The organism is Citrobacter sp. RHBSTW-01044 (genome assembly GCF_013781945.1).
In the GTDB taxonomy this organism is placed as follows: domain Bacteria; phylum Pseudomonadota; class Gammaproteobacteria; order Enterobacterales; family Enterobacteriaceae; genus Citrobacter; species Citrobacter braakii.
The window spans coordinates 2,983,521-3,038,989 of the sequence record NZ_CP056180.1; the positions used below are offsets into that span (position 1 = coordinate 2,983,521).

Annotated in this window: 62 protein-coding genes and 1 tRNA gene (2 of these 63 cut by a window edge); 26 read left to right on the forward strand and 37 right to left on the reverse strand. The window is 51.8% G+C overall.

The window, feature by feature from the left end:
* The 8 genes in view from HV352_RS14535 to flgB are tightly spaced (at most 57 nt apart) and all read right to left on the reverse strand, a layout consistent with a single transcriptional unit that may run on beyond the window.
* Positions 1-151, reverse strand: the beginning of a protein-coding gene (locus tag HV352_RS14535) for a flagellar basal body P-ring protein FlgI (protein WP_019076467.1). It extends 926 nt beyond the left edge of the window; 151 of the gene's 1,077 nt are visible here — the first part of the coding sequence; its start codon is at positions 149-151; its stop codon lies off the left edge, out of view.
* A 33-nt stretch (positions 152-184) separates the two neighbouring features.
* Positions 185-883: a flagellar basal body L-ring protein FlgH gene (gene flgH / locus HV352_RS14540; protein ID WP_016152630.1), complete on the reverse strand. Its 699-nt coding sequence runs from the start codon at positions 881-883 to the stop codon at positions 185-187.
* A 57-nt stretch (positions 884-940) separates the two neighbouring features.
* The gene (gene flgG, locus HV352_RS14545) at positions 941-1,723 is read right to left on the reverse strand and encodes a flagellar basal-body rod protein FlgG (protein WP_003036202.1); all 783 of its coding nucleotides are present in this window, start codon (positions 1,721-1,723) and stop codon (positions 941-943) included.
* A gap of 13 nt (positions 1,724-1,736) precedes the next feature.
* Positions 1,737-2,492 carry a flagellar basal body rod protein FlgF gene (locus HV352_RS14550; protein WP_016156188.1) on the reverse strand — a complete coding sequence of 252 codons (756 nt, stop codon included), beginning with the start codon at positions 2,490-2,492 and terminating at the stop codon, positions 1,737-1,739.
* 20 nt (positions 2,493-2,512) lie between these two features.
* The gene (flgE, locus tag HV352_RS14555) at positions 2,513-3,766 is read right to left on the reverse strand and encodes a flagellar hook protein FlgE (RefSeq protein ID WP_016152628.1); all 1,254 of its coding nucleotides are present in this window, start codon (positions 3,764-3,766) and stop codon (positions 2,513-2,515) included.
* Positions 3,767-3,792: 26 nt separating this feature from the next.
* Positions 3,793-4,491, reverse strand: coding sequence for a flagellar hook assembly protein FlgD (gene flgD, locus HV352_RS14560; RefSeq protein WP_016152627.1), 699 nt, complete (start codon positions 4,489-4,491; stop codon positions 3,793-3,795).
* Positions 4,492-4,503: 12 nt separating this feature from the next.
* The gene (flgC, locus tag HV352_RS14565) at positions 4,504-4,908 is read right to left on the reverse strand and encodes a flagellar basal body rod protein FlgC (RefSeq protein WP_006685091.1); all 405 of its coding nucleotides are present in this window, start codon (positions 4,906-4,908) and stop codon (positions 4,504-4,506) included.
* Positions 4,909-4,911: 3 nt separating this feature from the next.
* Positions 4,912-5,328 carry a flagellar basal body rod protein FlgB gene (gene flgB, locus HV352_RS14570; RefSeq protein WP_016152626.1) on the reverse strand — a complete coding sequence of 139 codons (417 nt, stop codon included), beginning with the start codon at positions 5,326-5,328 and terminating at the stop codon, positions 4,912-4,914.
* A gap of 157 nt (positions 5,329-5,485) precedes the next feature.
* Here flgB and flgA point away from each other — a divergent pair, with 157 nt between their 5' ends.
* The 3 genes from flgA to flgN all read left to right on the forward strand — a co-directional run bounded on the left by flgA (position 5,486) and on the right by flgN (position 6,958).
* Positions 5,486-6,145 (forward strand): flagellar basal body P-ring formation chaperone FlgA, encoded by a 660-nt coding sequence (gene flgA, locus HV352_RS14575; protein WP_016156187.1) that lies wholly within the window; start codon positions 5,486-5,488, stop codon positions 6,143-6,145.
* A 93-nt stretch (positions 6,146-6,238) separates the two neighbouring features.
* Positions 6,239-6,532, forward strand: coding sequence for a flagellar biosynthesis anti-sigma factor FlgM (gene flgM / locus HV352_RS14580; protein ID WP_016152624.1), 294 nt, complete (start codon positions 6,239-6,241; stop codon positions 6,530-6,532).
* A 3-nt stretch (positions 6,533-6,535) separates the two neighbouring features.
* On the forward strand, positions 6,536-6,958 hold the full coding sequence (gene flgN, locus HV352_RS14585; protein ID WP_016152623.1) for a flagella biosynthesis chaperone FlgN: 423 nt from the start codon (positions 6,536-6,538) through the stop codon (positions 6,956-6,958).
* 85 nt (positions 6,959-7,043) lie between these two features.
* Here flgN and murJ read toward each other — a convergent pair whose 3' ends face one another.
* The 4 genes from murJ to rimJ form a co-directional block, all read right to left on the reverse strand.
* A complete protein-coding gene (murJ, locus tag HV352_RS14590) occupies positions 7,044-8,579 on the reverse strand; it encodes a murein biosynthesis integral membrane protein MurJ (RefSeq protein WP_016152622.1) in 1,536 nt (511 codons plus the stop codon).
* A 223-nt stretch (positions 8,580-8,802) separates the two neighbouring features.
* On the reverse strand, positions 8,803-9,726 hold the full coding sequence (locus HV352_RS14595) for a Gfo/Idh/MocA family oxidoreductase (protein WP_047415318.1): 924 nt from the start codon (positions 9,724-9,726) through the stop codon (positions 8,803-8,805).
* Position 9,727: 1 nt separating this feature from the next.
* Positions 9,728-10,375: a YceH family protein gene (locus HV352_RS14600; protein WP_049040969.1), complete on the reverse strand. Its 648-nt coding sequence runs from the start codon at positions 10,373-10,375 to the stop codon at positions 9,728-9,730.
* A 34-nt stretch (positions 10,376-10,409) separates the two neighbouring features.
* Complete coding sequence (gene rimJ, locus HV352_RS14605; RefSeq protein ID WP_006685101.1) at positions 10,410-10,994, reverse strand: ribosomal protein S5-alanine N-acetyltransferase; 585 nt, start codon at positions 10,992-10,994, stop codon at positions 10,410-10,412.
* A gap of 259 nt (positions 10,995-11,253) precedes the next feature.
* Here rimJ and mdtH point away from each other — a divergent pair, with 259 nt between their 5' ends.
* The 9 genes from mdtH to HV352_RS14650 all read left to right on the forward strand — a co-directional run bounded on the left by mdtH (position 11,254) and on the right by HV352_RS14650 (position 17,999).
* On the forward strand, positions 11,254-12,462 hold the full coding sequence (gene mdtH, locus HV352_RS14610; protein WP_016156184.1) for a multidrug efflux MFS transporter MdtH: 1,209 nt from the start codon (positions 11,254-11,256) through the stop codon (positions 12,460-12,462).
* A gap of 114 nt (positions 12,463-12,576) precedes the next feature.
* The gene (locus tag HV352_RS14615; protein ID WP_016152618.1) at positions 12,577-13,137 is read left to right on the forward strand and encodes a lipoprotein; all 561 of its coding nucleotides are present in this window, start codon (positions 12,577-12,579) and stop codon (positions 13,135-13,137) included.
* Between the two features lie 105 nt (positions 13,138-13,242).
* Complete coding sequence (gene pyrC, locus HV352_RS14620; protein ID WP_047359338.1) at positions 13,243-14,289, forward strand: dihydroorotase; 1,047 nt, start codon at positions 13,243-13,245, stop codon at positions 14,287-14,289.
* Between the two features lie 65 nt (positions 14,290-14,354).
* Positions 14,355-14,600 carry a DNA damage-inducible protein I gene (gene dinI, locus HV352_RS14625; RefSeq protein WP_003036157.1) on the forward strand — a complete coding sequence of 82 codons (246 nt, stop codon included), beginning with the start codon at positions 14,355-14,357 and terminating at the stop codon, positions 14,598-14,600.
* A gap of 339 nt (positions 14,601-14,939) precedes the next feature.
* Positions 14,940-15,194, forward strand: coding sequence for a biofilm formation regulator BssS (gene bssS / locus HV352_RS14630; RefSeq protein WP_003036154.1), 255 nt, complete (start codon positions 14,940-14,942; stop codon positions 15,192-15,194).
* 114 nt (positions 15,195-15,308) lie between these two features.
* Positions 15,309-16,427, forward strand: a complete 1,119-nt coding sequence (solA, locus tag HV352_RS14635; RefSeq protein WP_047359339.1) for an N-methyl-L-tryptophan oxidase — start codon at positions 15,309-15,311, stop codon at positions 16,425-16,427.
* Positions 16,428-16,479: 52 nt separating this feature from the next.
* Positions 16,480-16,593: a YceO family protein gene (locus HV352_RS14640; protein ID WP_003036148.1), complete on the forward strand. Its 114-nt coding sequence runs from the start codon at positions 16,480-16,482 to the stop codon at positions 16,591-16,593.
* A gap of 262 nt (positions 16,594-16,855) precedes the next feature.
* On the forward strand, positions 16,856-17,422 hold the full coding sequence (locus tag HV352_RS14645) for a cytochrome b (RefSeq protein ID WP_016152615.1): 567 nt from the start codon (positions 16,856-16,858) through the stop codon (positions 17,420-17,422).
* Position 17,423: 1 nt separating this feature from the next.
* Positions 17,424-17,999 (forward strand): YceI family protein, encoded by a 576-nt coding sequence (locus tag HV352_RS14650; RefSeq protein ID WP_101699918.1) that lies wholly within the window; start codon positions 17,424-17,426, stop codon positions 17,997-17,999.
* A gap of 46 nt (positions 18,000-18,045) precedes the next feature.
* Here HV352_RS14650 and HV352_RS14655 read toward each other — a convergent pair whose 3' ends face one another.
* Positions 18,046-19,098 carry a rhodanese-related sulfurtransferase gene (locus tag HV352_RS14655; RefSeq protein WP_181634834.1) on the reverse strand — a complete coding sequence of 351 codons (1,053 nt, stop codon included), beginning with the start codon at positions 19,096-19,098 and terminating at the stop codon, positions 18,046-18,048.
* 220 nt (positions 19,099-19,318) lie between these two features.
* On the opposite strand from HV352_RS14655, the gene HV352_RS14660 reads away from it, so the two are divergent.
* The 3 genes from HV352_RS14660 to HV352_RS14670 all read left to right on the forward strand — a co-directional run bounded on the left by HV352_RS14660 (position 19,319) and on the right by HV352_RS14670 (position 22,074).
* Entirely contained in the window at positions 19,319-20,239 is a 921-nt protein-coding gene (locus tag HV352_RS14660; protein WP_019076458.1) for a Kdo(2)-lipid IV(A) acyltransferase, read from the forward strand.
* Between the two features lie 155 nt (positions 20,240-20,394).
* Entirely contained in the window at positions 20,395-21,615 is a 1,221-nt protein-coding gene (gene mdtG / locus HV352_RS14665) for a multidrug efflux MFS transporter MdtG (protein ID WP_016156180.1), read from the forward strand.
* Positions 21,616-21,696: 81 nt separating this feature from the next.
* On the forward strand, positions 21,697-22,074 hold the full coding sequence (locus HV352_RS14670) for a MysB family protein (protein ID WP_016152610.1): 378 nt from the start codon (positions 21,697-21,699) through the stop codon (positions 22,072-22,074).
* On the opposite strand, the gene HV352_RS14675 is transcribed toward HV352_RS14670, so the two are convergent.
* The 3 genes from HV352_RS14675 to mdoG form a co-directional block, all read right to left on the reverse strand.
* Positions 22,075-22,302, reverse strand: coding sequence for a YceK/YidQ family lipoprotein (locus HV352_RS14675; RefSeq protein WP_016152609.1), 228 nt, complete (start codon positions 22,300-22,302; stop codon positions 22,075-22,077).
* 75 nt (positions 22,303-22,377) lie between these two features.
* Entirely contained in the window at positions 22,378-24,906 is a 2,529-nt protein-coding gene (mdoH, locus tag HV352_RS14680) for a glucans biosynthesis glucosyltransferase MdoH (RefSeq protein ID WP_019076449.1), read from the reverse strand.
* A complete protein-coding gene (gene mdoG, locus HV352_RS14685) occupies positions 24,899-26,434 on the reverse strand; it encodes a glucans biosynthesis protein MdoG (protein WP_181635479.1) in 1,536 nt (511 codons plus the stop codon). The genes mdoH and mdoG overlap by 8 nt, the downstream gene beginning before the upstream one ends.
* A 271-nt stretch (positions 26,435-26,705) precedes the next feature.
* On the opposite strand from mdoG, the gene mdoC reads away from it, so the two are divergent.
* Positions 26,706-27,866 carry a glucans biosynthesis protein MdoC gene (gene mdoC, locus HV352_RS14690; protein WP_104651944.1) on the forward strand — a complete coding sequence of 387 codons (1,161 nt, stop codon included), beginning with the start codon at positions 26,706-26,708 and terminating at the stop codon, positions 27,864-27,866.
* A gap of 24 nt (positions 27,867-27,890) precedes the next feature.
* On the opposite strand, the gene HV352_RS14695 is transcribed toward mdoC, so the two are convergent.
* The 6 genes from HV352_RS14695 to csgB form a co-directional block, all read right to left on the reverse strand.
* On the reverse strand, positions 27,891-29,330 hold the full coding sequence (locus tag HV352_RS14695; protein WP_152903216.1) for a phospholipase D family protein: 1,440 nt from the start codon (positions 29,328-29,330) through the stop codon (positions 27,891-27,893).
* Positions 29,314-29,856 carry an O-acetyl-ADP-ribose deacetylase gene (ymdB, locus tag HV352_RS14700; RefSeq protein WP_181634835.1) on the reverse strand — a complete coding sequence of 181 codons (543 nt, stop codon included), beginning with the start codon at positions 29,854-29,856 and terminating at the stop codon, positions 29,314-29,316. Before ymdB ends, HV352_RS14695 begins: the two co-directional genes overlap by 17 nt.
* Before the next feature lie 100 nt (positions 29,857-29,956).
* The gene (locus tag HV352_RS14705; protein WP_047359345.1) at positions 29,957-30,277 is read right to left on the reverse strand and encodes a type 1 fimbrial protein; all 321 of its coding nucleotides are present in this window, start codon (positions 30,275-30,277) and stop codon (positions 29,957-29,959) included.
* Between the two features lie 151 nt (positions 30,278-30,428).
* Positions 30,429-30,761: a curli assembly chaperone CsgC gene (gene csgC, locus HV352_RS14710; RefSeq protein ID WP_016152602.1), complete on the reverse strand. Its 333-nt coding sequence runs from the start codon at positions 30,759-30,761 to the stop codon at positions 30,429-30,431.
* Between the two features lie 61 nt (positions 30,762-30,822).
* Complete coding sequence (csgA, locus tag HV352_RS14715) at positions 30,823-31,272, reverse strand: curli major subunit CsgA (protein WP_016156176.1); 450 nt, start codon at positions 31,270-31,272, stop codon at positions 30,823-30,825.
* A 40-nt stretch (positions 31,273-31,312) separates the two neighbouring features.
* A complete protein-coding gene (gene csgB, locus HV352_RS14720) occupies positions 31,313-31,768 on the reverse strand; it encodes a curli minor subunit CsgB (protein ID WP_019076446.1) in 456 nt (151 codons plus the stop codon).
* A gap of 758 nt (positions 31,769-32,526) precedes the next feature.
* Between csgB and csgD the strand changes: the two genes are divergently transcribed.
* The 4 genes from csgD to csgG are packed head-to-tail and all read left to right on the forward strand — an operon-like array spanning position 32,527 to position 34,872.
* Positions 32,527-33,177: a biofilm master transcriptional regulator CsgD gene (gene csgD / locus HV352_RS14725; protein ID WP_003036091.1), complete on the forward strand. Its 651-nt coding sequence runs from the start codon at positions 32,527-32,529 to the stop codon at positions 33,175-33,177.
* Between the two features lie 4 nt (positions 33,178-33,181).
* Positions 33,182-33,574: a curli production assembly/transport protein CsgE gene (csgE, locus tag HV352_RS14730; protein ID WP_016152600.1), complete on the forward strand. Its 393-nt coding sequence runs from the start codon at positions 33,182-33,184 to the stop codon at positions 33,572-33,574.
* Between the two features lie 25 nt (positions 33,575-33,599).
* Positions 33,600-34,013 (forward strand): curli production assembly/transport protein CsgF, encoded by a 414-nt coding sequence (csgF, locus tag HV352_RS14735; protein ID WP_016152599.1) that lies wholly within the window; start codon positions 33,600-33,602, stop codon positions 34,011-34,013.
* A 25-nt stretch (positions 34,014-34,038) separates the two neighbouring features.
* Positions 34,039-34,872: a curli production assembly/transport protein CsgG gene (gene csgG / locus HV352_RS14740; RefSeq protein WP_016152598.1), complete on the forward strand. Its 834-nt coding sequence runs from the start codon at positions 34,039-34,041 to the stop codon at positions 34,870-34,872.
* Positions 34,873-34,918: 46 nt separating this feature from the next.
* Here the strand turns inward: csgG and HV352_RS14745 are convergent, their stop codons facing one another.
* From HV352_RS14745 to ghrA, 4 genes are all read right to left on the reverse strand, one after another.
* On the reverse strand, positions 34,919-35,401 hold the full coding sequence (locus HV352_RS14745; RefSeq protein WP_016156175.1) for a DUF1097 domain-containing protein: 483 nt from the start codon (positions 35,399-35,401) through the stop codon (positions 34,919-34,921).
* A gap of 101 nt (positions 35,402-35,502) precedes the next feature.
* Positions 35,503-36,057 (reverse strand): molecular chaperone, encoded by a 555-nt coding sequence (locus HV352_RS14750; protein ID WP_016152596.1) that lies wholly within the window; start codon positions 36,055-36,057, stop codon positions 35,503-35,505.
* A 23-nt stretch (positions 36,058-36,080) separates the two neighbouring features.
* Complete coding sequence (locus HV352_RS14755; protein WP_016156173.1) at positions 36,081-36,818, reverse strand: phosphatase; 738 nt, start codon at positions 36,816-36,818, stop codon at positions 36,081-36,083.
* Positions 36,819-36,904: 86 nt separating this feature from the next.
* Complete coding sequence (ghrA, locus tag HV352_RS14760) at positions 36,905-37,843, reverse strand: glyoxylate/hydroxypyruvate reductase GhrA (RefSeq protein WP_047415303.1); 939 nt, start codon at positions 37,841-37,843, stop codon at positions 36,905-36,907.
* Between the two features lie 235 nt (positions 37,844-38,078).
* On the opposite strand from ghrA, the gene HV352_RS14765 reads away from it, so the two are divergent.
* Positions 38,079-38,166: transfer RNA gene (locus HV352_RS14765), tRNA-Ser, on the forward strand.
* A gap of 187 nt (positions 38,167-38,353) precedes the next feature.
* Positions 38,354-38,722 (forward strand): hypothetical protein, encoded by a 369-nt coding sequence (locus HV352_RS14770; protein ID WP_103283703.1) that lies wholly within the window; start codon positions 38,354-38,356, stop codon positions 38,720-38,722.
* A 57-nt stretch (positions 38,723-38,779) separates the two neighbouring features.
* Here HV352_RS14770 and phoH read toward each other — a convergent pair whose 3' ends face one another.
* The 5 genes from phoH to putP all read right to left on the reverse strand — a co-directional run bounded on the left by phoH (position 38,780) and on the right by putP (position 45,121).
* The gene (phoH, locus tag HV352_RS14775) at positions 38,780-39,568 is read right to left on the reverse strand and encodes a phosphate starvation-inducible protein PhoH (protein WP_016152592.1); all 789 of its coding nucleotides are present in this window, start codon (positions 39,566-39,568) and stop codon (positions 38,780-38,782) included.
* 521 nt (positions 39,569-40,089) lie between these two features.
* A complete protein-coding gene (efeB, locus tag HV352_RS14780; RefSeq protein ID WP_047414232.1) occupies positions 40,090-41,373 on the reverse strand; it encodes an iron uptake transporter deferrochelatase/peroxidase subunit in 1,284 nt (427 codons plus the stop codon).
* Positions 41,374-41,378: 5 nt separating this feature from the next.
* Positions 41,379-42,506: an iron uptake system protein EfeO gene (gene efeO, locus HV352_RS14785; protein WP_047414229.1), complete on the reverse strand. Its 1,128-nt coding sequence runs from the start codon at positions 42,504-42,506 to the stop codon at positions 41,379-41,381.
* A 58-nt stretch (positions 42,507-42,564) separates the two neighbouring features.
* Positions 42,565-43,398: an iron uptake transporter permease EfeU gene (efeU, locus tag HV352_RS14790; protein ID WP_019076441.1), complete on the reverse strand. Its 834-nt coding sequence runs from the start codon at positions 43,396-43,398 to the stop codon at positions 42,565-42,567.
* Between the two features lie 214 nt (positions 43,399-43,612).
* The gene (gene putP / locus HV352_RS14795; protein ID WP_016152586.1) at positions 43,613-45,121 is read right to left on the reverse strand and encodes a sodium/proline symporter PutP; all 1,509 of its coding nucleotides are present in this window, start codon (positions 45,119-45,121) and stop codon (positions 43,613-43,615) included.
* Between the two features lie 422 nt (positions 45,122-45,543).
* On the opposite strand from putP, the gene putA reads away from it, so the two are divergent.
* Both putA and HV352_RS14805 read left to right on the forward strand, forming a co-directional pair.
* A complete protein-coding gene (putA, locus tag HV352_RS14800) occupies positions 45,544-49,506 on the forward strand; it encodes a trifunctional transcriptional regulator/proline dehydrogenase/L-glutamate gamma-semialdehyde dehydrogenase (protein WP_101699908.1) in 3,963 nt (1,320 codons plus the stop codon).
* Positions 49,507-49,564: 58 nt separating this feature from the next.
* Positions 49,565-49,960 carry a lysozyme inhibitor LprI family protein gene (locus tag HV352_RS14805; RefSeq protein WP_053389922.1) on the forward strand — a complete coding sequence of 132 codons (396 nt, stop codon included), beginning with the start codon at positions 49,565-49,567 and terminating at the stop codon, positions 49,958-49,960.
* On the opposite strand, the gene rutR is transcribed toward HV352_RS14805, so the two are convergent.
* From rutR to HV352_RS14820, 3 genes are all read right to left on the reverse strand, one after another.
* Complete coding sequence (rutR, locus tag HV352_RS14810; RefSeq protein WP_016152583.1) at positions 49,957-50,595, reverse strand: HTH-type transcriptional regulator RutR; 639 nt, start codon at positions 50,593-50,595, stop codon at positions 49,957-49,959. The two genes, HV352_RS14805 and rutR, sit on opposite strands and share 4 nt — an antisense overlap.
* 58 nt (positions 50,596-50,653) lie before the next feature.
* The gene (locus HV352_RS14815; RefSeq protein WP_047501097.1) at positions 50,654-51,568 is read right to left on the reverse strand and encodes a DMT family transporter; all 915 of its coding nucleotides are present in this window, start codon (positions 51,566-51,568) and stop codon (positions 50,654-50,656) included.
* 165 nt (positions 51,569-51,733) lie between these two features.
* Positions 51,734-51,907, reverse strand: coding sequence for a general stress protein (locus HV352_RS14820; RefSeq protein ID WP_003036022.1), 174 nt, complete (start codon positions 51,905-51,907; stop codon positions 51,734-51,736).
* Positions 51,908-52,293: 386 nt separating this feature from the next.
* Between HV352_RS14820 and wrbA the strand changes: the two genes are divergently transcribed.
* Both wrbA and HV352_RS14830 read left to right on the forward strand, forming a co-directional pair.
* On the forward strand, positions 52,294-52,890 hold the full coding sequence (gene wrbA, locus HV352_RS14825; RefSeq protein ID WP_003832057.1) for an NAD(P)H:quinone oxidoreductase: 597 nt from the start codon (positions 52,294-52,296) through the stop codon (positions 52,888-52,890).
* Positions 52,891-52,910: 20 nt separating this feature from the next.
* On the forward strand, positions 52,911-53,138 hold the full coding sequence (locus tag HV352_RS14830; RefSeq protein WP_016152581.1) for a YccJ family protein: 228 nt from the start codon (positions 52,911-52,913) through the stop codon (positions 53,136-53,138).
* Between the two features lie 38 nt (positions 53,139-53,176).
* Here HV352_RS14830 and agp read toward each other — a convergent pair whose 3' ends face one another.
* From agp to HV352_RS14845, 3 genes are all read right to left on the reverse strand, one after another.
* On the reverse strand, positions 53,177-54,418 hold the full coding sequence (agp, locus tag HV352_RS14835) for a bifunctional glucose-1-phosphatase/inositol phosphatase (RefSeq protein ID WP_049271383.1): 1,242 nt from the start codon (positions 54,416-54,418) through the stop codon (positions 53,177-53,179).
* Between the two features lie 87 nt (positions 54,419-54,505).
* Complete coding sequence (locus HV352_RS14840; RefSeq protein ID WP_047414227.1) at positions 54,506-55,213, reverse strand: winged helix-turn-helix domain-containing protein; 708 nt, start codon at positions 55,211-55,213, stop codon at positions 54,506-54,508.
* A 69-nt stretch (positions 55,214-55,282) separates the two neighbouring features.
* Positions 55,283-55,469: the final stretch of a sulfite exporter TauE/SafE family protein gene (locus HV352_RS14845; RefSeq protein ID WP_016156161.1), read on the reverse strand. 569 nt of this gene lie beyond the right edge of the window; the window shows 187 of its 756 coding nt (coding positions 570-756); its start codon lies off the right edge, out of view; the stop codon is at positions 55,283-55,285.

Sequence of the window (55,469 nt, forward strand, 5' to 3'; positions counted from 1 at the left end):
TAAACGGCGTCTGGGTGGTCTGGTCACCCGTGCCATCCAAACCGACCACCAGCCCATAACCGATCAACGAGTTTTCCCGCACGCCCTGAACGCTGGTCAGGTCGCGAATACGGTCGGCATGCGCAAAGGTGGTTATCAGCACCAGTACCATTCCAACTAAAGATTTAAACACTGGCTACCTCGCTTACATCGGCGACAAGTTAAGGAAGAAACGCTGCAACCAGCCCATATTCTGCGCTTCATTGATGTAGCCGTTGCCGACATACTCAATACGTGCGTCCGCAACCTGAGTTGACGGTACGGAGTTGCTGCCACTGATGGTGCGCGGGTTAACGACCCCGGAGAAGCGAATGAATTCAGTGCCTTGATTAATGGCGATCTGTTTTTCACCCACAACATGTAAGTTACCATTCACCAGTACCTGGTCGACCGTTACGGTCAGCGTACCGCTGAAGGTATTGCTGGCGTTCGCGCCGCCTTTACCGTTAAAGGTGTTACCGCCTGAAGCTTCTACGTCAGCACGCTCGTTGCCAAACAGTCCTTGCAAATAACGCGGTACGGTATCAAAACCAAAGTTGGTTTTGCCGTCGCGGCTGGCATTAGCCGAAGAACTTTTGCTCGCGCTGACGTTTTCCTGCAATACGATGGTCAACGTATCGCCAATATTGCGCGGACGGCGGTCTTCGAATAGCGGCTGATAACCGTAGTTAATCGGTTGGGCCGACTGGAAGATTGATCCATTCGCCACCGGCGTCGGGCCAGGAACAGGCTGGGCAGACGTTGCGCCCTGCACGAGGGGCGTGGCCGGGATCCAGGCGCATCCTGTCAGTGAAACCACCAACAGGGCTAAAATTGGGTATGGGTGAAGCGCGTATTTTCGCATTGCGGTCATCTTCAAAATCAGTGTGCCGGTGAGGCTTTCATCCCACCGGGCCACACTTTAGAGTTGCGTCAGTTTTTGCAGCATCTGATCGGTGGTCGATACCGCTTTACTGTTGATTTCGTAAGCGCGCTGAACCTGGATCATGTTTACCAGCTCTTCCGCCACGTTGACGTTAGAGGTTTCAACATAACCCTGGTACAGCAGACCCGCGCCGTTCAGCCCCGGAGTGCTCTCATTCGGCGCACCGGATGACTGCGTTTCGGTGTACAGATTCTCACCAATGCTTTCCAGACCGGTATCGTTCATAAAAGTAGTCAGGTTAAGCTGCCCAACCTGAACCGGTGCTGCCTGGCCCTGCTGGGTTACGCTGACGATACCGTCGCGTCCAATGGTGATACTGAGCGAGTTAGCCGGGATGGTGATAGCCGGCTGAACCTGAAAACCACCCGCAGTCACCAGTTGACCGTTCTGATCCACCTGGAAAGAACCGTCACGGGTGTAGGCGGACGTGCCATCAGGCAGCATGACCTGGAAAAAGCCCTGCCCTTTAATCGCCACATCTTTACTGTTGTTGGTCTGCGACAGGTTCCCCTGGCTGTGTAAACGCTCGGTCGCGACCGGGCGCACACCGGTACCAATCTGCAAACCAGACGGCAGTGTGGTTTGTTCAGAAGACTGTGCGCCAGGCTGGCGAATCGTCTGGTACAACAGATCTTCAAACACGGCACGTTGACGCTTAAATCCGTTGGTGCTGACGTTTGCCAGGTTGTTGGCAATCACATCCATGTTGGTTTGCTGCGCATCCAGGCCGGTTTTGGCGATCCATAATGAACTGATCATAAAATGTCCTGTATTAACTCATCGACAGCAGTTGGTTGGCGCGACCCGCGTTATCATCCACGCTACTGATAATCTTCATTTGCATTTCGAAACGACGGGCGTTGGCAATCATGTCACTCATCGCGGCTACCGGCTTAACGTTACTGCCTTCCAGCACACCCGACATAACGCGAATGCTGGGGTCGGCCTGTAACGTAGCGCCACGGGTAGCCTGCGCGGCCTGAGTCAGACGGAACATACCGTCATCGCCACGTTGCACTTCACTCCCCGTGGCCTTCACCAGTTTCAGTCGCCCAACTGGCGCAACGGTGTTAGCCGGATCGCCAGGGTTGAGCGCCGAGATCGTGCCGTCTGCCGCAATGGTGACTTCTGAACCTTCCGGTACGGCTATTGGTCCGGCTTCGCCAATCACCGGGTGTCCCTGAATGGTCAGCTCCCCCGTAGGGCTTACCTGAATGGCGCCATTTCGGGTATATCCTTCGCTACCGTCCGCGGTCTGCACAGCCAACCAGCCATCCTGTTGCAGCGCCACGTCCAGCGGACGTGAGGTATAGTCCATCTGACCCGGCGTCATATCGGCCCCCGGCGTGGAGGCCACCACCAGCGTACGCGTCGGTAAAGACAATCCTTCAACGGGAACCGCGCGCAGCGCATTGAGTTGCGCACGAAAACCCGGCGTTGAGGCGTTTGCCAGGTTGCTGGCCGTCACCGCTTGTTGATTCAGCGTCTGACTGGCCGCGCCCATGGCGGTATAAATTGCGTGATCCATTAAGCCATCCCGTCAGGCGCTTAGCGCAGGTTGACCAGCGTGTTGAGGATCTGGTCCTGGGTTTTGATGGTCTGCGCGTTCGACTGATAGTTACGCTGGGCGACGATCATATTCACCAGTTCTTTACTCAAATCCACGTTTGATGCTTCCAGCGCGCCGTTGGTCAGCTTGCCGAAGTTACCCTCGCCTGCGGTACCCAGCAGCGCCACGCCGGAAGACTGAGTAGCTGCCCAGACGTTGTCACCCTGAGAAGCCAGACCTTCGTTGTTGGCAAAGTTTGCCAGCACGATCTGCCCCAGAACCTGTTGCTGTTCGTTGGAGTAGTTACCGACCACAGTACCGTCATTGTTAATCTGGTAGCTCACCAGGTCGCCCGGCTTATAGCCATTCTGATTCGTGGCAACGATGTTGTTGGCGCCAGTGTTCTGCTGCATGGAATTGAGGAAGCTCAGAGAGAAATTTGCCGCATCAGCACCGTTAATCTGCCCGGTTGTGATGTTGATTTCCTTTGGCCAGACGGTAGGAGGCGTTGGTACCGCCTCGGCGGCTGTGGCGCTAATCCCTAAGAACACACCATTTTCATTAAAGCGCATAAACCCTGCTGATTTTGCAGCGGCTCCGGTTGAAGCATCCTGTGTGTGAACTTCCCAGGTGTTGCTCTGCGCATTTTTGACATAAAAAATATTCATGTCATGGGCGTTACCCTGGCTATCGAAAACGGTAACGGTGCCTTTTTTGTTGTAGGAATCCGCATCGCTTGGATTAAACGGGGTCTTCGTTGGCACCTTGTCAGTGGAGTTCAGGTTGATCTGCATTGACGCAGTCGTGGTGGTTTTAGCCGCCATCAGCGTATTCGGGATAGTGATCGGCGCCGGGTTAGCACCTTGCTGTATCGTTGGCGGTGTACCGGTAGCCGGATAGCCCGTCAACTGTAGCCCCTGCATGTTGACGATATTGCGGTTTTCATCGAGCTTGAACTGACCGTTACGGCTGTAGAAAACGGAACCGTTGCTGTCTACCATGCGGAAAAAACCGTTCTGGCTGATAGCGACATCCAGCCCGCGACCGGTGTTGGTCGTGGTACCGTCGGTAAAGTCCTGGGTAATGCCCGCAACTTTAACGCCCAGACCCACTTTAGAACCGGCGAACATATCGGCAAACGAGGCCGTACCGGATTTAAAACCGTAGGTGGCGGAGTTGGCGATGTTGTTACCAATGACATCGAGGTTGGTCGCTGCAGCGTTCAGACCGCTGACCGCTTGTGAAAAGGCCATGACTTACTCCTGATAAGTGTGAAGGCTTAAATGATCTGCCGTACTTCGTCGAGGGTGGTGGTTCCATAGGTGCCCAGATCCAGCGTATTACCGCCGTTACTGCGAATAACGCCCTGCACCAGCGCAAACTGAAGCGGCTGAGCCACCAGTTGTGTTCCGCCATTACTGGCAGCAATTGACACGTTGTAAGAACCGCTTGGCGCATCCGTGCCATCGGTCATGGTGCCGTCCCAGGTAAAGGTATGAACGCCCGCTTTCAACCCACCAATATCAATGGTGCGTACCACCTTGCCGTCTTTATCGGTAATGGTTGCGGTAACCTTATCTGCCGGTTGCTGCAGTTCAACGCCAAACGGCGTAGTGGTGGTTTTTGCGCCCTCTTCCGTACCTTTACCGGTCAGGATGGTGGTACCTGGGATCATGACACCGTGGCCAATCAGCGTACTGGCCTGCAGCGACTGACTGTTGTCGATCTGCCCGGAGATCGATCCCAGCGTGGTGTTCAGTTTCTCAATTCCGCTCACGGTACTGATTTGCGCCAACTGGGTGGTCAGTTCGTTGTTTTGCAGCGGGTTGGTTGGATCCTGGTTTTTCAGCTGTGCAACCAGCAGCGTAAGGAAGCTGCTTTGCAGGTCCGCGGCGTTGCTGCCCGTCAGTGAACTCTTCCCTGTTGCGTCATTCACACCCGTCGTGCTCGGGTCATTCATTTTTACAGCAATAGACATGTGCGCCTCCTTTTACTGGCCTAGCGTCAGCGTTTTGAGCATCAAGCTTTTCACCGTATTGAGCACTTCGACGTTTGCCTGGTAGCTACGCGAGGCTGACATGGTGTTGACCATTTCGCCGACGACGTCCACATTCGGCATTTTTACGTAACCATTCGCATCGGCCAGCGGATTACCGGGTTCATAAACCAGCTTATCCGGTGCCTGGCTTTCAATGACGTCAGCGACTTTTACGCCACCGGTTGCCGCGCCTGGCGCGGCATCAACCTGAAAAACAACCTGCTTCGCGCGATAGGGCTGACCGTCAGGTCCGGTGACGCTATCCGCATTCGCCATGTTGCTGGCCGCCACGTTCAGGCGCTTAGACTGAGCCGTCAGCGCAGAGCCTGCGATATCAAAAATATTTAACAGCGCCACGAATTAGTTCCCTCCTTGCAGCACGTTCATCATGCCTTTGATTTGTCCACCCAACGCGGTCAGCCCCATTTGATACTTGAGGCTGTTGTCTGCAAATTGCGTACGCTCCCGGTCCATATCTACCGTGTTGCCATCGAGAGACGGCTGATCAGGAATGCGGTAGAGCAGTTCCGTAGAAGGAGCGGAAACGGTCTGGGCCGGAATGTGTTGTGCAGAGGTCAGCGTCAACGAGACACCGCCGGTTTCTTCCCGTCCTCGCACCATGACTTTTTTTAATTCACTGGCGAAATCCAGGTCGCGCGCCTGATACCCCGGCGTGTCGGCATTGGCTATGTTGGCCGCCAATACTTCCTGGCGTTGGGCGCGCAAATTCAGCGCTTCCTGTTGAAAACGTAAGGCGGCGTCGAGCTTATCGAGCATATCTCCTCCGCAAATGACAAAATTCAGCCGACAGCTTAAATCCCATTACGCGCGCGTTATCGCCGGAATAAACGCAAAATGCGTCGCTATTTGTTGCGTTGATGACTGCGTCACACAGGTAGAATCCTGTCACTACCTGAAAAAGCGCGAGGTTTTGATGCAAACGTTTAAACGTGGAGTCGTCGTGGCAGCACTGCTGTTCAGTCCTATGACGCTGGCGCAAGACCTGAATTCACAGCTGACGGCATGGTTTTCCCAGCGACTGGCCGGATTTAGCGATGAGGTCGTCGTTACTATCCGAACGTCGCCAAACTTATTGCCGAGCTGCGAACAACCAGCATTAAGCGTGTCCGGGAGTGCAAAATTGTGGGGTAATGTGAACGTGCTGGCGCGCTGCGCCAACGAGAAACGTTATCTGCAGGTAAACGTACAGGCCACGGGAAACTACGTTGTTGCCGCCGCGCCCGTAGCTCGGGGCAGCGCCCTGACTTCGGCCAGCGTAACGCTAAAACGAGGTCGACTGGACCAACTCCCTCCGCGCGCCGTGCTGGATATGAATCAGGTGCAGGATGCCGTAAGCCTGCGCGATCTGGTGCCTGGTCAGCCGATACAGCTTTCCATGTTGCGCCAGGCATGGCGAATCAAGGCCGGTCAGCGCGTCCTGGTTATCGCCAACGGAGATGGCTTTCGGGTGAATGCCGAAGGTAAAGCGCTGAACAATGCCGCCGTCGCCCAGAATGCCCGAGTACGGATGATTTCAGGCCAGGTGGTGAGCGGTGTCGTCGATTCTGATGGGAATATTCTTATTAACCTATAATAGGTTAAAGATTTTTTAGCGTGTGCCGATAGATAAACAACCAATGATTACAGCGGGCCGCTATAGCGTAACCCCTCGATGAGGATAAACAAAATGAGCATTGATCGTACCTCACCATTGAAGCCAGTAAGTACCGTTCAGCCACGTGAAACCAGCGATGCGCCGGTACAAAAAACGCGGAAGGAAAAAACCACCGCCACCACCAGCACCAGCGTCATGCTGAGCGACGCCCAGGCCAAACTGATGCAGCCCGGCACCAATGACATCAATATGGAACGCGTGGAAGCACTCAAAACCGCAATCCGTAATGGCGAGCTGAAAATGGACACCGGAAAAATTGCCGACTCGCTGATCCGCGAGGCGCAGAGCTACTTACAGAGTAAATAAAGTATGACTCGTTTGTCAGAAATACTTGACCAGATGACGACCGTCCTCAATGACCTGAAAACGGTAATGGATGCTGAACAGCAGCAGCTTTCCGCAGGATATATTAACGGCAGCCAGCTACAGCGTATTACAGAAGAAAAAAGCTCTTTGCTGGCAACCCTTGATTATCTGGAGCAGCAGCGCCGTCTGGAGCATGACGCCACGCGCAGCGCCAATGATGAAATTGCCGAGCGTTGGCAGACCATTACCCGGAAAACACAGGACCTACGCGAACTCAACCAGCACAACGGTTGGCTGCTGGAAGGGCAGATCGAGCGCAATCAACAAGCGATTCAAGTGCTGAAACCGCACCAGGAACCGGCGCTGTATGGCGCAAACGGTCAAACCTCTGCTGCGCACCGCGGCGGGAAAAAATTCTCTATCTGATGCTAGCCTGATAACGTTTTGCTTATCAGGCCTACGCGTTTTGTAGGCCGGATACGGCGTCATGCCGCCATCCGGCATTAATCGGTTACGCCGTCCGGCGCACAAACTCTTTCACTTTAAAGCCCAGCACCGCGAGCGCAGCGAAGTAAGCAGCAATACCTGCCACCACAACGGCCATCAGACGCAGCAGACGCCATAACATCGTTCCCTGCGACCAGTCCGGCATGATGTAGAGCATCCCAACCAGCGCCGCCGACATCACCAGCACAGAAATCACCAGTCGCGCCAGGAACCAGGCCCAACCCGGTTGTGGGGTAAAAATTTTCTGTTTACGCAGTTGCCAGTACAGCAGTGAAGCGTTCAGACACGCCGCCAGACCAATCGACAGCGACAGCCCGGCATGTTTCAGCGGCCCAATAAACGCCAGGTTCATTACCTGGGTCATAATCAGCGTGACAATGGCAATCTTGACTGGCGTTTTAATATCCTGGCGCGAATAAAAACCAGGGGCCAACACTTTCACCACGATCAAGCCAATCAAACCTACCGAATATGCCACCAGCGCGCGCTGCGTCATCGCTGCGTCAAAGGCGGTAAATTTACCGTACTGGAACAGAGAAACCGTCAGCGGTTTGGCCAGAATCCCCAAAGCCACGGCGCTCGGTAATGCCAACAGAAAACACAAACGCAGGCCCCAGTCCATCAGACGGCAATACTCATCATGATTACCGCTGGAAAAACTTTTGGACAGCGAGGGCAGCAGGATAGTCCCCAACGCGACGCCAAGTACGCCAGACGGAAACTCCATCAGACGGTCAGCATAATACATCCATGACACTGAGCCAGAGGCCAGAAATGAAGCGAAAATCGTATTGATGATCAGTGAAATCTGGCTGACAGATACCCCAAGGATCGCCGGGCCCATTTGCTTGACGACGCGCATCGCCCCCGCATCACGGAAGTTCACGCGCGGCAGCACCAGCATGCCAATTTTCTTCAGGTGCGGAAGCTGATAAATCAGCTGTAGCACACCGCCAACGGTAACGGCCCACGCCAGCGCCAGCACCGGAGGGTGAAAATAAGGCGCAGCAAACAGCGCGAAACCGATCATGCTGATATTCAGAAAGGTCGGCGCAAACGCCGGAATGGAAAAGCGATTCCAGGTATTCAGGATCGCACCCACCAGCGAAGCCAGCGAGATCAGCAGAATATACGGAAAGGTGATCCGTAGCAGTTGAGTGGTCAGCGCAAATTTGTCCGCGGTGTCGGCAAACCCAGGCGCGGTGACTAAAATCACCCACGGGGCAGCCAGCATCCCAGCGACCGTCACGACGGCCAGCGCCAGAGTCAACAGCCCGGAAACGTAAGAGACAAAGACGCGGGTCGCATCCTCACCCTGCTTACTTTTATATTCGGCAAGAATAGGCACAAACGCCTGCGAAAAAGCGCCCTCAGCAAAGATTCGGCGCAGCAGGTTAGGAAGTTTGAACGCCACAAAAAAGGCATCAGTCGCCATCCCTGCGCCAAAAATTCTGGCGACAATCGCATCACGCGCAAAACCCAGCACACGTGAAAACATCGTCATCGAGCTGACGGCTGCCAGCGACTTTAATAAATTCATCTATGTTGTATTCCAGACTCTGAGGCAAAACCCCGACAAACCTGCCCGTAGGTCGGATAAGGCATGATCGCCGCCATCCGGCACTTTTGCTGTGCCTGATGGCGACGCCGTAGCGTCTTATCAGGCCGATAAACCAGCCTATGGTTGAAAAGAGGTGTTATTTTTGAGTTGGCATATAGTACCTGGATTACAATGAATTACTACCGCCAGATGTTACAGGGGGTTATTCAGCCATTGCCTCCCGCCACAGCTTTTCGACAACGCGCTGGGCCAGGAGCGCCTGCTCACCTGCCGTCTGGGGAACCGTCTGATTTTGCACGCACTCAATGAAATGACGTGCGCATCCGGCAAAACCACGCTGCTCCAGGGTAGTTTGCCAGCCTGCTACCGGCTTGTGCACCACACCTTGCCCGCGCTCTTCCCGCCATTCCCGCATATCCGTAACGTCAATCAGGCCACCATCCGTCACCGCCTGCACGCTCTCGCGCTGGCTACCGGCGCGGCGATGCATACTGGTCGTTACCTGCATTTGCCCGGCAGAAAAATGGTGCTCCGCATAGAGCATCGCGCCGGAGTCATTGGTTAACAGCGTACCGTTATTTAACTGCGCTTTCTCTCCCGCCAGCCACAATGCGGTATCGACAACGTGCAGATAGTCGTCCAGCAAAGTGAAGCGCAGATCGTGCGGCCCGACGCTGTCCGTCCGGTGCTTATCCATGCGTACGGACGCCGCATTGCCCAACTGGGATTTGAGATCCTGATACAGCGGCGCAAATCGACGGTTAAACCCCACCATCAGCGTCAGCTTTTTCCGCTCGGCCAGCTCCACCAATTGTTCAGCCTCGCGCAGGTTTTCCGCCAGCGGTTTATCCACGCACACGTGAACCCCGGCATTCAGCAGTTCGCTGACCACCGCATAGTGCGTTGCGGTACTGGAATGGACGAAAACCGCATCGCAGGTTTGCGCCAGATTAACCAGTGAATCAACGTAGGGTATCCGCCAGGTATCACAGATACGCTGCGCTTTTTCCCGCGAAGGTGAAAATGCCCCTTCCAGCGTCCAGTCTGCACTAGCGCCCAGCACGGGCAGCCAGGCCTTTTGCGCAATCCCGCCGAGCCCGACAACGCCGATACGTAATTTATTCACATCAGTCTCCCAGGTGCGCCAGCAAGGAATCAAGCCGTTGCTTAAGCTCCGCGACGTCTGTTTCCAGCGCTTCAACGCGCGCCTGTAGATCGCCCGAAGCTGCCGGAAGTTCATCTACCGTTGTCATCGCTTCATCAACGTCACCGCAAAACAGGTGCATATAACGGCTTTCACGTTTGCCCGGCTCACGCGCCAGGCGAACGACATAAGGACCATCTTCCCGGGTTGCCAGTTTCTCCAGTGTCGACTCTACTTCGGCCATGTCGCTGAATTCGTACATCCGGGAAGCGCGGCTACGTAGCTCACCTGGTGTTTGAGCGCCGCGCAGCAACAGCGTGGTAATGAGCGCGACTTCCCCCGCGCTGAGCTTAAGATTACCAAACTCAGAGTTGCAGAAACGCTGCTCATATTTCGTGACGCGATTACCAAAGCCACTCACCGTACGCAGGAAATGCCGTTTCACCAGGTTATCAAGCTGATCCTGCACGTCGGATTCCGACAGGTTCATCACGGGTTCACGATTCGTTTTTTGATTGCAGGCGGTTACGACTCCGTTAACGGAGAGCGGATACTGTTCAGGCGTAGTCACTTGTTTTTCTAATAAACAGCCAATCACCCGTGCTTCAGTGGCGGTTAATTCGTATTTCATCGTCTTCTCCATTAATCATGGCTGCATCTGAAACTTAGCGGCCGGGGGTCCATTCTGATGTGGTCAACGCCGTCAGCACGTGATCGCGCCACTGCCCGTCAATCAGCAGGTAGTCTTTGGCATACCCTTCTTTTTCAAAACCCAGTCGCGCCAGCAGGTCACCGCTGCGTTTATTATGTGGCATGTAGTTAGCCATAATGCGGTGAATATGCTGCGTGCGCTGCATATAGCGGATGGCCGAGGTTAAGGCTTCATACATCAGCCCCTGCCCCTGCCACTTCTGCGCAATGGAGTAACCGAGATAACAGGCGTGGAAAGATCCCCGCACGACGTTCGAGAAGTTCGCGACGCCAATAATCTCTTTTTCTTCCGGATCGAGCAGCGCAAAGTAATAAGCGGTGCCCTGTTTATGAAACTCAGAGATCATGCTCAGACGCGCCTGCCAGCCTGACGGATAACAGTGGCTTTCATCGCGAATAGGCTCCCAGGGTTTTAAGAAATGACGATTTTCTGCGTAATAATCTGCCAGACGCCAGGCATCACGCTCATGCACTAAACGCACGACCAGGCGGTCCGTGGTTAAGCGCACTTTTGGCACGTTACTGCGATAGCCAAACATTCTATACCTACTCCTTCCCGTAACGTCTTCAATACGCTATTCGCATTACTATACCTGCGCAAATACGCCCTGTGAAAAGAGCAAAATGCCATTTTTTGAATTATTCACACATTTTGATGAAAACTCTCTATCAAGACGGACTTTTGATAAAAAAATATTGTCCCGCGAAGGGTGGGAAAAGCGATGACGACACCGCAGAATAGGAGGTGCTTATCTTTTAAACTCTATCCAGAGTGACGAGTTTTTCCCTGGAGGGGAAATGTCGCAAGTCTCGCAGGCAAGGAACCTGGGTAAATACTTCCTTCTTATCGATAACATGCTGGTCGTGCTGGGTTTCTTCGTCGTTTTCCCGCTGATCTCAATTCGTTTCGTCGATCAAATGGGCTGGGCTGCCGTGATGGTCGGTATCGCGCTTGGATTACGTCAATTTATCCAGCAAGGTTTAGGTATCTTCGGCGGTGCTATTGCTGACCGTTTCGGGGCAAAACCGATGATCGTCACCGGCATGCTGATGCGCGCTGCCGGATTCGCCACCATGGGCATTGCCCATGAACCGTGGCTGCTATGGTTTTCCTGCTTTCTTTCCGGGCTGGGCGGCACGTTGTTCGACCCTCCCCGCTCGGCGCTGGTGGTCAAACTGATCCGTCCGGAAAAGCGCGGGCGTTTTTTCTCTATTCTGATGATGCAGGATAGCGCCGGGGCCGTGGTTGGCGCGTTGCTCGGCAGTTGGTTATTGCAATACGATTTCCGTCTGGTGTGTGCCACTGGCGCAATTTTGTTCGTTCTGTGCGCGGCGTTTAACGCCTGGCTACTTCCGGCATGGAAGCTGTCGACGGTGAAAATTCCGGTGCGCGAAGGAATGAGCCATGTGATGCATGACAAGCGGTTTGTCACTTATGTGCTGACGCTGGCGGGCTATTACATGCTGGCGGTGCAAGTGATGCTGATGCTGCCAATAATGGTAAACGACATCGCTGGCTCACCGGCCGCTGTGAAATGGATGTATGCCATCGAGGCGTGCCTCTCTTTAACGTTGCTCTACCCGATTGCCCGCTGGAGTGAAAAACGCTTTCGCCTTGAGCATCGCCTGATGGCCGGTCTGCTGGTGATGTCTTTAAGCATGATGCCCATCGGCCTGGTCGGGAATTTGCAGCAGTTGTTCACCCTGATTTGCACGTTCTATATTGGCTCAATCATCGCCGAACCGGCGCGTGAAACCCTGAGCGCCTCGCTGGCGAATGCACGTGCCCGGGGAAGCTATATGGGTTTCAGTCGACTGGGACTCGCCATCGGCGGCGCCATTGGTTATATCGGCGGCGGCTGGCTGTTTGACATGGGTAAAGCCCTGGCACAACCGGAGCTGCCCTGGATGATGCTCGGTATTATCGGCTTCATCACTTTCCTGGCGCTGGGCTGGCAATTCAGTCTCAAACGCCCAACGCGTGGTATGCTGGAGCCTGACGCCTGATAGCCAATCTGGTTTACGCGCATTTTTCAGTTTTTTCTGCTGTTACCCGCAGCGCTGGTGCTCGATGATGCTTTGTGTCACGATTACACCACAAGCATCATGTTGAGGAACCCCATGAAAAAGTTTTTTTTTGCCGCTGCACTAATTGTCAGCGGCCTGTTGGTTGGTTGTAATCAACTCACGCAATACACGGTTAGCGAGCAAGAGATTAATCAGGCCCTGGCGAAGAATAATAACTTTTCAAAAGATATCGGTCTGCCTGGTGTCGCTGAAGCACATATCGTACTGAACAATCTCGCCAGCCAGATAGGCCGTGAAGAACCCAATAAAGTGACGCTGACCGGAGACGCCAACCTGGACATGAACTCCCTGTTTGGCAGTCAGAAAGCGACCATGAAGCTGAAGCTAAAAGCCTTACCGGTTTTCAATAAAGAAAAAGGCGCGATTTATCTGCAAGAAATGGAAGTCGTGGACGCTACCGTCACGCCGGAAAAAATGCAGTCGGTACTGCAAACGCTGATGCCTTATTTAAATCAGTCGCTGCGCAACTATTTCAACCAGCAGCCAGCGTACATTCTGCGGGATGACAGCAGCCAGGGGGAAGCGCTGGCGAAAAAACTGGCGAAAGGCATTGAGGTGAAACCGGGAGAAATCATTATCCCGTTCACCGACTAATATGACAGAGGGCGCCGATGCGCCCTTTTTTTTCGTGCAAACGAAAACGTTTCCGCTTATCCTTTGTTTCCGGCAAAAAAGACTATCCTCAGCCGGAGCATATTGATGACTGCACCATCCCAGGTTTTAAAGATCCGCCGCCCAGACGACTGGCATCTTCACTTTCGCGATGGCGACATGTTAAAAACTGTCGTGCCCTATACCAGCGAAGTTTATGGCCGCGCCATTGTCATGCCGAACCTGGCTCCGCCCGTCACCACGGTGGACGCGGCTATCGCTTACCGCCAGCGAATTCTTGACGCGGTACCTGCCGGACACGACTTCACGCCATTAATGACCTGCTACTTAACGGATACGCTGGATCCCAATGAGCTGGAACGTGGATTCAACGAAGGCGTGTTCACCGCCGCAAAACTCTATCCGGCCAATGCCACCACCAACTCGACGCATGGCGTAACCTCTATTGATGCCATCATGCCAGTGCTGGAACGGATGGAAAAATTGGGTATGCCTCTGCTGGTGCACGGCGAAGTGACGCATGCGGATATCGATATTTTCGATCGCGAGGCGCGCTTTATTGAGACGGTAATGGAACCACTGCGTCAGCGTTTAACTGCGCTGAAAGTGGTGTTCGAACATATCACGACTAAAGATGCTGCCGAATACGTGCGCGACGGCAACGACCTTCTGGCGGCGACCATTACGCCACAACACCTGATGTTTAACCGCAACCACATGCTGGTCGGCGGGATTCGCCCTCATCTGTACTGCCTGCCGATCCTCAAACGTAATGTCCATCAACAGGCGCTGCGTGAGCTGGTCGCCAGCGGGTTTAACCGCGCCTTCCTCGGTACCGACTCAGCGCCGCATGCGCGTCATCGCAAAGAGTCAAGCTGTGGCTGTGCGGGCTGCTTTAATGCGCCGACCGCACTGGGCAGTTATGCCACCGTGTTTGAAGAGATGAATGCACTGGACCATTTTGAAGCCTTCTGCTCACTCAATGGCCCACAGTTCTACGGTTTGCCGGTGAATGAAACCTTTATTGAGCTGGAACGCGTGGAGCACAAAGTCCCGGAGAGCATTGCGCTGCAAGATGATACGCTGGTGCCTTTCCTGGGTGGCGAAACGGTACACTGGTCCGTGAAAAGCTAAAAAAAGTGTAGCCAACTGGTGAGAATAACTGTATAAATAAACAGTATATTCCACAGGGGGCTACTATGCGTATTGAAGTCACTATTGCCAAAACTTCACCTTTACCTGCTGGTGCAATTGACGCGCTGGCAGGTGAACTCTCCCGCCGTATTCAGCACCATTTTCCGGATAACGAAGGTAACGTTACCGTCCGTTATGCCGGCGCAAACAATCTGTCGGTTATTGGTGCCACCAAAGAGGATAAAGAACGCATCAGCGAGATCCTCCAGGAGACCTGGGAAAGCGCGGATGACTGGTTCATCAATGAATAAATAATGATATGCAGTGATGTTTGTTTGCCGGGTCGCCCCGGCTTTTTTATACACACCATCTTTTAATCAATAGTTCATTCCTTCTGGCAAACTGATATTTTAATAATAAATTCCTGTCTATCTTTTAACCACAACACCAAAATAATTGTGCAACATGCTTAAAAAAAATGAATAACATGTCGGTTTGTTAGTCAGATAACGCTGAAAACGAAAATTTTATGTGCTTACCTCTTTAAATTTTCAATGAATACCCTTATTTATTGATATACTGAAGTTGCTTCAGAAAAAACGCATTGAACCTCGAAAACCGTTGTCTAGTAACACGAATTAGGGGGCATGATGGAAAAGAATAATGAAGTCATTCAGACTCATCCGTTAGTAGGATGGGACATCAGCACTGTTGATAGCTACGATGCGCTGATGCTGCGTTTGCACTACCAGACCCCGAATCGTCCAGACCCGGATGGGACTGAAGTTGGTCAAACGCTCTGGTTAACCACTGATGTTGCCAGGCAATTTATTTCGATATTAGAAGCAGGAATCGCTAAAATTGAATCCGGCGATTACCAGGTAAATGAGTATCAGCGACATTAAATCTGATACATCCAACCATCAAAAGGCACCTTTCCGGTGCCTTTCTTATTTCCAGGTTGAATATTCCGGGTCACTTATTTACCCTGCTACTATCGCGATTGCAGAGAGAAGCGGATGAAATACGACTTAATCATAATTGGCAGCGGTTCCGTGGGCGCCGCAGCCGGATACTATGCCACTCGCGCCGGTCTGAAGGTTCTGATGATCGATGCGCATATGCCACCGCATCAGCAGGGCAGCCACCACGGCGACACTCGATTAATTCGTCATGCCTATGGCGAAGGTGAAAAATATGTTCCGCTGGTGCTGCGTGCGCAAACATTATGGGATGAATTATCCACCCAAAATGAAGAACCGATTTTTGTGCGCTCTGGTGTCATCAACCTTGGTCCGGCAGATTCAACCTTCTTAGCGACCGCGGCGCAAAGCGCAAAACAGTGGCAACTCAATGTTGAACAACTGGATGCAGCAGCCATTATGGCGCGCTGGCCAGAGATTCGCGTACCTGAAAACTATATCGGTCTGTTTGAAGCGGAGTCTGGTTTTTTACGTAGTGAGTTAGCGATTAAAACCTGGATCCGTCTGGCGGAAGAAGCAGGCTGTGCGCAGCTATTTAAATGCCCGGTCAGCGCAATTCGTCATAGTGATGATGGCGTCACGGTAGAAACCGCCGATGGTGACTATCACGCGCAAAAAGCGGTGATCAGCGCCGGAACCTGGGTACAGGCATTAGTCCCTGAACTACCGATACAACCGGTACGCAAAGTGTTCGCCTGGTATCAAGCCGATGGGCGTTACAGCGTTAAGAATAACTTCCCTGCCTTCACCGGAGAGCTACCAAATGGCGATCAATTCTACGGTTTCCCGGCAGAAAACGACGAGCTAAAAATTGGTAAGCACAATGGCGGACAGGTAATTCATTCGGCAGAAGAGCGCAAGCCGTTTGCCGCTGTAGCCAGCGATGGTTCTGAAGCCTTCCCATTCCTGCGTACAATACTGCCAGGCGTGGGTTGCTGTCTGCACGGCGCGTCCTGCACCTATGATAACTCACCAGATGAAGACTTTATTATTGATACTCTGCCAGAGCATGACAACACGCTGATCATCACCGGGCTGAGCGGACATGGCTTTAAGTTTGCCTCCGTCCTCGGAGAGATTGCGGCAGACTTCGCCCAGGACAAATCGTCTGACTTTGACCTGACGCCCTTCAGGCTAAATCGTTTTAAGCGATAATAAATGAATGGCCTCGTTGGTGAGGCCATTTTTAATGACAGGAATAACGTTGATGCGCCGCATCTTTCACTATCTGGTTAATAATATTCGCGAGCATCTTATGCTCTACATTATTTTATGGTCGCTGCTGGCAATTATGGATGTGATATATATTATGTTTTTCTGAACCCGCAACGCTGACACTAATTGACATAAACTGATATTAACTTAATTTTCATTGCAATTAACTGAACAAGAAAAATACCTTAAACACCCAGAAACCAAGCCTTAATGTCATCCCCCCCTACTAATTCCTTGATGATTACTTCATAATTCAATCAATTTTATTGAATCAGAAACAAATATCACCATTATTGTTATTTATTAGTTGCATTAATGTCTTTTACGCGCCATTTTCATTCACTTCTGAAATATCTAACGGTGCACTTATGCAATTCAATAATACTCCACAACGCTATGGCGTGGTGTCTGCCGCTTTGCACTGGCTGATTGCGATTGCTGTATATGGCATGTTTGCGCTGGGATTGTGGATGGTCACGCTCAGCTATTACGACGGCTGGTATCACCAGGCCCCTGAACTGCATAAAAGCATCGGCGTTGTGCTCATGATGGGGCTGGTTATCCGCGTCGTCTGGCGGTTGATCTCCCCTCCTCCTCCTGCGCTGGCAAGTTATTCCCGTTTCACCCGCATCGCGGCGGCACTGGGTCACCTCGCGCTATACACATTGCTCTTTTCAATTGTCATCAGCGGGTATTTGATTTCCACCGCTGATGGCAAAGCGATAAGCGTATTTGGTTGGTTCGACATTCCTGCCACCCTTGCCAATGCGGGCGCTCAGGCCGACCTCGCCGGTAGTCTGCACCTGTGGCTTGCGTGGACCGTGGTGGTTTTATCGCTTCTGCACGGACTGATGGCCCTGAAACATCACTTTATCGATAACGACGATACCCTGAATCGCATGTTGGGAAAATCGTCATCTGACTATGGAGCTTAAAATGAAAAAAAACCTGCTGGGACTTACACTCGCCTCTCTGTTATTCACCACCGGGTCAGCCGTGGCGGCAGATTACAAAATTGACAAAGAAGGACAGCATGCCTTTGTTAATTTCCGTATTCAGCACCTGGGTTACAGTTGGCTGTACGGCACATTTAAAGATTTCGACGGGACTTTTACCTTTGATGAGAAAAATCCCTCAGCCGATAAGGTTAACGTCACCATCAACACCAACAGCGTTGATACCAATCACGCCGAACGCGACAAGCACCTGCGTAGCGCAGATTTCCTTAACGTGGCCAAATTCCCGCAGGCGACCTTTAGCTCTACCAGCGTGAAGAAAGAGGGGAACGACCTGGATATCACCGGTAATCTCACCCTGAACGGCGTCACCAAACCGGTTACGCTGGATGCGAAGCTGATCGGTCAGGGCGGCGATCCGTGGGGTGGCACGCGTGCAGGTTTTGAAGCAGAAGGTAAAATTAAGCTGAAGGACTTCAACATCACCACCGATCTCGGCCCGGCGTCTCAGGAAGTCGATCTGATCATCTCAGTGGAAGGCGTCCAACAGAAGTAACGTATGAGTTGCCGGATGGGGCTAAAGCCGCCATCCGGCATGATGACTATTGCGCAGGGTCCGGAATACCCAGTTTGGTATTCAGGCGACCGCGTGACTTATTAAAGATTTTGTTGCCATTTTCACGTCCGGCGCGAAGACGACGTTGCTTTTCTTCCGGCAACTTACTCTCTTCGCTACACAACTCGCTACAGCAGCCGTTATACTTCTGCGCGCAGGCCGGACACTGGATAAACAACAGATGGCAGCCATCATTTTTGCAATTAGTATGGCTGTCGCACGCCGTTCCGCACTGATGGCAATGTGCAATAACATCTTCAGAAATCCTTTCGCCCATACGCTCATCAAAAACGAAGTTTTTACCGACAAAACGCACAGGAAGCCCCTGTTCACGCGCCTTGCGGGCATATTCAATAATACCACCCTCTATGTGCCAGACTTTGCTAAATCCGTTGTGTTTCATCCAGGCGCTGGCTTTCTCACAACGGATCCCGCCCGTGCAATACATAACGATTTTTTTATCTTTATGCGCCTGCATCATTTCAACGGCTTTCGGTAACTGGTCGCGGAACGTGTCTGCCGGGATTTCCAGCGCATTCTCGAAATGGCCCACTTCATATTCATAGTGGTTGCGCATATCAATGAATACCGCGTCAGGATCGTCCAGCATGACGTTTACTTCCGCCGCCTTCAGGTAATCACCTACGTTGCTGGCGTCAAATTGCGGATCGTCAATACCATCCGCCACGATGCGTTCACGCACTTTCATGCGCAGCACCCAGAACGATTTACCATCATCATCCAGCGCGATATTCAGACGTAACCCGGCGAATGCGGGATCAAACGCATAAAGCTGCTGGCGGAATGCCTCGACGTTGCTTTGCGGTACGCTGATTTGCGCATTGATTCCTTCATGGGCAAGATAAACGCGCCCGAAGACGTTCAATGCAGTGAACATCTGGTACAGCGCATCACGCGTGTGCTGAGGATTGGCGATGGCGAAATATTTATAGAATGAGATCGTCGTGCGCGGCTCGGTCTCAGCCAACATTTTGGCTTTGAGCGCATCGTTCGAAATGCGGTTGTGTAACACTGGCATGGTGTACGTATCCTGCAAATAGGGAGAAAATGAAAATCGGCGGCATAATAAAGCAAACACCGCCAATTTACATCCACACATTTTACGCTACATTTCTTACTCCAATATAAAAGTGCAACAACAATTGCTGGTTTAATCACCGTTCTCCCGTCACAAATTTTTGATATGCGCGAAAAAATGCGACAATACAGGCAATTGGTCGTTTGAAGACAGGATAGACATGACGAATTTACCCAAGTTTTCGGCTGCGTTACTGCATCCACGTTATTGGTTAACCTGGCTGGGCATTGGCATCCTTTGGTTAATCGTGCAGTTACCCTACCCGGTTCTTTACAAGTTGGGCTGCGCATTAGGTCGTCTGGCATTACGTTTGATGAAACGTCGGGCAAAAATTGTTTCCCGTAATCTGGAACTGTGCTTCCCGCAAATGAGCGAGCAGGAACGCCAGCAGATGATCATCAAGAACTTCGAGTCCGTGGGCATGGGCGTGATGGAAACCGGAATGGCCTGGTTTTGGTCTGACAAGCGCATTTCACGCTGGACGGAAGTTATCGGGATGGAACATATCCGCGACGTTCAGGCGCAAAAACGGGGAATTTTGTTAGTGGGTCTGCACTTTCTGACCCTTGAACTGGGTGCGCGTCAGTTTGGTTTGCAGGAGCCGGGGATAGGCGTATATCGCCCTAACGACAACCCACTGCTCGACTGGCTACAAACCTGGGGCCGTATGCGCTCTAATAAATCAATGCTCGATCGTAAAGACCTGAAAGGAATGATTAAAGCGTTGAAAAAAGGCGAAGTGGTCTGGTATGCGCCGGATCATGACTACGGTCCCCGCGCCAGCGTATTTGTCCCGCTTTTTGCTGTTGAACAGGCCGCAACAACCTCCGGGACCTGGATGCTTTCACGCATGTCGAATGCCTGCCTGGTACCGTTTGTTCCCCGCCGCAAACCTGACGGTAAAGGTTATCAATTGATTATGCTGCCTCCGGAGTGTTCACCGCCGTTAGACAACGCGGAGACTACGGCTGCGTGGATGAATAAGATTGTTGAGCAATGCATCATGATGGCCCCAGATCAGTACATGTGGCTACACCGTCGTTTCAAGACGCGTCCTGAAGGTTCACCTTCCCTGTACTAAAGCACGGTTGCAGTCCTGTGGACTGCAACACCTTCCCTGCCCGCTTTAGGTTTAACTGCTATCCGCATTGCAGCCACTATCTACCAGGCGCATAATTAGCCTGCTTGCTTATATTCAATCGATAGCGCAAACAGCGCGCCACACTGCGGAACGCTATGTCACCCTCAGATGCTCCCATAAACTGGAAACGTAACCTCACCGTTGCCTGGTTGGGTTGTTTTTTAACCGGTGCAGCATTTAGCCTGGTTATGCCCTTTTTGCCCCTCTATGTCGAGAGTCTCGGCGTCACGGGTCATAGCGCCCTGAATATGTGGTCAGGTCTGGTCTTCAGCATCACTTTTCTCTTTTCCGCCATCGCCTCTCCTTTCTGGGGTGGCCTTGCCGATCGCAAAGGGCGAAAAATCATGCTGCTGCGTTCCGCATTGGGTATGGCTATTGTGATGCTGCTGATGGGGCTGGCGCAAAATATCTGGCAGTTCCTGGTCCTGCGCGCTCTGTTGGGTCTGCTCGGCGGTTTCATTCCCAACGCCAATGCGCTGATCGCCACCCAGGTTCCGCGCAATAAAAGCGGCTGGGCGCTGGGAACGCTTTCCACCGGCGGCGTCAGCGGCGCACTGCTTGGACCGTTGGCTGGCGGGCTGCTCGCGGATCAGTACGGACTACGCCCGGTATTTTTCATCACCGCCAGCGTACTGCTGCTCTGTTTTATCCTGACGCTATTTTTTATTCGCGAACGTTTCCAACCGGTGAGCAAGAAAGAGATGCTGCACATTCGCGAAGTCGTGGCCTCGTTAAAAAATCCCAAACTGGTGCTGAGCCTGTTTGTCACAACGCTGATAATCCAGGTGGCAACCGGGTCCATCGCGCCAATTCTGACGCTGTACGTTAGAGAGCTGGCTGGCAACGTCAGTAACATCGCCTTTATCAGCGGGATGATTGCTTCCGTACCGGGCGTGGCTGCGTTAATTAGCGCCCCGCGACTTGGCAAATTAGGTGATCGAATTGGCCCGGAGAAGATCCTGATTGTTGCTCTGGTCATCTCCGTGCTGCTGCTTATTCCAATGTCGTTTGTACAATCGCCCTGGCAACTTGCCGTTCTGCGCTTTTTATTGGGGGCCGCTGATGGGGCTCTGCTCCCGGCAGTACAAACGCTGCTGGTCTATAACTCAACCAATCAGATCGCCGGGCGTATTTTCAGTTATAACCAGTCATTTCGCGATATCGGTAACGTAACGGGACCGTTAATGGGGGCGGCAATTTCCGCCAACTACGGTTTTCGCGCCGTCTTCTGCGTGACCGCGGGCGTCGTACTGTTTAACGCTTTCTACTCGTGGAATAGTCTGCGCCGTCGCCGGAACACTGAGGCCACGGGATGATTTTTGTGCATTCATACTTGCAATATCGGAGAATCAACTATTATTTCCCTGAATACTTCATTAAATCAAAGGGAGACTCTGATGACCATGTATGCCACGCTGGAAGAAGCCATTGATGCCGCTCGTGAAGAATTTCTGGCTGATAACCCTGACCTTGAGCCCGACGAAGCCAGCGTTCAACAGCTAAGCGTACAAAAATACGTGCTACAGGATGGTGACATTATGTGGCAGGCGGAATTCTTTGCTGATGAGGATGAGGGCGAGGGTGAATGCCTGCCAATGCTGAGTGGTGAAGCGGCCCAAAGCGTTTTTGATGGCGACTATGATGAAATTGAGATCCGTCAGGAGTGGCAGGAAGAAAACACGCTTCACGAATGGGATGAAGGTGAATTCCAGTTGGAACCTCCCCTGGATACTGAAGAGGGTCAGACCGCGGCCGATGAATGGGATGAGCGATAGCTACTCGTAAGGTCCGTGGTGAATGTCGAGCGGGAGCAGCAAGGTATCAAACACCAGCGAAAATGGCAGGTCGAGGATGGTGACGTAGCGCCACGCGGAGTCCCGGACATCCCATTGCACGCCAGGATAGTATTGGTTTCCGTGCCCTTGCCCTGGGATAGTTCGGCTAATAATACTGCCGCATCCACTCAGCAAGCACACCATGATTGCCACTGCCAATATTCGCACCTGATACCTCACGGCTCTTTTATTTAGTATAAAAAAATACCGGCACCAGGCCGGTATTTTCACGTTACTTAACGCTTATTTTTTCCTGAGCGCCAGCGGATTCAGGGTCAGTCCCTGGTAGTAATTCACCCACGAAGAATACTTATCAGGTGAATTCCAGACGCGATAGTGCAAACGCGCCATCGTCACCGGATCGCTCAACAGCACCAGACGGCGGTCACGGTTTAGTTTCTCCGGCGTTTCGTTCAGCGCCTGCTCCACATGGCGGTCACGGGCAATCTCAAGCACGTTACTCGCGCGGTGACGTGCAGTCGCCATTGCCGTTGCCAGTGCGTTAAATGACGGGTTAAACACCGCATGCATAAAGCCGTCGTCCAGTGTACGATTGCGGTTCATCACCAGGTAGGTATCCGTATCCACCAGCACCTGCGGCGGAGAATACTCTTCCGGGATCAGGAACAGCTTCCAGCGCTTGGTACGTAACCCAACCGTGGAACGGCTGGAAATCACGGAAACAAACGGCGACAGGATCAGCGAGAAGACAATCGGCGCCAGCCAGAACAGGAAACGCAGATCCAGCCAGGCCATACCTACCGCCCACACCAGCCCCAGCAGTAACTGAGAACCGTGACGCATAAATGCTTCACCCCACGGGGTGGAATCGTCATCACGCTGCGGTGAATTCCACACCACTTCCCAACCGAGGAAGGCGCTCACGACGAAGACGGTATGGAACAGCATACGTACCGGCGCCAGCAGCACGGAGAACAGAACCTCCAGCAGCAGCGACAGCGTGACGCGGATAAACCCGCCGTACTCTTTCGTCCCTTTACACCAGATGAGCAAAATACTCAGCAGCTTCGGCAGGAACAGCAGCACCATCGTAGAAGCAAACAGCGCGATCGCCAGTTCAGGACGCCACTGCGGCCATACCGGGAACAGCTGGCGCGGTTGCAGGAAGTACTGTGGTTCAGTCAGCGCATGCACCACCTGCAATGCAGTCGATAACGCGAGGAACATAAACCACAGCGGCGCGGACAGATAGGACATAACGCCGGTCAGGAACACTGCACGGTGAACCGGGTGCATCCCCTTCACCAGGAACAGACGGAAGTTCATCAGGTTGCCATGACACCAGCGACGGTCACGCTTGAGTTCATCCAGCAGGTTCGGCGGTAGCTCTTCATAAGAGCCCGGCAGATCGTAAGCAATCCACACGCCCCAGCCGGCACGACGCATCAACGCCGCTTCGACGAAGTCGTGGGAGAGAATCGAACCCGCAAACGAGCCTTCGCCCGGTAACGGCGCAAGCGCACAGTGTTCGATAAACGGCTTCACGCGAATAATCGCGTTATGGCCCCAGTAGTGCGATTCCCCCAATTGCCAGAAGTGAAGTCCAGCGGTAAACAACGGACCATAAACACGGGTCGCAAACTGCTGACAGCGTGCATACAGCGTATCCATACCGGAAGCCTTCGGTGAAGACTGGATAATCCCGGCATTTGGATTCGCTTCCATCAGGCGCACCAGCCCGCTCAGACAGTCACCGCTCATCACGGAGTCAGCGTCCAGCACCACCATGTAGCTGTACTGATTTCCCCAGCGACGGCAGAAGTCATCAATATTGCCGCTTTTACGCTTCACGCGACGACGACGACGACGGTAGAAAATCTGCCCTTCGCCTTGCACTTCGGCAATCAGCTCCATCCACGCTTTTTGTTCTGCTACGCAGATATCGGGGTTGTAGCTGTCGCTCAGGATGTAAACATCAAAATGCTCGGCGTTGCCCGTCGCTTTGACCGACTCCCACGTGGCGCGAAGTCCCGCGAATACGCGGTCAACGTCCTCGTTACAGATCGGCATAATCAACGCGGTCCGGTGCTCGGGATTTAACGGCTCGTCCCCAACCGTTGAGGCGGAGATACTGTACTTATCTCGCCCAATCAACAGTTGCAGGAAGCCCATCAGCGCGGTCCAGAATCCTGCTGAAACCCAACAGAAAAGCACGGCAAACAAAATGAGAATGCCGGTCTGGAGCATGTAGGGCAGCAGTTGCATAAAGGAGACCCATAAATCCTGCCCCATCATGTCAACAGGATTAATGAATGCCCAACCCTGATACGGAAGGATCGTCTTCATATACCAGGTTGCGACGACCGTTTGCGCCAGCGTTAAGATCAACAACGTATAGCGGCGGATGGTGCCAACCGTACGCCATTTTTGCTCGCTCTCCTGTTCTTCTTTCGTCAAACGCGAAAGATAACGCGGAGTCACATCGCGCCCGCGCAGGCGATCCCAAAAGCGGCCAACCGGGTTGGTACGCCAGGGATCGGGGAACATAGAGGTACGCGTTGCTTTTGGCATCGCCTGCAGCTGATCGCGCCCCTCATCGTCCTTAACCAACTGCTCTTTGGCCAGAGAATCAGGCCACGCCTGCTCCAGGCGAGCTTTCACCGAACCCTGCGGTGAATCATCTTCGCGCGAGTACGTACGATGCTCGGCATCCAGCGCCTGATGAACAGCGCGGATGTCAGTTTTCGGCAGTGCCGCTTTTTCGATATCCGAAAGCGGCATTGCGTCAATATACTCAGTTGTCTTATTCATTGGCAGGTAACTGGTAGCTCCAGGTTTCACTCAGCGTCTGATCGGCATTGACCAAGGCAGCACGCATTTCAGTGGTTTTCTTCACATCTTTCACTTTCACGCGCAATACCAAACGCCAACCTTTAGTTACCGGGTTGTAGCGCACAGTACTTTCAACGATCTCGCCGTTGTCGCCAATACTGGTTTGTGCGGTAACCGGGGTATCCTGCGGCAGCTTTTTCATATCCGTGCCGGTAAAGTCCACCACAAACGCGATAGTGCCATCAGGCTGACGAATGAGGTTAGACTGTTTTACATCACCGGTAGAACGACGAGTCTGCTGGACCCAGGCGCTATCAGGGGCATGAAGCTTGTCTTCGTCACGCGTGAACGTCAGGATGTACTTGAAGTTCATCTCTTTGCCGGCTTCAGGCAGTTGATCCGGCGTCCAGTACGCAACGATGTTATCGTTCGTTTCATCGTTAGTTGGGATTTCAACTAACTCAATCTTACCTTTACCCCAATCACCTTTTGGCGTGATCCAGGCGCTTGGGCGCAGATCGTAACGATCGTCGATATCTTCAAAACGCGAGAACTGACGGCCACGCTGCAGCAGGCCGAAACCTTGCGGGTTTTCCATCGCAAAGCTGCTCACCGCCAGATGTTTCGGGTTATTCAGCGGACGCCAAATCCACTCGCCGTTGCCAGCGTGGATCGACAAACCGTTAGAGTCATGCAGTTCCGGACGATAGTTGGTCGCCGGAGAAGGCTGGTTTGGTCCGTACAGGAACATACTGGTTAACGGTGCCACGCCCAGCTTGCCCACTTTGTCGCGCAGATAAACTTTGGACTGAACATCGACTACCGTGTCACGACCCGGAATGATGACAAAGCGATACGCTCCGGTTGCGCGCGGAGAATCCAGCAAGGCATAAATGGTCAAACGTTTGTCAGTCGGTTTCGGACGCTCGATCCAAAACTCACGGAAGCGGGGAAATTCTTCGCCAGAAGGCAGAGCGGTATCAATCGCGAGACCGCGCGCAGACAGACCGTAGACCTGCCCTGCCCCCAGAACACGGAAATAGCTGGCACCGAGCATGCTGACGATTTCGTCGTTTTTATCTTTGCTGTTGATCGGATACAGCACTTTGAACCCGGCGAAACCGAGATCTTTTACCGTGTCTTTATCATGCTGAACATCGCCAAAATTAAAATAATCCGGGCTGTATTTGATTCTTTTCACCGCTGTAGCGGTAACTTCGTTGATTTTGACCGGCGTGTCGAAGTACATACCCTGGTGGTAGAACTCGAGCTTAAATGGGGTCTTGAGATTGCTCCAGTAGGCTTTATCGCGGTTAAACTGGATCTGCTGATAATCCGCATATTTCATGTCGCGGAAAACGGAGGGCAAGTTACTTTTTGGCGCCTCATAGCCTTTACCGGCTAAGGATTGAGCTTGTTTTGCAACATCATCGATGCTGAACGCCCAGCTCGATGATGTGTACAGCGTTAACATAACTGCTGCACCCAACCAACGCATTTTCATCATTTGTAGTTTATGTTTCATAATTAGTAAGCACTTCCCCCTTTGTGTGCTTATATTGATCCGATCCATTTTAATGGATAATCGGGTATTCCGACAACTGAATCCCTGTATTGTTCGCGCGCTGGCTCATGGTTTAATCAGGTTCAACTACCTGTTTTCACTTTGCGTGCTTATCCTGGAGACAGGTTGTTGGACTTCGTGTAGGGTTGCCCTCGAATGTAACCATTATTCGTCTTAGGGATAAGACGAAAAGTCTGAGAATACATAACTGTCTATGAGCTCTGTATCACCACCACGCGAATATTTTCTTGACTCCATCCGTGCCTGGCTAATGTTGTTAGGGATCCCATTCCATATTTCATTGATTTACTCGACCCACACCTGGCACGTGAACAGTGCTGAACCGTCGTGGTGGTTGACCCTGTTTAACGACTTTATCCATGCTTTTCGCATGCAAGTCTTCTTTGTCATTTCGGGTTATTTTTCCTACATGCTATTTTTGCGCTATCCGCTAAAGCGCTGGTGGAAGGTGCGTGTAGAACGCGTGGGGATCCCGATGCTGACCGCGATTCCATTACTTACGCTGCCGCAATTTATCATGCTGCAATACGTAAAGGGAAAAGCAGACAGTTGGCATACTCTCAGCGGCTACGATAAATACAATGCGCTGGCCTGGGAGCTGATTTCCCATCTGTGGTTTTTACTGGTTCTGGTCGTATTAACGACCGTGAGCATGTGGGTGTTCACCCAGATGAAAAACAGACTGACGCGTAGTGACGCCGCCAGCGCCCCGGCGGTGTCGATGACTAAATTATCGCTGATCTTCATCTTGTTAGGTGTCGGTTACGCTGCCGTCAGAAGGACAATTTTCATCCTCTACCCTTCGATTCTCAGCGATGGCATGTTCAATTTTATCGTTATGCAAACGCTGTTCTATGCGCCTTTCTTTATGCTCGGCGCACTGGCGTTTATCAACCCGAATCTGAAGGCGCTGTTTACCACGCCGTCACGCGGTTGCACGCTCGGTGCTGCATTCGCATTTGTGGCATACCTGCTCAATCAGCGTTACGGTAACGGCGATGCCTGGATGTATGAAACCGAATATGTCATTACCATGGTCATGGGACTGTGGATGGTGAACGTCGTCTTTTCGTTGGGTCACCGTTTGCTTAATTTCCAGTCTGCCCGCGTGACCTATTTTGTCAACGCGTCGCTGTTTATCTATCTGGTGCACCACCCGTTAACGCTGTTTTTTGGCGCTTACATCACACCGCATATCACGTCGAATCTGCTGGGTTTTCTCTGCGGTCTGCTGTTTGTGGTTGGGATTGCGGTAATACTGTACGAAATCCATTTACGCATACCGGTGCTGAAGTTTCTCTTTTCGGGTAAACCGCCCGTTAAGCAGGATAAAAACAAGGCCGTAGCCGGCTAGTTTTTCCCTCAATCATTGTGTGGTTCAAAGCAGCCATTCAATGGGTAACACGGACGCCAGCTTTACCAGAACCCGCTTCCAGAATCCTGTGGCGGGTTCTTTTTTCAGGACCTGTTCACTGCCAGAAAGTCGGTCGACCCAATTAATTCTCCCCCAACGGTCAAGGCGTAGCTGCCAGGCCATATCACGCTGGCTTTGCATAAACCGTTTATGAATCAATTCGGCCAGCACTTCACTCTCAATCACAAATCCCATTTCCGTATTGAGCAGCGTCGAACGAGGATCAAAATTAAGCGAGCCGATAAACACTTTGCGATCATCAATACTGAACGTTTTCGCATGCAGGCTGGACCCTGAATTACCGGTTAATCCACGATCGTGAACGACCGAGACGCGATCGCGGGTCGGTTTAAGTTCGTATAATTCTACACCGTAGCGCAGCAGTTTTTTTCGCCAGCGCGCATAGCCCGCATGGACGATCGCCACATCATTCGCCGCCAGTGAATTGGTTAAAATGGCAATCTTGACGCCTTTTCTTACCAGTCTCAGGAGCTGCGCCACACCGGCACGCGTCGGCACAAAGTAGGCAGAAATAATATCAATACGTTCGGTCGGCGAGCCCATTACGTCAAACAAACGCTGCGGTAATAGCGAGTGGCGCGGCGCTTTCCCTTCTCCTTTTGCAGGATCATCGCTCAGCAAACGCGTTTTGGCCCAAATCAGCGGCAGCGATCTTTGATCGAGACTGGACATAAACTGGCTGGTTTCCAGCTTATGCAGATAGCGGCGGGTAATATCATCGTTATACCAGGATTCGGGTAGCTCAATACGCTGCACAGAATCTGGCTCAGACATCTCAAGCACATTTTGTAACGTTGAAACCGAGCGACAGTGCCAGTAACGCTCAAAATCATCTGCCACATCTTTGACAACCGGCCCGATAGCCATGACGTCCAGGTCGGAAAATAGCGGTTGCTCACCCGCGCCAAAATAGGCATCGCCAATATTACGCCCACCAACGAGAGTCACCACGCCGTCAGCGGTATAACTTTTATTGTGCATGCGCCGATTAAGCCGGGCAAAATCGGTTAAATAGCCCAGCGCGCGCAGGATGCGAAAGGAAAACGGATTGAAGAGGCGAACTTCTATATTGGGGTGCTTATCCAGCAGACGCAGCGTGTCGTCCAAACCCGGCGTGTTGTTATCATCCAGCAGCAAACGCACCCGTACGCCTCGCTTCGCTGCGGCCAGCAGAACGGAAAATAACAATAGCCCGGACATGTCGTTTTCCCAGATGTAATACTGCACATCCAGGGTACGTTCCGCCATTTCCGTTAACCGATAGCGAGCAGCAAACGCATCCAGGCTGTCATCCAACGCAAGAATGCCGCATTCTCCCGGGTGGTCTTCGCAAAGGGGCGTGATGGCACGCTCAAGTCGCGTCATATCAGTCCGTGTGATCATCACCTTGTTGTGTTAGCAATCTCTTATAAAGTTGAGCGTTTTCGTCATCAAAGCACACGAAGTATATCTGATCAGGAAGTGCGCGGCGGGTAATAAATTTCAGCACCGTTTTCACCGCTATTTCTGCCGCTGCGGCGCGTGGATAGCCATAAGCCCCGGTGCTAATCGCCGGAAAAGCAATGGAGTGATAACCATTGGCCAGGGCCAGTTGCAGGGTGTTTAAGTAAGCTTCTTCGAGGCGTTCGGCCTCATGATGACCTCCCCCTTGCCAGACGGGTCCTACGGTATGAATGACCGCTTTTGCCGCAAGCGCCCCCGCCAGAGTGATCACCGCATGCCCTGTCGGGCATTCTCCTTGTTGCTGGATAACCTGTTTGCAGGCCTCCAGCAATGCTGCTCCGGCAGCGCGATGGATTGCGCCATCGACGCCACCGCCTCCCAGTAGCGATGAATTCGCCGCATTGACAATCACATCAACAGCGACAGTCGTAATATCGCCATGTAACACATGAACACGTGATTGCATAAGTTCCCCCTGACAAAACACCATTCGTTAAGTGTACAGCAGGGTTTTCCCTTAAATCTCTCTTTTTAACCGTAAGTGTGCATATCTACGCCACAGCGAGTCATTTATATTCAATATTAAGAATCGCCATGTTTTTCTGTTCATTGAGGTAGTGCATTTTGACTGTGGCAATTTCCTGCACATTCTGAGGGGCTGTCGCGAGCTGTTGCGGGTTGTAAAGACTATTCTGGTTGGTGCCGTTGCGGATACATGACAATTCAATTTGCTGCTGCTGTCTGTTAACGTCGCAAGGTGATTCAACTATCGCTCCGCGAAAATGAATAACCCCGCCGGTTGTGATTTGCTGCGCAATTGCAGGGAGGGTTAAAAGAGAAAAAGCACATAAACTGGTACTTAAAACACGCTTTAATAATGTACACATAAGGGTTCCTCAATGATTAGCCATCTTTGAGGGATCGAAATGATCCTTCACCGCTACGATTAACGATCAAATACAAACGCTCACACGCTTCTATATTCATAGAACAGCAGCGCATTCCCAGCCACACCCTTAATGCAAATACAGCAAAAAATTATGGGTGACTGTTTGAGTCAGGCCATTGTTGCGACAGATGCAGAGACTGCCCATCTGAAACGGTAACGATAATTTTGACCGAATCCTCAGATGAAATATTAAAGCTCAGTTTGGTTAATTCAATCGGTCGATTAGCAGGGACCGAAAGGCTTATTTTCTGCTGCGACTGGCTTTGTCCCCCCTGCCCTTTACGTATGGCAAGGACTTGTACCTCACATACGCACGGTTGGGTTAACGTCACCTGAGGAATAATGGTGTACATATCACCTTGCTGAGTTGTATTGAATGTTATTTGATTTGCCAGCGCGGCAATGAGTAATAGCGTATGCATCATATTCTCCCGAAAAAAAAACAGGGCTCACGCCCTGTTTATTATCAGTCAGAAAACTGAATTAGTGTTGGTTAGCTGTAGCGTTGTTGCCAAAGCCAACTTGCTGAATCAGCACATTGGAGTCAGAAGCGGTCTGATTAACCAACGCACCGTTACGGCCACCGAACTGGGTTACACTAATATCAGCATTTTTAGCATTCCACTGATCGATAGTGGCATTGTTCTGGAAGCCAGTCTGTTTCAGGCTAATGGTACTGTCATCAGCGCCCTGACCAACTACAGCCCCGTTACCACGCCCCTGTTGTGTGATAGTGACATCTGATTTACGCGCATCACTTTGCAGAGCATTCGCAGCGTTGTTTGACCCATATTGGTAGATACTCAGTGAAGAGTCCGGGCCATAGTTACTACCGCCACCATGATGATTGCCGCCCCATTGCGGAACAACACCAGCCAGAGCACTGCCAGAAACTACGATTGCTGCGAATGCTGCCACTTTTAAAAGTTTCATGGTAAACCCCCATCGGATTGATTTAATCGTCGTTAATGGATTAGCGTTGAGTAACGCGAATTGCCATTTGCGACTGTCTCTGCACCACAACTGCTGTTTTTTGTGTACCGTACTGAGTAATATTGGCTTTATTACCAGAACCTTTCTGGATAATTACCGCCGTATTACCGTATGAACCTTGTTTAATACTCGCGTCATTGGAACTACCCGTTTGATCAATATATGCAAAGTTATATGACCCCGTCTGGTCTGTTTTCGCTCGGTTACCAGAACCTTCTTGCGAAATAACCGACAATAACTTCGAGCCCCCCTGTCGAGTATTTGCACTGTTCGCAGTGCCAACCTGACCAATAATGGCTGCCTGATTAAATGAAGACTTACTTAATTCATTTACCGCAAAGTTATATTCTGAGTTAGCTAAATCATAACTTGTAGCGGATGCAATCCCAGGCACACCCAGCATTGTAAACATCATAAATAACAACTTGTTTTTCATGTTGTCACCCTGGACCTGGTCGTACATAAGGTTAAATTATTTACCACTCAAATTATTGTTAACGTGACTTACATTTGTTAACGCCACGTTACGATGAAGAGTATGTCCGTTGAAACATTTTAAATAACTCACCCACCAGTTGTATTTTTATATCCAGATTCACCCCAAAGTACTAATTAACCGCAATTAACACCGTTATAGCTCTGGATTTTATTTCTTTTGTAACCCGATGAGTGAATTTCTATGCAGTAACAAAAAAACGCGTTTCCCGCGTTTTCTGGGCCTTGCAGACGGTAGTGGGATTGTCCTCGGTACAAGTCGTGACAAGTGTCATTTTTTCTATCTAAAATTGTTCAACTTAAAGTGAGACAAAAAAATCAAAATTCATTAGAAATCTAAAACCATCTAATTATAATTTTATTTCTTAAAATTCAATAAGATATTATAATTTGTATGATTTTTTAAATCTATGCAATAACGCTAAAATGTACAACTTTACTATCAAATCTAAACTCCACAAAAACGCAAAAATCACATTTTAATATATAAATTTACATTATGTAACATGTTTAACACTTGCTTTAAGATTTGTAATAGCTAGATTGAAATCAGTTGAAGTCCATTTGTTTTAATATTTTCACCCCGTTGGGTCGAAGTTTTATTTCTACACAGCAGTGCAACATCTGTCAGTACTTCTGGTGCCTCTATTTTAGTAGAGGCAACTGTCAGGTGTGCGACTAAAAAAGTGGAGTTTCATCATGTTTAATGAAGTCCATAGTATTCATGGTCATACATTATTGTTGATCACTAAACCATCCCTGCAGGCAACTGCGTTATTACAGCATTTAAAGCAATCGCTGGCGTTAACCGGAAAACTACATAATATTCAACGTTCTCTGGATGATATATCCTCCAGTTGCATTGTTTTACTGGATATGATGGAGGCAGATAAAAAACTGATCCATTACTGGCAAGATAATTTGAGCAGAAAAAACAACAATATAAAAACTTTATTGTTGAATACCCCAGATGATTATCCTTACCGGGATATTGAAAACTGGCCGCATATCAATGGCGTATTTTACGCAACTGAAGATGAGCAGCGTGTAGTCAGCGGTTTGCAGGGTGTGTTGCGGGGCGAATGCTACTTTTCGCAAAAGCTTGCCAGCTACCTGATCACGCATTCCGGGAACTACCGCTATAACAGCACGGAGTCGGCATTACTTACGCACCGTGAAAAAGAGATCCTTAATAAACTGCGTATCGGCGCCTCAAATATTGAAATCGCGCGTTCACTATTTATTAGTGAAAATACGGTGAAAACACATCTTTATAATCTTTTCAAAAAGATAGCTGTCAAAAATCGTACGCAGGCGGTCTCGTGGGCCAATGATAACCTCAGGCGATAAAGCCATGAAACGCTATTTGACCTGGATTGTGGCAGCAAATTTGTTCCTTGCTGCCGGGAATCTACACGCGGCTGTAGAGGTGGAGGTTCCCGGACTGTTAACTGACCACACTGTCTCTTCCATTGGCCATGATTTTTACCGGGCCTTTAGTGACAAGTGGGAAAGTAAGTACACAGGAAACTTAACCATTAATGAAAGACCCAGTGCACGTTGGGGAAGTTGGATCACCATAACGGTCAATCAGGACGTTATCTTCCAGACTTTTTTATTCCCGACGAAAAGAGACTTCGACAAAATTGTGGTCTTTGCATTGGCAGAAACTGAGGAAGCATTAAATCGTCGGCAAATAGATCAAACACTATTAAGCACGAGCGATTTAGCGCGCGATGAATTCTAAAACATGATTTTGTCCGGAGGCTTTCATGCGTGTCAAACATGCAGTGGTTTTGCTCATGCTGATTTCACCATTAAGTTGGGCCGGAAATATGACGTTCCAGTTCCGCAACCCTAACTTTGGTGGTAACCCAAATAACGGCTCTTTTTTACTGAACAGCGCACAGGCGCAAAACTCGTATAAAGATCCGAGTGCCGGCGACTACGGCATTGAAACCCCAACAGCGCTGGATAACTTTACCCAGGCGATCCAGTCACAAATACTCGGTGGCTTACTTACCAATATCAATACCGGTAAGCCGGGAAGGATGGTAACCAGCGATTTTATCGTTGATATCGCCAACCGGGATGGACAACTGCAACTGAATGTCACGGACAGGAAAACGGGGAGAACGTCGACTATTGAAGTGTCGGGTTTACAAAATCAGTCGACCGATTTCTAAATTATAGCCACGAAAGGAAAAAATCATGCAGCGCTTACTTATCATGGTGGCAGTAATTTTACTCAGCGGATGTTTAACAGCCCCGCCGCAAGAAGCCGCTAAGCCGACATTAATGCCCCGAGCCCAAAGCTATAAAGACTTGACGCACCTGCCCATGCCTACAGGTAAGATTTTTGTCTCGGTATACAATATTCAGGATGAGACTGGCCAGTTTAAACCTTATCCGGCAAGTAACTTCTCAACCGCCGTCCCGCAAAGCGCCACGGCGATGCTTGTCACCGCATTGAAGGATTCTCGTTGGTTCGTTCCGCTGGAACGTCAGGGATTGCAGAACTTGCTTAACGAACGAAAAATCATTCGTGCGGCTCAGGAAAACGGCACAGTTGCCATTAATAACCGGATCCCTCTGCAGTCTCTGACCGCGGCAAACATCATGGTAGAAGGGTCAATTATTGGTTATGAAAGCAACGTTAAATCGGGTGGCGTTGGTGCGCGCTATTTCGGTATTGGCGCCGATACGCAGTACCAGCTCGACCAGATAGCGGTCAACCTGCGTGTGGTTAACGTTAGTACCGGTGAAATCCTCTCATCGGTGAATACCAGCAAAACTATCTTGTCTTATGAAGTGCAGGCTGGGGTATTCCGCTTCATTGACTACCAGCGACTGTTGGAAGGTGAAATTGGCTACACCTCTAACGAACCGGTTATGCTTTGTCTGATGTCAGCAATTGAAACCGGTGTTATCTTCCTGATTAATGATGGGATTGATCGCGGATTGTGGGATTTGCAGGATAAGAAACAAGTTGATAATGACATCCTGGTTAAATACCGCCATTTGTCGGTACCTCCGGAATCCTGAGTGGTCGATACAGCATAAAAAGCGTGAGGAAAACCCTCACGCTTTTTTATTTACTGGTCAGCGTCGACGATAGCCGATTCTCACGACGAGATGCCAGCCACAATCCGCTGTTTTTCATCGCATAGCCGAATACCAGCCCCAGCGCCAGAGAAGGCACGACCAACTGCCAGTCACCCTGCCCTGCAAACGTTGCGCATGCGCCAATAAAGGTACCCGGCACAAATGAAAGCAACCATTGCTTTGCCTGAATACACATTAGAAACGCGACAATTCCCGTCATGACATAACCAATAATGTCCATATGCGGGGCAAGCGCGCTACCGTTAATAATCACCAACGCCCACACCACACCGCTTAGCAGCGTACACGCCGAGATCCACAGCCCTTTCAGCCCACCCTGCGGACAGGCAAAATAGGCCGTGCAGCCCAGAAAGCCAGCCCAACTGAGTAAACCAAGAGATACGGCCACCCATCCCCAAATCCCAGAGAGAATGCCCGTTGTGATTGCAATTGAGAGAAGTATGTTCATGCCGCGTATCTTAGCAGAAAAACGGCATGGGAATGAGATCGTGCACACAATTCATGCAATGATGTAAATTGAGTTGCAGTTTAATGAGATCTAAATCACATTTACTCTTCAGTATCTTCCTGCAATTCGTCCCACATCGCGCCAATGGCATCACGCGTTAACGGTGCCATGGTACGCCAGAACTGTGTGTTTGCATGCGCTTCAACTTTGCCAAGGAACGTGCCGCACCAGGGCAACAGGTATTCCACAAACAAGGTTTCGAGTGCTTCACTTTCATCTTCCGCAGACTGGTCTTCAAGCCATGAAGCCGCCAGCAACAGCGTGCCAATATGATCTGCAGGCGTATCTGCCAGCGGCATTCCGCGGGCAGAAAGAAAAGCACGAACATCGGATTCTTTCGCCCCTTCTACCCAGGCGCTACGGTAAGGCGGCACCGCACACTCGTCGCCGACAAACAGCGCGTTGTAATCCGCAGCCAGCTGAGGCATATCGCAGCTTTTCTGCAGACGAGTGAGCAGTTCGTCCTGTTCCAGCGGCCAGTTGGCGGACAGTTTACCTTCACTAATCAGGGTAAACAGAGGAACCAGTAAAGGGTCCTGTGGTTGGCGGTAAAACAGCGAGCCCAGTACACGACACAGGATAGAAAACTCGTTCATTGATATATTCCAGTTAGTAACAATTACAGTTCAGCAAATTCCGCGATCGGCTCCATGCCTCGCGATTCCAGAAACGCCAGCAGGCGTTTAGGGGTGACGTTTAAAATTCTGTCTTCCGGGAAATTTACATCATCCAGAATTTTACGGCATTCACCAAATTCACCCAGTGTGAAAGCGGTATGTGAATCCGATCCTAACGCCACCCAGCCTCCGGCATCACGCACTGCCGCAGCGACCGCGCGACAATTGTCCTCACTCCCCTTACGCGAATGCAAAAACGAGGAGTTATTGATTTCCAGCGCGACCTGGTATTTTGCCGCCGCCTGCGCAATCGCTGTGATATCAACGGGATATTTAGGATTCCCCGGATGGCTGATGATGTGCACGTGACCACTGGCCATCGTGGCTATCATTGCCTGGGTATTGGTGTCTTTATCGTGAGGTGCAAAAACCGGCTCATGGAAGCCCGCAATGATGAGATCCAGGGAGGTAAACATCGGACCTGAACAGTCGATTTCGCCTTCAATATTCTTAATATTCGCCTCGATACCGCGCAGGATCCCTACGCCATCAACGATACGAGGCCAAATGCGCATATTAATAAAGTGCCAGTGATGAGGCGCATCCGCCATGTCCGGTCCATGATCGGTTATGGCAAACAGCTTGATGCCTTTGCGATGGGCTTCAGCGATGTAATCACTTAAGGTGCTGTAGGCGTGGGTACTGGCGACGGTATGCATATGCAGGTCAACGGGATACATAACTCTCTCCTGTAGTCATTTTCCGTCAAGGATAGCAGGTATCGTCGCCATTTATTAGCTGAAACCCGGCACTTGCCGGGTTACCATCAATATCCCCGAACGCGATCGACCTGACCCGTTACGGATTTCCCACTTTCCAGGCCCAAAATCGTACGGGAGATGTAGTCCACCGCCTCTGCCGGGCGTGTTACCGCGGCGATATGCGGCGTCATTGCCACACGCGGATGTTTCCATAGCGGGCTGGTTTCCGGCAGCGGTTCACGGCTATAGACATCCAGCATGGCACCTTTCACTTTGCCGCTGTCCAGCGATGCCAGAAGATCGTCTTCATTGAGATGAACGCCGCGCGCCAGGTTCAGCACGTAAGCGCCATCCTGCAATTGGCTGAGTAAATCAGCGTTAATAATGCCTACGGTTTCTGCCGTATTAGGCAGGAGGTTGATCAGCACGCGAGTTTGACTCAAAAACGCGCTCAGTTCCTCGGTACCGGCGAAGCTTTCCACACCAGACCAGGATTTACGCGTACGACTCCAGCAACGTAGCGAGAACCCCCATGCTTGCAGACTTTCTGCAACTTTTGCGCCTAAAACACCAGCGCCCATGATCCCGACGCTAAACTCATCGCGAGTATATTCTGGCAACGGTTGCCATTTCGCCTGGTTTTTTAATGCCTGGTAGTCATCAAAGCGACGGAACCAGTGCAATACCTGACTAACCGCATATTCCTGCATTTGCAGGCCCATCCCCGTATCTTCCAGACGGAAAAGCGGGATCGACGCATCCAACATTTCTGGATGAGCGTTCAGTTTACTGAGAATAGAATCGACGCCCGCACCCAGCGCAAATACGGCTTTTAATTTTCGTCCGGCGAGCATTTCAACCGGAGGATGCCAGACCAGCGCGTAGTCAGCATGCGCATTATCACCTGCCTTCCACTCACGGACCCGCGCGCCAGGTATGGCCTTTGTCAGCGCATTAAGCCACCAGGTCGTATCGAATGTTGGGTGATAGAAAATTATATCCATAACGTCTCCTGAACATTGTTATGCGGAACGTACTCGCACTTATAATCATCATTTTTCGAGGGAACATCAGAGTAGCAAATTTTAGGGTGCTGGCAAAAAAAACAATTCCCGCTTATTTAAGCTGCATATTGATTGAAGTTTGTGTAAATGCACGTTTTTTTCAAAAAGTTGATTGACGCCGGAGCGGTATTTCCCTAAATTAGCGCCCGTTCCGGTAGCACAGGAACAACAATATGGTGAGGTGTCCGAGTGGCTGAAGGAGCACGCCTGGAAAGTGTGTATACGGCAACGTATCGGGGGTTCGAATCCCCCCCTCACCGCCATATTCGAGAAAGAGCTCGTACGCAAGTACGGGCTTTTTTTTCGCATGTGAGCCGTCCTGAATAGCGTTAACCTGTAGGTCTGATAAGCATCGCGCTATCAAGCATCATCCCCCGCCCCGTTGCACATTATCTAAACCACTCTTATGCTGTAACTACCGCTTTCTCAAGCAATCAGGAAAATAACGGCATGTTAAACCTAGAAGGAACTTTGCTTGATGAGATCATGTCGCAGGCAGACGAAGCAGGATTTATTCCGTTGAAGGTTTTCTCGCGAAAAATCCTCAAACGTACACCGAATGAAATAAATACGTTTTTCGATCCTGACAGCCGATTCTACGAAGAGTATCAGCGAACGGTTATTTGCAACGTCAGGCATAACGTCACCATTAAAAAAACCTACACCAGCAATGGGATCTTACGAAAAGAAACTACGGAAGGTGGGATTTATAAGGATGACCTACTGACCTTTCTGGCACAAGCGCTAAAGAAAATAGACGAAAATAACCAACTGTTTGACCAGGCCTGCGCCAACTACTGGAGCAGCAAAAGAAAGTAATCTGCTGATGTCAAATAACAAAGCCCGGTTTCCCGGGCCTTGAAGACGGAGTACTTATCAGTTGTATGCATTGAGCGTCCGCTGACAGAGTGCCGAACGGACGCAATCGTCTTTATTGAAACGAACAATCCCAACCATATCATCTTCTTCGAAACGGGCCAGCGCATCGCTTAGCCCTGAGCGAACGTGGGCGGGTAGATCGCACTGGGTCACATCCCCGTTCACAATCACCGTCACATTCTCCCCGAGGCGAGTCAAAAACATCTTCATCTGTGCTGCAGTAACATTCTGAGCCTCGTCAAGAATGACCACTGCATTTTCAAATGTGCGTCCACGCATATAGGCGAATGGCGCGATTTCCACCTTACCAATCTCAGGCCGCAGGCAATATTGCATGAAGGAGGCCCCCAGACGTTTCACCAGCACGTCATACACTGGACGAAAATAAGGCGCAAACTTCTCGGAAACATCTCCAGGTAAGAAGCCGAGGTCTTCATCAGCTTGCAGAACTGGACGGGTTACAATGATCCTGTCCACGTCTTTGTGGATCAGGGCCTCTGCTGCTTTTGCCGCGCTGATCCAGGTTTTACCACACCCGGCTTCACCGGTAGCGAAGATCAGCTGTTTACTCTCGATAGCATTCAGGTACTGGGCCTGAGCTTCATTCCGCGCCGTGATTGGCGTGGCGTCGCGACTATCACGCGCCATACCAATCGCTTCTACGCCGCCCATCTGCACAAGCGAGGTGACCGATTCATCTTCACGTTGTTTATGGCTACGCGAATCCCGCCTCAGCACACGTTTTGCTTCACGACGAGCTTTGATCACTGCTTTTTGTCTTCCCATGGATAGCACCTTGAGTTGTAGGTATACATCACACGCGCCGTTGGCGGCACGATTATGCGCACGAACATCTGAGGGTTGGCTTCCTTGTAAGCCATTGCTTGCTTTCGGATAAGACGCCACACACGGCTACGCGCACCGTACAAGGTGTCAGTTACGAAGATAAGAAGTGAAAGGGAGAGAGATTTGGCGGTGACGAGGTGGCTACCGGAAGAGAAACGTCCGCGTAACGTACTGCAGCTACTGTGAAAAATGTGTCCAATACAGGACTTTTCCATCGCGATCTCCATAGTGAACGACTATCACCGCCGGGAACTACCGCTGTTTCTTATAATTACATCATAATCTTTCGTTAATGCAACAATATTTTTACTTGCTGTTAACTTAAATTCTATCTAATCACCAGAGACAGTCTCTTGCAGAGAGATGACAGAATTATTTCAGTCTCGTGCCGATCATAAAAAATAATTTGTTCATTCATACAGATGTCAGGAAAAGCCCCGCTGTACAACGGGGCGCGATCATCAGGCTTCGAGTAGAGACTGTCCCAGATATTGATCTGCGGTTTTGACACCCGGCAAAGCAAAGAAGTAGCCCCCACCAATTGGTTTGACATACTCTTCCAGCGCTTCACCGTTGAGGCGTTTCTGCACAGCCAAAAAGCCTTTTTCCAGATCGTGTTGATAGCAGACAAACAACAGTCCCATATCCAGTTGACCGGATGGGGTCACACCGAGCGAATAGCTGTAGCCACGGCGCATCATCAGGCTGGACTCGGTCTCTTTCGTGCGCGGATTCGCCAGGCGGATATGACTGTCGAGCGCAATCACCTCACCTTCGGGATCGCTGGCATAGTCAGGCACATCGTGCTCGTGCTGCATACCCAGCGGCGCGCCGGTGTGTTTATCTCGACCAAATATCGTTTGCTGCTCTTTCAGCGGCGTACGATCCCAGAACTCGACGCGAAACTGAATGAGCCTGACGGCCTGATAGCTACCACCTTGCGCCCAGACAGGTTCGCCCTGCCCGTCCGTAACCCACACCACGTCTTGCATCAACTTCGCATCCGTCGCGTCCGGATTCGCGGTGCCGTCCTTAAAGCCAAGCAAGTTGACTGGGGTCTCTTTGCCTTTGCTGCGCGCGGCATGGTCGGAAATAAACCCTTCACGTTTCCAGCGCACGCTAAGGAGATCGGGCGTATGTTTAATGATATCGCGCAGCGCATGGATAACGGTATCCTGCGTGTTGGCACAAATCTGCAGCAGCAAATCACCATGGCACAGCGCCGCATCCAGCGAATCATTCGGGAAGCGGGTCATTTTTTGCAGCTTTTTCGGCATCTGCGATTTCAGGCCATAACGTTCATCAAATAGCGAGGCGCCGACTGACAACGTCATCGTCAGGTTGTCTGGCGCAATGTATGCGCCGAGGATACCGGAATCCATAGGGGGTAAACGCGGGTTCGGCGTATCCGGCGCCGGCCCGCCCGTGGTCAGAAACGCAAATCGGGTGGTCAGCAAGCGGAACAAGCGTTCCAGATCAGCCTTATCGCTGGCGAGAACATCGAACGCCACCAGCATCATCGATGCCTGCTGCGGCGTCAGGATCCCTGCCTGATGCTGACCATAAAACGGCTGCACTTCACTACGCGCATCGGGGGACAGCGTTCCCGGCGCGCTTTGTGGTTTTTGCGCGTGGGCAACCGGACATCCACCCGCCAGCGCCAGCGCCCCACCCAGGGCGCCCATCCCTTTCAGTAAACGTCGGCGTGAAGGTTCGCTCACACCGTTTTCATTATCTTGCTGCATTTTGCTTAATCCAGACCCAGAACACCGCGTAATTGCGACAAGTCTTCCGCCAGCGTCGTGATTGGCCCTTTCAGCGCATTGCGATCGGCGTCGGTCAGTTTGTCATAGGTTTCAAAACCGTCTTTGGTACGGTACTTGCTCAGAATGGTATCGACTTTTTTGAAGTTCGCATCCACCTTCGCCAACAGCTCAGCATTGGATTTTTGTAACTGAGGGCGCAGGAGATCGACGATTTTCTGCGCGCCATCGATATTGGCCTGGAAATCCCACAGATCGGTATGGCTGTAGCGATCCTCTTCTCCGCTGATTTTGCTGGCAGCGACTTCTTCAATCAGTCCTGCTGCCCCGCCAACCACTTTTGACGGTGGGAAGGCCAGTTCGCTAATACGCGTTTGCAGGTCAAGAACATCGCTGTTTAATTGGTCGGCATACTTGTCCATGCCTTTGGTGGTGTTGTCGCCGAACAACGCTTTCTCCAAGCGGTGGAAGCCGGTGAAATTAGGATCGGCGGCTTTTTGCTCATAATCATCTTCACGCGCATCGATGCTACCGTCGAGATCGGAGAACAGTTCAGCAATCGGTTCAATACGCTCATAATGCTGACGGGTTGGCGCATACAGCGATTTCGCTTTTTCCAGATCGCCAGCTTTAATCGCATCGGTGAATGCTTTGGTGCCCGCAACCAGTTGTGCAGTTTCGGCTGTCACATAGGCTTTGTATTCAGTAATCGCGCCACTTAGGCTCAGCAGAGCGTCGCCCTGCGCGGCATCCGCCGTTGCGCTACCTTTCACAATTAGTTTGCCTTTCGGGTTGGTCAACAGACCGCAGGTCATATCATATTCACCTGGCTGCAGGTTAGCTGTCATTTTCTGGCTAAAGCCCGGCGCAATGTTTTCACGTTCTTCAACCACCATAACCCCTTTAAGGATCTCCCACTCCAGCGCTTTCTGGCTGTGGTTCTGGATGATGAACTGCGTTTTCCCAGCGTTAACCGTGATCGTCATCGGCTCACACTGTTTGTCGTTAACCGTGACTTTCACCTGCGGGATATCGGCGGCTTGTGCAGAAAAAGCGGAGGCAAACAGCGCGGCAATACCCAACTGCAGCGCACTACGGCGAAAATTAAACGTCATAACCTATCCCTATAAATAAGTATGTTGTAACTAAGGAGTATTCTGCATCGCGTTTTTATCAGGGTGCGGTACGCGATGCCGTAGTGCCTGAACGCGGCGGCAGTGCAAACATAATCAATGCCGGAATCAGGTAGATAAACCAAATGGCGACTTCACTGACGCTCGGCGCTTCCTGATAGCCGAAAATACCTTCCATCAATGTGCCAAACAGCGAATGCGTCGAAAGCACACTGCTCATGTCAAACGCCACATCCTGAAAATGATTCCATAACCCGGCTTCGTGGAACGCGCGGATGGCCCCAGCGGCAAGACCCGCGGCCACCAGCAAAATGAACAGGCTGGTCCATTTGAAGAATGCCCCGAGGTTGAGGCGAATGCCGCCGAGGTAAATCAAGTAACCCAGTACCACCGCGGTGGCCAGCCCCAGCATCGCACCTAACGGTGGCCAAATGCCTACATCCTGCTGGAATGCCGCCAGCAGGAAGAACACCGATTCCAGGCCTTCACGGGCAACGGCAAAAAAGACCATCATCACCAGCGCCCAGCCGTGATGATTGCCGCGTTGCAGCGCGTTATCGACAGCCTGTTCAAGCTGGACTTTGACGTTGCGCGAAACTTTACGCATCCAGAACACCATCCAGGTGAGGATCACCACGGCAATGACCGCCACGATGCCTTCAAACAGCTCCTGTTCCTTTTGCGGAAATTCACCGGTGGTTTCATTGATGAAAACGCCTAACGCCAGGCATAACGCCGCCGCCAGCAGAACACCAATCCACATCACACCAATCCATCGACCACGCTGAGTCCGTTTCAGGTAGCTGGCAATCAGGCTGACTATCAGCGCGGCCTCTAACCCTTCGCGCAACATAATAAGAAATGGAACAAACATGCGAAGAACCCTTAAACGTTATTCTCAGTCAATTGATGAAAAGAAAAGTAAATTACAGTGATATTGATTATCATTACAGCAAAGAAAAACTCAAGCAGAATGTTTTGAGAATGATGACTTAATGTAAACAGTTAGGCGGGTAACGATTAGGGCGGTTTTGCAGCGGGGACAAATAAAAAAGCCCGCACGCGGCGGGCTTAAGGAGCGAGGCGGATTACTCTGCCTGTAAACGCGATGGCGGAGCTGTGTGATAATGCGCATCAGCCTCGGCAAAACGTTGCTGCATAGCGGCTGAAGGCGCTTTACCTAACAGGCTGAAGACCACAATACCGATGCTGCCGAAAATAAAGCCCGGGATGATTTCATACAGACCCAACCAGGCAAACTGCTTCCAGACGATTACCGTCACCGCACCGATAAGCATCCCGGCCAGCGCGCCGTTACGCGTCATACGCGACCACATTACGGAGAACAGAACCACCGGACCAAACGCCGCGCCAAAGCCGGCCCAGGCGTAGCTTACCAGACCAAGCACACGGTTCTCCGGGTTCGCCGCCAGCGCGATAGACACCAGCGCTACAACCAGCACCATGATGCGACCAATCCATACCAGCTCTTTCTGGCTGGCATTTTTACGCAGGAACGCTTTATACAAGTCTTCGGTAATTGCGCTGGAGCACACCAGCAGTTGGCAGCTCAGAGTCGACATCACCGCAGCAAGGATCGCAGACAGCAGAATACCGGCAATCCACGGGTTGAACAGGATTTGCGCCAGTTCAATAAACACGCGTTCGGCGTTCTGGTTAACGGCACCGGCAAGCTGTGGGTTGTTGTTAAAGTAAGCGATACCAAAGAAGCCAACGGCAACTGCACCTGCCAGACACAGGATCATCCAGGTCATACTGATGCGGCGAGCATGAACAATGCTATGGTGAGAATCAGCCGCCATAAAGCGCGCCAGAATATGCGGCTGCCCGAAGTAGCCCAGACCCCAGCCCATCAGGGAAATAATGGCAACAAAATTCAGCCCTTTGAACATGTCCACGTTCTCAATGCTCTTTTGTTTAATCACTTCCAGCGAATCGTCAAACCCACCCACGCCAATGACTACCATCACCGGCGTCAGGATCAGGGCGAAGATCATCAGGCTGGCCTGGACGGTATCGGTCCAGCTTACCGCCAGGAAACCACCGATAAAGGTATAAATAATCGTCGCGGCCGCCCCTGCCCACAGCGCTGTTTCGTAACTCATGCCAAAGGTGCTTTCAAACAGACGCGCCCCTGCCACAATACCGGAAGCACAGTAGATGGTGAAAAACAGCAGAATAACCAGCGCGGAGATAATACGCAGAATACGGCTTTTATCTTCAAAGCGACCGGTAAAGTAATCCGGTAACGTCAGCGCATTGTTATTGTATTCGGTATGCACGCGTAAACGTCCGGCCACCAGTTTCCAGTTGATCCACGCACCCAAAATAAGGCCAATAGCGATCCAGCTTTCTGAAATCCCCGACAGGAAAATCGCGCCAGGCAGGCCCATCAGCAACCAGCCGCTCATGTCAGATGCCCCGGCGGATAACGCGGTCACGAATGGACCCAGACTGCGTCCACCCAGAATGTAATCGTCAAAGTTTTTGGTTGAACGCCATGCAATAAACCCTATCAATATCATGCCGAAAATATAGACACAGAATGTCACTAACATCGGTGTGCTAATAGCCATCAAAACTCTCCAAAATTATGTATCAGCAATGCCGTGGCTTGCCGTTTTATTACCCTGCCGGAACGTGGCAAAGATATCTATGTTTACCAGGGCGACCGTATCCTGCCGGAAGCGATGGTCATTCACAATCGATTTAACACACCATTTACATCAAATTTAATCCAGAGTAGATAGCATTTTTCTGTAGGTTGCACTCTCTCACACTTTTTTCGGTTGCACCTTTTAAAAGTGTTAACTACCGCAGAGAAAAAGATTCGGCAACTTTTATAGCCCCCGTCAAAACACTCACATTTATTAACATTTCATTCATTTCCAAGCTTGCAAACCAAGTCACATTTAACACGGTTGCACAAAGTTGCAACATAGTGGATATTTCTCGGTAACTATCAGACCCGTATTTCAGTACAACAGGAGTAAACGGCATGGGAACCACCACGATGGGGGTTAAGCTGGATGACGCCACTCGCGAGCGTATTAAAACAGCAGCATCACGAATCGATCGCACGCCACATTGGCTGATCAAACAAGCCATTTTTAATTATCTCGAAAGACTGGAAAATGACGACGCGCTTCCTGAACTACCGGCCCTGCTGGCGGGTGCTGCGAATGAGGGCGATGAGTCGACCACGCTGCAAAATGAAGCGCATCAGCCTTTCCTGGAATTTGCTGAACAGATCCTGCCGCAGTCAGTTTCCCGCGCGGCAATCACCGCTGCTTACCGCCGCGCCGAAACTGACGCCGTACCGATGCTAATGGAGCAGGCTCGTCTGCCGCAGCCCATCGCCGAGCAGGCGCATAAGCTGGCATACGATCTGGCAGACAAACTGCGTAACCAGAAGACCGCCAGCGGCCGCGCCGGGATGGTACAAGGTTTATTGCAGGAATTCTCCCTTTCTTCACAGGAAGGCGTCGCGCTGATGTGTCTGGCCGAAGCCTTGCTGCGTATTCCAGATAAAGCGACCCGCGATGCGTTAATCCGCGACAAGATCAGCAACGGTAACTGGCAGTCGCACATTGGCCGCAGCCCGTCTCTGTTCGTCAACGCGGCGACCTGGGGGCTGTTGTTTACCGGTCGTCTGGTTTCTACGCATAACGAAGCCAGCCTCTCACGCTCACTCAACCGTATTATCGGCAAGAGCGGTGAGCCGCTGGTGCGTAAAGGCGTCGACATGGCCATGCGCTTGATGGGCGAGCAGTTTGTCACCGGGGAGACCATCGCTGAAGCGCTGGCTAACGCGCGTAAACTGGAAGAAAAAGGCTTCCGTTACTCCTATGACATGCTGGGCGAAGCGGCCCTGACCGCCGCCGATGCACAGGCTTATATGGTTTCATACCAGCAGGCGATCCACGCCATTGGTAAGGCCTCTAACGGGCGCGGTATCTATGAAGGGCCAGGCATTTCTATCAAGCTGTCGGCACTGCATCCGCGTTACAGCCGTGCGCAGTACGATCGCGTGATGGATGAACTCTATCCTCGTCTGAAATCGCTTACTCTGCTGGCACGTCAGTACGACATCGGCATTAATATCGACGCCGAAGAGGCTGACCGACTGGAGATCTCCCTCGATCTGCTGGAAAAACTGTGCTTTGAGCCCGAACTGGCAGGCTGGAACGGGATCGGTTTTGTTATCCAGGCCTACCAGAAGCGCTGCCCGTATGTTATCGACTACCTGATTGACCTCGCCACGCGCAGCCGCCGCCGCCTGATGATCCGTCTGGTTAAGGGCGCCTACTGGGATAGCGAAATTAAACGTGCCCAGATGGACGGTCTGGAAGGTTATCCGGTCTACACCCGTAAGGTGTACACCGACGTTTCTTACCTGGCCTGTGCGAAAAAACTGCTTGCCGTACCGAATCTGATCTACCCGCAGTTCGCCACCCACAACGCCCATACGCTGGCGGCGATTTATCAGTTAGCCGGTCAAAACTACTACCCAGGCCAGTACGAGTTTCAGTGCCTGCACGGCATGGGCGAACCGCTGTATGAGCAGGTCACCGGCAAAGTTGCGGATGGCAAACTGAACCGTCCATGCCGCATTTATGCACCGGTCGGCACGCACGAAACGCTGCTGGCGTACCTGGTGCGTCGTCTGCTGGAAAACGGCGCCAACACCTCGTTCGTCAACCGCATTGCCGACACGACCCTGCCGCTGGATGAACTGGTTGCCGATCCGGTCGAGGCTGTTGAAAAACTGGCGCAGCAAGAAGGTCAGGCCGGTCTGCCGCATCCGAAGATTGCCCTGCCGCGTGACCTGTACGGTAAAGGCCGCGAAAACTCAGGCGGGCTGGATTTAGCTAACGAACATCGTCTGGCCTCGCTGTCCTCTGCCCTGCTCAACAGCGCGCTACAAAAATGGCACGCTAAACCCATTCTGGAGCACCCGGTTGCTGACGGCGAAATGACGCCAGTCGTTAACCCAGCCGAGCCGAAAGACATTGTCGGTTACGTGCGTGAGGCAACTCACGCTGAAGTGGAACAGGCGTTACAGAACGCGGCGAATAACGCGCCGATCTGGTTCGCTACACCGCCACAAGAGCGCGCCGCCATTTTGCATCGTGCCGCCGTTCTGATGGAAGGTCAGATGCAGCAGTTGATTGGCATCCTGGTACGCGAAGCGGGTAAAACCTTCAGCAACGCCATTGCGGAAGTGCGCGAAGCGGTAGACTTCCTGCATTATTATGCCGGTCAGGTTCGCGATGATTTCGATAATGAAACCCATCGACCGTTAGGACCGGTGGTTTGTATCAGCCCATGGAACTTCCCGCTGGCCATTTTCACCGGGCAGATTGCCGCCGCGCTGGCGGCGGGTAACAGTGTGCTGGCGAAACCGGCGGAACAAACCCCGTTAATTGCCGCCCAGGGCATCGCTATTTTGCTCGAAGCGGGTGTACCGCCGGGCGTGGTGCAACTGTTGCCTGGTCAGGGTGAAACCGTCGGGGCTCAGCTCACTTCCGATGAGCGCGTACGCGGCGTCATGTTTACCGGCTCAACGGAAGTCGCCACGCTGTTGCAACGCAATATTGCCACCCGCCTTGATGCTCAGGGGCGTCCAATCCCGCTTATCGCCGAAACCGGTGGGATGAACGCAATGATTGTCGACTCCTCCGCGTTGACGGAACAGGTCGTGGTCGACGTTCTGGCTTCAGCGTTTGACAGCGCCGGACAGCGCTGCTCCGCGCTGCGCGTCCTGTGTCTGCAGGATGATGTAGCCGACCATACGCTGAAAATGCTGCGCGGCGCGATGGCGGAATGTCGCATGGGTAATCCAGGTCGCCTGACCACGGATATTGGGCCGGTAATTGATGAAGAAGCCAAAACCAATATTGAGCGCCATATTCAGGCCATGCGCGCCAAAGGACGCCCGGTGTTTCAGGCCGTGCGCGAAAACAGCGACGATGCGCGTGAATGGCAAACCGGTACCTTTATTGCTCCGACGCTGATCGAGCTGGAAAGCTTCGACGAATTACAAAAAGAGGTGTTTGGTCCGGTACTGCACGTCGTGCGCTACACCCGTAACAATCTGGGCAACCTGATTGAGCAAATTAATGCCTCCGGCTACGGCCTGACGCTGGGCGTACACACTCGTATCGATGAAACCATCGCCCATGTCACAGGATCGGCACACGTGGGGAACCTGTACGTTAACCGCAATATGGTCGGTGCCGTTGTCGGCGTGCAGCCATTCGGTGGCGAAGGCTTGTCTGGTACAGGGCCAAAAGCAGGTGGACCGCTGTATCTGTATCGCCTGCTGGCTAACCGCCCGGAAAATGCGTTAGGCATTACGCTTGCCCGTCAGGATGCAGACTACCCGGTCGATGCGCAGCTTAAAGCTGCACTCGTTCAGCCGCTGGAAGCACTCAGCGAATGGGCAACCGATCGACCCTCGCTGCATGCGCTCTGCCAGCAGTTTGGCGAACTGGCGCAGGCCGGTACTCAGCGTCTGCTGCCAGGACCCACTGGCGAGCGCAATACCTGGACGCTGTTGCCGCGTGAACGCGTACTGTGTATCGCCGATGATGAACAGGACGCGCTGGTACAGGTTGCCGCCGTGGCTTCCGTTGGTAGCTTAATCCTGTGGCCAGATGATGCGTTCCATCGTGAACTGGCAAAACGTCTGCCAGCCGCCGTCTCCGGGCGCATTCAGTTTGCCAAAGCGGACAACATCACTACGCAGCCGTTTGATGCCGTTATTTTCCACGGCGATTCTGACCAACTGCGTTCACTGTGCGAAGCGGTAGCTGCCCGCGAAGGGGCGATTGTATCAGTCCAGGGCTTTGCCCGTGGCGAAAGCAATATTCTGCTGGAGAGGCTGTACATTGAACGCTCCCTGAGCGTCAATACCGCCGCTGCCGGGGGGAACGCCAGCCTGATGACAATCGGCTAAGGTTGTGGTTAATTAAGGCTCCGGTAACGGGGCCTTTTTTATGGAGCCAGAGGGAAGCATGAAACGAATCGTACTGACATGTGCAACGCTGCTGTTGAGCGGCCAGGCGCTGGCGGATGACTGCGCCAACGCGAACACTCAGATTGAGATGAACACCTGTGCGGCAGAGCAGTTTAAGGCGGCCGACACCAAACTTAATGACACTTATCAGAATGCGCTTAAGCGCGCCGCCCCAACCCAGCGCGATTTACTGAAAAAAGCGCAAATCTCATGGATAACCCTGCGCGATGCGGACTGCGCGTTAATCAGTTCCGGCACCGAAGGCGGTAGCGTCCAGGCGATGATTTCCAGCCAGTGTCTGACGGATAAAACCAACGAGCGTGAAGCGTTTCTCGCCTCGCTCTTACAGTGCGAAGAGGGCGATTTAAGCTGTCCGTTACCGCCTGCCAGTTAACGCACGCGGATCCCTTCAATAATCATCCGCTGCACGCTCTCCACCGTTTGGTTAAAAAAGGCTTCATCACGCAGCGTTGCGCCCGTTACCGCCTCAACCTGTGGGGCAAAGTCGGCGTAGTGCTGGGTTGAAGCCCAAATCATAAAAATCAGATGATGCGGATCGACCGGAGCCAGTTTCCCACTTTTGATCCAACCGGCAATCAGCGCCGATTTCTCATCAATTAGCGTTTTGAGATCGCCCGTTAATTCAGCCATCAATAAAGGCGCACCTGCCAGCATCTCCATACAAAACAGTCGTGAAGCCTGAGGGTAATCGCGCGACACTTCCAGCTTAAGGCGAATGTATTCTTTAATAGCCACCAGCGGCGCAAAGTCTTCGCGAAAAGCCTTCAACGGAGCCAGCCAGACGTCGAGGATTTGCCGCAAAACGGCAATATAGAGCACCTCTTTTGACGGGTAGTAATAAAGCAGATTCGTTTTTGACACACCCGCCTGCTCAGCGACCTGTTCGAGACGCGTGCCGTGGATCCCATATTGGGAGAAGATATTTAATGCCGCGGTTAATATGGCCTGGCGTTTTGCACTGACGGCCTGCGAGCGCTTACCTGTTTTTTTCTCTGCGCGTTGGACCATGCGCCCTCTCCTTCTTGTGAGGGCGTCAGCATACCAAATCACGCGGTGAATGGTTAAATTAAAGCGACTCCGGCGGTGCCTCTTGCACTACCCCTTTTTTCTTTTTGAACTTCAGTTCGCTGACCAGCACGCCAACAATAATGAATGCTGCGCCGAGCAAAGCCAGTAGCGGTAAGCGTTCCCCCGCCAGGCGACCAAAGATCCCCGCCCACACCGGCTCACCGGTATAAATGACCGTCGCGCGCGTCGGCGAAACGCTGCGCTGTGCCCAGTTCATGGTAACCTGAATAATCGCACTGAAAATCCCCAACCCCAGCGCCACCACCAGCAATCCCGTAGACATCGGGGGTACGGTCTCTCCGGCCGGTCCCATCGCAATAAACGCCACTATCGAAGCGGTTGCCAGTTGTACCACCGTTACCCGCCGCACATCCACTTTTCCCGCCCACGCGCTAATCAGGATAATTTCTGCCGCAATCGCCACCGCGCCGGCGAGTGTGATCCACTCTCCTTCGCCTAAAGCCAGCAAATTGCCTCCCGGTCCGGCGAGAAAAATCAACCCGATAAAGGCCAGCACAATGCCGACACACGGCATCAGGCCGGGCATACGCCCCAGACACAGCCATTGTAAAAGCGGGACCAACGGCACATACATCGCGGTAATAAACGCCGATTTACTGCTGGGAATAAACTGTAGCCCCCAGGTTTGCAGACTATAGCCCAACGCAATTGCGATACCGATCGCAACGCCTGCTTTGACTTCCAGCCACGTCAGTTTATGCAATGTGCGTAGTGACAAAAGCGCGACCGCCAGCGCAGCGGTGGCAAAACGCACGCCGACAAAGAAAAAAGGTCCGCTCAGGGTAACGGCATATTGCACGGCCAAAAACGTGCCACCCCAGAACATAGTGATCACAATGAGGATCGCTTCCTGAGGTTTAACAGAGAAGGAATAACGAGAAAGTAATGACATGAGACACCCGATTAACTGAATGTCGTTAGTCTGCGTTGCGTTTTGTTACAGTTCAACCTTGCAGACAAAAAAAACCGCCGGAAGAAACCGGCGGCGGTGGGTGGCTACGTAACGTCTGACTCTGATCCTCAGCCGTCACGGCATATCTGACAGCTAGCCCGGCAATTACGATTTGTTGTTGCCGTGGCTATTTTTGCCCCCTTTTTTGCCTGCCTCTGAAGCGCGTTGCGGGTCATTCTTAAAGTTGCCCCCGCTGTGCTGGCCACCTTTTCGACCTGCTTCTGATGCTCTTTCGCGATCTTCCGCAAAGTTGCCGGAACCGCCTCGATGGTTTGCCATTACTGACCTCCGTCATTGATTAGACATCATATTGCATAGGTACTGAGGAGTGATACCTCACGCAGCGTTACGGGCGATACCCTGAAAATAACTGCGTGGGATTAAGCATAGTGAAGCGTGGCCTGAGCAGCCGCTAACTGTAATATCCTGCAACAGGATTGGCGGTGATAGAGAAATAATCACAGCGAGAAATCAATAAGTCTTTCTTATGACTACCAAATTCCACCCGGTTAAATATGTATCATTTTGCAACAAGAGAAGTTGTTATAAAAATTGTTATAAATCAAAGAAGTGATTGTGAAATTTGCACTCCTGACAGTACGTCATATCTTTAAAGGTAGGTAGCGAGTCGCTACGGACACGGTTAACTCGAGGAGTAGTGTAAAATGGCAAAAGTTCTGGTGCTTTATTATTCCATGTACGGACACATTGAAACTATGGCCCATGCAGTCGCAGAAGGCGCAAATAAGGTTGATGGCGCGGAAGTGATTATTAAGCGCGTACCAGAGACCATGCAGCCGGAGATTTTCCTCAAAGCTGGCGGCAAAACACAAAACGCACCAGTCGCAACCCCGCAAGAACTGGCAGATTACGATGCCATTATTTTTGGTACCCCCACACGCTTTGGCAATATGTCCGGTCAGATGCGCACCTTCCTCGACCAGACTGGCGGGCTGTGGGCTTCAGGCGGCCTGTACGGCAAACTCGCCAGCGTATTCAGCTCGACAGGTACCGGCGGCGGTCAGGAACAAACCATTACATCAACCTGGACTACGCTTGCCCACCATGGAATGGTGATTGTGCCTATCGGTTACGCGGCGCAAGAGCTGTTTGATGTTTCTCAAGTTCGCGGTGGTACCCCTTATGGCGCAACCACCATCGCCGGAGGCGACGGCTCTCGCCAGCCAAGTCAGGAAGAATTATCTATCGCCCGCTATCAGGGTGAATATGTCGCAGGTCTGGCAGTAAAACTCAACGGCTAATCTTCAACAGGAGGATTCGAATGCCAACTCAAGAAGCGAAAGCCCATCGCGTCGGCGAATGGGCAAGTCTGCGCAATACATCGCCGGAAATAGCCGAAGCCATTTTTGAAGTCGCGCATTATGACGAGAAACTGGCGGAAAAAATTTGGGAAGAAGGTAGCGACGAGGTGCTCATCAAAGCCTTTAAGAAAACAGACAAAGATTCGCTCTTTTGGGGTGAACAGACTATCGAACGCAAAAACGTCTAGCGCTCAGACTCCCCCGCGAACACGGGGGAGTTTTTCTTTTACTTAGCCGCCTCATTCAACACGCTGTCGAACTTATCTATCGGGCAAAAGCCATCCGCATCTGTCGGACACCCTTTCAGCTCCAGCGTTACACGCTGCGCCGGGGATTTCAGAGTCAGAACGTCTGCATTACGCAACTGCTGCGAGCTCTGATACACGTACTCGATTTTCATCAGATCACGATTCGCGTTGCTGTCATGCCAGCGCTGGAAGACAATCTTCCCGCCAATCGGCGTACGCTCGTTCTGATCGTGAAGCTGGTACGGTTTGAAATCCAGCGCGGTGAGCAGCGATGCGATGTTTGAGTCATGCCCCACCAGCACGGTTATTTTTGGCGCTTTTACGCGTTCAGTAACCAGCGCATTATCAATATACTTCACCAGCGGTTTGGCGACATTCTGCGCCACTTCCGGGGAGGTGAACAGGCTGTCCTGATAGCCATTTTTCAGCTTCGACAGAACCTTCCACTGTTGATCGGATTTAATCTCGCCCCAGGCGACCTTATCCATCGGGAAGCCTTCGTAATATTGCAGCGTGAAGGCATCAACCAGCGAATTCCCGACCTTCAGCGGCCCCGAAACCCCAGGCTCCTGCTGGTATTTCGCGCTAAACGTATCTTTGGCATCGGTCAGGGAACACTGCTGTTTTTCTTTGCAGGATGGAGAGTCTTTGTAGTCGGTCATTTGCTCAAGCAACTGATAGCTGTCGTTGAGCTGCATTTGGCTACGCTCTTTCTCCATTGCCTGAACCGCCTGCTGGCTGAAGGCGGCGGAATCATCGGTGATCACCGGGTTAAAGGTGGGATCCATGGTGCCCATTTTTTCCTGATGATGGACCGGGACGTCGCAACCCGGGAAAGCACCGGTGACAAAGAACTGCGCCGTCGCGACCGTACGCTGCAGGCTGTTAGCATAGGTATAGACCGTACCCGGCGCCGGACATTCGCCCGATTTCACCATCCCCTGCTCTGCCAGCCACTCTCGCATATAGTGGCCCATATAGATTTCCAGCACGCCGCCTTTGGTGGTCAGTTGTCCGCCGGGGACATCCCATTCTGGCCATTGTTTGGGGGTGGACTGCTCAAGAACACTGCCATTATTGGCTAAAGGTGCGCGTAAGTTATGCCGACTCATCATCAATACTTGCTGAAGCTGATAGCCTTCCGGCGCGGTCTGCGCCTGCGCGGCGGTTGACATTAATACAGCCCCTGCCACGGCTGCGGCGATTAACGATTTATTCATCCCTACGACCTCTTGTTGTTATCAATCACAACAGAGTGTGACAGAAATATGACATATTTCCCGGAACGCTTTCGCAAAACGAACCATCTACGGTGTCGTTTTAATACCGAACTCGGTTTCTAATTTGCGAATGCCAAGCGGGGTGAAGGTGACGCGGCGACCACTCAGCTCCGTTTTTATCCATCGTTTTTCAATCAGCCAGCGTAGCAGCGATGCGCCAAGCACGCCGCCGGGATGGTAACGTCGTTCACTCCAGTCCAGACAACCGCAGGTTAATTTCCGCCGCGATGCGCTCGCAGCAAGGACAATCCCCATTTGTGCCAGTTTTTCCTGCCCAAGAGAGGTCAGCGTTTCACCATCCGGCGTTAACCATTGACGGGAAACCAGCGTATCGAACAGCCTCACCGCCACCTCGCCAGCAAGATGATCGTAGCAGGTTCGGGCATGTCGTAAGCCTGGCGGCGTCGTGATTTTTCGTGGCGTAGATGTAGCCCACGCCACGCCCATCAGGCGCTCCAGCAGTTCAGCGATATCGGAGCCTGCAAGGCGAAAATAACGATGCCTGCCCTGCGCGAGCGCCACAACAAAACGTTGTTCGCACAGACGCGCCAGATGCGCACTGGCGGTTGACGCTGACACATCCGCCACTGCGCTGAGCTCGGTCGCGGTCCAGGCGCGGCCATCCATCAGGGCGCACAACATTCGCGAGCGCGATTTATCGGCCATCGCCGCCGCGGTGAGCGCCATTCGCGACTCCAGAGCGCTCTCTTCCTCACTTAACATCACTGATGCCATAGCGACCTCTTTGACACTGAATGTCTGAATTAACGATGCCATGAATGCGTTCTAAAGTCACCGCACAGGTCACACCGCACGCAGCATCATCTCGATACCCAACCCGACCAAACAAAACAGAAAACAACGTTTAAACACGAGCGGAGAAATAACCCGTCGTACACGGGTTCCTAACCACTGACCAATCAGCGCGGGAACAATGGCCAAAGCCGATAAGCTCAACGACTGTACGGGCAGCGCGTTGTGCCACCACAGA

What these genes read in the sequence shown, in the direction of transcription:
- flgH (WP_016152630.1), bottom strand. Translation starts at nt 883, where the DNA reads ATGCGAAAATACGCGCTTCACCCATACCCAATTTTAGCCCTGTTGGTG.
- flgG (WP_003036202.1), bottom strand. Translation starts at nt 1,723, where the DNA reads ATGATCAGTTCATTATGGATCGCCAAAACCGGCCTGGATGCGCAGCAA.
- HV352_RS14550 (WP_016156188.1), bottom strand. Translation starts at nt 2,492, where the DNA reads ATGGATCACGCAATTTATACCGCCATGGGCGCGGCCAGTCAGACGCTG.
- flgE (WP_016152628.1), bottom strand. Translation starts at nt 3,766, where the DNA reads ATGGCCTTTTCACAAGCGGTCAGCGGTCTGAACGCTGCAGCGACCAAC.
- flgD (WP_016152627.1), bottom strand. Translation starts at nt 4,491, where the DNA reads ATGTCTATTGCTGTAAAAATGAATGACCCGAGCACGACGGGTGTGAAT.
- flgB (WP_016152626.1), bottom strand. Translation starts at nt 5,328, where the DNA reads ATGCTCGATAAGCTCGACGCCGCCTTACGTTTTCAACAGGAAGCGCTG.
- flgA (WP_016156187.1), top strand. Translation starts at nt 5,486, where the DNA reads ATGCAAACGTTTAAACGTGGAGTCGTCGTGGCAGCACTGCTGTTCAGT.
- flgM (WP_016152624.1), top strand. Translation starts at nt 6,239, where the DNA reads ATGAGCATTGATCGTACCTCACCATTGAAGCCAGTAAGTACCGTTCAG.
- flgN (WP_016152623.1), top strand. Translation starts at nt 6,536, where the DNA reads ATGACTCGTTTGTCAGAAATACTTGACCAGATGACGACCGTCCTCAAT.
- murJ (WP_016152622.1), bottom strand. Translation starts at nt 8,579, where the DNA reads ATGAATTTATTAAAGTCGCTGGCAGCCGTCAGCTCGATGACGATGTTT.
- HV352_RS14600 (WP_049040969.1), bottom strand. Translation starts at nt 10,375, where the DNA reads ATGAAATACGAATTAACCGCCACTGAAGCACGGGTGATTGGCTGTTTA.
- rimJ (WP_006685101.1), bottom strand. Translation starts at nt 10,994, where the DNA reads ATGTTTGGCTATCGCAGTAACGTGCCAAAAGTGCGCTTAACCACGGAC.
- mdtH (WP_016156184.1), top strand. Translation starts at nt 11,254, where the DNA reads ATGTCGCAAGTCTCGCAGGCAAGGAACCTGGGTAAATACTTCCTTCTT.
- HV352_RS14615 (WP_016152618.1), top strand. Translation starts at nt 12,577, where the DNA reads ATGAAAAAGTTTTTTTTTGCCGCTGCACTAATTGTCAGCGGCCTGTTG.
- pyrC (WP_047359338.1), top strand. Translation starts at nt 13,243, where the DNA reads ATGACTGCACCATCCCAGGTTTTAAAGATCCGCCGCCCAGACGACTGG.
- dinI (WP_003036157.1), top strand. Translation starts at nt 14,355, where the DNA reads ATGCGTATTGAAGTCACTATTGCCAAAACTTCACCTTTACCTGCTGGT.
- bssS (WP_003036154.1), top strand. Translation starts at nt 14,940, where the DNA reads ATGGAAAAGAATAATGAAGTCATTCAGACTCATCCGTTAGTAGGATGG.
- solA (WP_047359339.1), top strand. Translation starts at nt 15,309, where the DNA reads ATGAAATACGACTTAATCATAATTGGCAGCGGTTCCGTGGGCGCCGCA.
- HV352_RS14640 (WP_003036148.1), top strand. Translation starts at nt 16,480, where the DNA reads ATGCGCCGCATCTTTCACTATCTGGTTAATAATATTCGCGAGCATCTT.
- HV352_RS14645 (WP_016152615.1), top strand. Translation starts at nt 16,856, where the DNA reads ATGCAATTCAATAATACTCCACAACGCTATGGCGTGGTGTCTGCCGCT.
- HV352_RS14650 (WP_101699918.1), top strand. Translation starts at nt 17,424, where the DNA reads ATGAAAAAAAACCTGCTGGGACTTACACTCGCCTCTCTGTTATTCACC.
- HV352_RS14655 (WP_181634834.1), bottom strand. Translation starts at nt 19,098, where the DNA reads ATGCCAGTGTTACACAACCGCATTTCGAACGATGCGCTCAAAGCCAAA.
- HV352_RS14660 (WP_019076458.1), top strand. Translation starts at nt 19,319, where the DNA reads ATGACGAATTTACCCAAGTTTTCGGCTGCGTTACTGCATCCACGTTAT.
- mdtG (WP_016156180.1), top strand. Translation starts at nt 20,395, where the DNA reads ATGTCACCCTCAGATGCTCCCATAAACTGGAAACGTAACCTCACCGTT.
- HV352_RS14670 (WP_016152610.1), top strand. Translation starts at nt 21,697, where the DNA reads ATGACCATGTATGCCACGCTGGAAGAAGCCATTGATGCCGCTCGTGAA.
- mdoH (WP_019076449.1), bottom strand. Translation starts at nt 24,906, where the DNA reads ATGAATAAGACAACTGAGTATATTGACGCAATGCCGCTTTCGGATATC.
- mdoG (WP_181635479.1), bottom strand. Translation starts at nt 26,434, where the DNA reads ATGATGAAAATGCGTTGGTTGGGTGCAGCAGTTATGTTAACGCTGTAC.
- mdoC (WP_104651944.1), top strand. Translation starts at nt 26,706, where the DNA reads ATGAGCTCTGTATCACCACCACGCGAATATTTTCTTGACTCCATCCGT.
- HV352_RS14695 (WP_152903216.1), bottom strand. Translation starts at nt 29,330, where the DNA reads ATGATCACACGGACTGATATGACGCGACTTGAGCGTGCCATCACGCCC.
- ymdB (WP_181634835.1), bottom strand. Translation starts at nt 29,856, where the DNA reads ATGCAATCACGTGTTCATGTGTTACATGGCGATATTACGACTGTCGCT.
- HV352_RS14705 (WP_047359345.1), bottom strand. Translation starts at nt 30,277, where the DNA reads ATGTGTACATTATTAAAGCGTGTTTTAAGTACCAGTTTATGTGCTTTT.
- csgC (WP_016152602.1), bottom strand. Translation starts at nt 30,761, where the DNA reads ATGCATACGCTATTACTCATTGCCGCGCTGGCAAATCAAATAACATTC.
- csgA (WP_016156176.1), bottom strand. Translation starts at nt 31,272, where the DNA reads ATGAAACTTTTAAAAGTGGCAGCATTCGCAGCAATCGTAGTTTCTGGC.
- csgB (WP_019076446.1), bottom strand. Translation starts at nt 31,768, where the DNA reads ATGAAAAACAAGTTGTTATTTATGATGTTTACAATGCTGGGTGTGCCT.
- csgD (WP_003036091.1), top strand. Translation starts at nt 32,527, where the DNA reads ATGTTTAATGAAGTCCATAGTATTCATGGTCATACATTATTGTTGATC.
- csgE (WP_016152600.1), top strand. Translation starts at nt 33,182, where the DNA reads ATGAAACGCTATTTGACCTGGATTGTGGCAGCAAATTTGTTCCTTGCT.
- csgF (WP_016152599.1), top strand. Translation starts at nt 33,600, where the DNA reads ATGCGTGTCAAACATGCAGTGGTTTTGCTCATGCTGATTTCACCATTA.
- csgG (WP_016152598.1), top strand. Translation starts at nt 34,039, where the DNA reads ATGCAGCGCTTACTTATCATGGTGGCAGTAATTTTACTCAGCGGATGT.
- HV352_RS14745 (WP_016156175.1), bottom strand. Translation starts at nt 35,401, where the DNA reads ATGAACATACTTCTCTCAATTGCAATCACAACGGGCATTCTCTCTGGG.
- HV352_RS14750 (WP_016152596.1), bottom strand. Translation starts at nt 36,057, where the DNA reads ATGAACGAGTTTTCTATCCTGTGTCGTGTACTGGGCTCGCTGTTTTAC.
- HV352_RS14755 (WP_016156173.1), bottom strand. Translation starts at nt 36,818, where the DNA reads ATGTATCCCGTTGACCTGCATATGCATACCGTCGCCAGTACCCACGCC.
- ghrA (WP_047415303.1), bottom strand. Translation starts at nt 37,843, where the DNA reads ATGGATATAATTTTCTATCACCCAACATTCGATACGACCTGGTGGCTT.
- HV352_RS14770 (WP_103283703.1), top strand. Translation starts at nt 38,354, where the DNA reads ATGTTAAACCTAGAAGGAACTTTGCTTGATGAGATCATGTCGCAGGCA.
- phoH (WP_016152592.1), bottom strand. Translation starts at nt 39,568, where the DNA reads ATGGGAAGACAAAAAGCAGTGATCAAAGCTCGTCGTGAAGCAAAACGT.
- efeB (WP_047414232.1), bottom strand. Translation starts at nt 41,373, where the DNA reads ATGCAGCAAGATAATGAAAACGGTGTGAGCGAACCTTCACGCCGACGT.
- efeO (WP_047414229.1), bottom strand. Translation starts at nt 42,506, where the DNA reads ATGACGTTTAATTTTCGCCGTAGTGCGCTGCAGTTGGGTATTGCCGCG.
- efeU (WP_019076441.1), bottom strand. Translation starts at nt 43,398, where the DNA reads ATGTTTGTTCCATTTCTTATTATGTTGCGCGAAGGGTTAGAGGCCGCG.
- putP (WP_016152586.1), bottom strand. Translation starts at nt 45,121, where the DNA reads ATGGCTATTAGCACACCGATGTTAGTGACATTCTGTGTCTATATTTTC.
- putA (WP_101699908.1), top strand. Translation starts at nt 45,544, where the DNA reads ATGGGAACCACCACGATGGGGGTTAAGCTGGATGACGCCACTCGCGAG.
- HV352_RS14805 (WP_053389922.1), top strand. Translation starts at nt 49,565, where the DNA reads ATGAAACGAATCGTACTGACATGTGCAACGCTGCTGTTGAGCGGCCAG.
- rutR (WP_016152583.1), bottom strand. Translation starts at nt 50,595, where the DNA reads ATGGTCCAACGCGCAGAGAAAAAAACAGGTAAGCGCTCGCAGGCCGTC.
- HV352_RS14815 (WP_047501097.1), bottom strand. Translation starts at nt 51,568, where the DNA reads ATGTCATTACTTTCTCGTTATTCCTTCTCTGTTAAACCTCAGGAAGCG.
- HV352_RS14820 (WP_003036022.1), bottom strand. Translation starts at nt 51,907, where the DNA reads ATGGCAAACCATCGAGGCGGTTCCGGCAACTTTGCGGAAGATCGCGAA.
- wrbA (WP_003832057.1), top strand. Translation starts at nt 52,294, where the DNA reads ATGGCAAAAGTTCTGGTGCTTTATTATTCCATGTACGGACACATTGAA.
- HV352_RS14830 (WP_016152581.1), top strand. Translation starts at nt 52,911, where the DNA reads ATGCCAACTCAAGAAGCGAAAGCCCATCGCGTCGGCGAATGGGCAAGT.
- agp (WP_049271383.1), bottom strand. Translation starts at nt 54,418, where the DNA reads ATGAATAAATCGTTAATCGCCGCAGCCGTGGCAGGGGCTGTATTAATG.
- HV352_RS14840 (WP_047414227.1), bottom strand. Translation starts at nt 55,213, where the DNA reads ATGGCATCAGTGATGTTAAGTGAGGAAGAGAGCGCTCTGGAGTCGCGA.